We start from the raw sequence: 56851 nt of genomic DNA on the forward strand, positions 1-56851 counted from the left end.
GCGGACCTCGCTCTCGAGCGCGTGCTCGAGGAGGGCCTCAGCCATCCCTACCTGCACCGACTGGACGCGACGCGGGAGCTGCTGGTCCGGCTTCGCGAGATCAACCGGGACCTGGAGTCGCCGGTGCGGTTCTACGGCTTCGACGGCCCGATGGAGATGGCAGCCGCGCCGAGTCCGCGGGAGCATCTGCTGCGGCTGCGGGCCGCACTCGCCGACCTCGGCGCGCACGTCCCCGCCGAGTCCGCCCTCGACGACTTGCTCGGCGACGACGCGCGGTGGACCGAGGAACGCGCGATGTACGAGGCGGACCGGGGCGTGGGGCGCACCGTCGACGCCGAGCGGCTGCGCGTCCTGGCGGACGACCTGTGCGCCCTGCTCGAGGAGCGCGCGCCCGAGCTCGCCGGGCCGGGGGACGCGGGGTGGCGGTTGCGCGCCGACGCGCGCACCGCGGTCGGGCTGCTGCGGTACCACGCGATCATGGCGACCGACACGCCCGATCGCCTCGGGCGCCTCAGCGCGCATCGCGACGCCATGATGGGGCGCAACCTGCTGGCGATCGCGGGCCGGGAGGCGGAGCGGGGCGGCACCGTCGTGCTCGCGCACAACCTGCACCTGCAGCGCGGCGCGAGCGAGATGTGGATGGGCCCGCACCCGGTGCGGTGGTTCAGCGCGGGGGCGCAGGTCGCGGCGCGGCTCGGCGACGGGTACCGGTTCGTGGCCATGGCGATCGGCGCGGCGCCCGCGCACGGTCTGGCGGAGCCGGGACCGGGCACCGTCGAGGGGGAGCTGTTCCGCACCCAGGACGTCCCGGCCCGCCTGTACCGCGGCCCGGAGCTCCGGGAGCGGCTGCGGGGCGCGGTGCGGCGCGCGGACCGCGACACGCGCGGCGCGTACTTCCCGCTCGACCCGGACCGGCCGGCCGAGGCCGACGGTGTCCTCTTCCTGCGGGAGGTTCGGGCATGATGGCCCCATGGTGATCGTGCTGTACGCCCTGGGACTGCTGGCCGTGGCCGCGGTCCTGTACGGCGTCGCTGCGCTCGTGTTCGGGCGCGGCGACGAGACTCCGCCGCTGGAGACCGGCGCCACGCCGACGGTGCTCCCCGCGGACGACGTGGCGGGCGCCGACGTCCGCGCGCTCCGATTCCAACAGGTGGTACGCGGGTACAAGCCCGCCGAGGTGGACTGGGCGCTCGAACGCCTGGCACGCGAGATCGACGTCCTGCGGGCGCGTCTCGCCGCGGAGCAGGGGCCCCCGGCGGCCGTCCCGGAGGGCTCCGAGGGAGGCGATTAGCGGGGCCGTCGCCCGAGTCCGCGCCGATCGCCGCAGCGCACAGGCTAGAATGTGGAGCGGACCCGGTTCGGGCGTGCTCGGGGCGGGTGAAGGATCTGAAGGGAGCAACGGATGGCGGCGATGAAGCCACGTACGGGGGACGGCCCCTTGGAAGCGACCAAGGAGGGGCGCGGGATCGTGATGCGCGTACCCCTGGAGGGTGGTGGACGACTCGTGGTGGAGCTGACGCCGGACGAGGCTGCGGCCCTCGGCGAGGAGCTGCGCGGCGTCACGTCGTGACATCGGTGGAGTTGCTGTTTCTGTAGATCCCGTGCGGTGCGAACCGCGCGGGATCTCCGCTTTTCGGGGGTATTCGGTGGTGCACGTCCCGCCCGGTCTGACCGCGGTCCTGCCGGCTCTCGCCTGTCCGCACTGCGGCGGCGAGCTGGAGGCCGACGGCGGGACCCTGCTGTGCCCGCGCGGGCACGGCTTCGACATCGCTCGCCAGGGCTATGTCTCGCTGCTCGCCGGTGACGCGAGCGGCCTCATCGCGGACGACGCGGCGATGATCGCCGCGCGCGAGCGCTTCTTCGCGACCGGGCACTACGAACAGTTCCACGCCGCGGTCGCGGCGGCCGCCGCCGACGCCCCGCCGGGTCCGGTCCTGGATTGCGGCGCGGGGGAGGGCGCCTATCTGGCGCGGGTGTGCGCCGCCCGCGCCGACACCGGGGCCGGGGGCACCGGCATCGGGCTCGACCTGTCCAAGCCCGCCGCCCGGCGCACGGCGCGACGCGGGACGGGGATCGGCGCGGTGGTCGCCAACGGCTGGGCGCGACTGCCCATCGCCGACGGTGCCGTCGCCGCCGTCCTCTCGGTGTTCGCGCCGCGCAACGCCGCGGAGTTCGCGCGCGTGCTGGCGCCCGGCGGGCGACTCGTCGTGCTCACGCCGGGCCCGAATCATCTCCGGCAGCTGGTCGAGCCGCTCGGGATGATCTCCGTCGAGGAGGGCAAGGTTGCCAGGCTCGACGGTGCGCTGCACGACTTCGAGCTGCTCTCCCGCGAGAAGCACGAGTGGATCATGGAGCTCACGGCCGCCGCCGCGACGGACCTCGTCGCGATGGGGCCCAGCGCGCATCACGGCTCGCCGGAGGATCGCGCCGCGGCGATCGGGCGGCTCACCGCGTCCGGCACCGCAGCGGTGACGGCGTCGGGCACCGTCAGCGTCTACCGCCTGCGGTAGCGGGGCACCGTCGGCCCCGGGGGACCGGGCGCTAGGCGCGGGCCGCGAGCGCGTGCCGGTACACCTCCAGCGTCTGGGCGGCGATGGACTCCCAGCTGAAGTCGGCGACCGCGCGGGCACGGCCCGCGGCGCCGTACGCGGCGGCGCGGGCCGGATCCGCGCAGAGTGCGTTGACCGCGGAGGCGAGGTCCGCCTCGAAGGCGGCGGTGTCGGCCTCGTCGTAGTGCACCAGCGTGCCGGTCTCGCCGTCGACGACCACCTCGGGGATGCCGCCCACGTCCGAGGCGACGACGGCGGTGCCGCACGCCATGGCCTCGAGGTTGACGATGCCCAGCGGCTCGTACACGGATGGGCAGACGAACACCGATGCGGCGCTGAGGATCTCACGCACCTTGGGGGTGGGCAGCATGTCCTGGACCCAGTGCACCCCGTCACGCGACTCGGCGAGCGCGGCCACCGCGTCCGCCGTCTCCGCGGCGATCTCTGGGGTGTCGGGCGCGCCGGCGCAGAGCACCAGCTGGACGTCCGGATCGAACCGGTGGGCGGCCGCGATGAGGTGCTTCACGCCCTTCTGCCGCGTGATCCGGCCGACGAAGGCGACGATCGGCCGGTCCGGATCGATGTGCCGCTCGACGAGCGGCGAGTCCTCGCCGAAGGTCGGCGCCGGGTGCCAGACCTGCGAGTCGATCCCGTTGAGCACCACGTGGACCCGGCCCGGATCCAGATTCGGGTAGGCCTCGAGCACGTCCTTGGCCATGCCCCGGCTGACGGCGATCACCGCGTCGGCGTATTCGACCGCGTTGCGCTCGGACCAGCTGGAGAGGCGGTAGCCGCCGCCGAGCTGCTCGGCCTTCCACGGGCGGTGCGGTTCCAGCGAGTGCGCGGTGAGGATGTGCGGCACGCCGTAGAGCTGCCCGGCCACGTGCCCGGCGAGGCCCGTGTACCAGGTGTGGCTGTGCACGACCTCGGCCCCGGCCGCGAGGTTCGCCATGCGCAGCTGCGTGGAGAACATCTCGAGGGCGGTGTTGGCACCGGCCAGTGCGGGATCGGGGTCGGAGACGGTCACGTCGTCCATATCGGGCCGGGGGGCGCCCATGCAGTGCACGTCCACCTCGCACAGGTCGCGCAGTCGGGCGACGAGCTCCGTCACGTGCACGCCCGCCCCGCCGTAGACCTCCGGTGGGTACTCCCTCGTCATCATCGCTACGCGCATGGCGTCCACGCTAGAGCCTGCGGTGCCGGTCCGTGGGATGTTCCGTGCAGCGCGGATGCTGCGGTTCGTCTGTGGTTGTCCGCCCGTACGTCTGTGCTTTGCAGTGCGTTCGGATGCACTGTCGCAGAACACTGCACGTGCGCCCGGAATGGGGTTAGCGTGGACCCCGTGAGCAACCAGCCTCGTGTCTTGGGAATCGTCCTCGCCGGCGGCGAGGGCAAGCGCCTGTATCCGCTGACCGCGGACCGCGCGAAGCCCGCAGTGCCCTTCGGCGGCTCGTACCGCCTCATCGACTTCGTGCTGTCGAACCTGGTCAACGCCGGGTACCAGCGCCTGTGCGTACTGACCCAGTACAAATCGCACTCGCTCGATCGACACATCAGCCAGACCTGGCGCATGTTCGGCTTCCGCGGTGAATACATCACGCCCGTGCCGGCGCAGCAGCGGGTGGGCAAGCGCTGGTTCACGGGCAGTGCCGACGCCATCTACCAGTCGATGAATCTCATCACCGACGACGATCCGGATTACATCGTGGTCTTCGGCGCCGACCACGTGTACCGGATGGACCCGTCGCAGATGGTGCAGGCGCACATCGAGTCCGGTGCCGGGGTCACGGTGGCCGGCATCCGCGTGCCGCGGGCCGAGGCGAAGGCCTTCGGTTGCATCGAGTCCGATGACGCGGGGCGCATCACCCAGTTCCTCGAGAAGCCCGCGGATCCGCCCGGCACGCCCGACGATCCGGACGTCACCTTCGCGTCGATGGGCAACTACGTCTTCAGCCGGCAGGCGCTCGTCGAGGCGATCATCGCCGATGCCGAGAACCCGGACTCCGACCACGACATGGGTGGCGACATCATTCCTGCGTTCGTGGCCCGGGGCGAGGCGGCGGTCTACGACTTCAGCGACAACAAGGTTCCGGGCGCCACCGAACGCGACGCGGGCTACTGGCGCGACGTCGGCACCATCGATGCGTTCTACGACGCGCACATGGATCTGGTATCGGTGTACCCGATCTTCAACCTCTACAACCGGCAGTGGCCCATCCGCTGTGAGAACGACAACCTGCCCCCGGCCAAGTTCGCCCGCGGCGGACTCGCGCAGGAGTCGATGGTGGGCGCCGGCAGCATCATCTCGGGTGCCACGGTGCGCAACTCCGTCATCGGCGCGAATGTCACCATCGGCGACGGTGCCACCGTCGAGGGCTCGGTGCTCATGCCGGGTGTGCGGATCGAGCCGGGCGCGGTGGTGCGGCGCGCGATCCTCGACAAGAACGTCGTCGTCGGCCGCGGCGAGATCCTGGGCGTGAACCTGGACCGCGAACGCGACCGCTTCAACGTCTCGGCGGGGGGTGTGGTCACCGTCGGCAAGGGCATCCGGATCGGTGGCGCCGGTTAGTTCGCGAGGACGTCGTCACGATGGTGTCGATCAGCCTGGCGGCGGTGCGCGCCGTCCGGGCGTCGATGTCGTAGGCCGGATTGAGTTCGGCCACGTCGGCCACGGCGAGCTTGCCCGATTCCGCGACCCGGCGGACGGCGGCGTGGACCACCGTGAGCGGCACCCCGAGCCCGGCGGGGGCGCTCACCCCGGGGGCCGTGGCCGCGGGCAGGACGTCCAGGTCGATCGTGAGGTACACGAGGTCCGCCCAGTCCAGCACCTCGTCGACGAAGTCGATCGTCCGCTCGTGCGTGCAGTCCTCGTCGAGCAGGTGGGTGACCCCGAGCCGGGTCGCGGTGTCGAACAGCGCGCGGGTGTTTCCGGTCCGGGCGATCCCGGCGACGGCGTACCGCACCTCGGCGCCGCGGGCGCGTTCCTCCAGCAGGATCTGCCGGAACGGGGTTCCCGAGGTGGCGCGGTCCGCCTCGCGGAGGTCGAAATGCGCGTCGAGGTTGACGATCGCCACCTTCCGCCCCGAACGGATCCGGGACGCGGCCAACCCGCAGTAGGTGCCGTAGGCCACCTCGTGCCCGCCCCCGAGCACGACGGGGAGCCGGCCCGCGTCGAGCGCCGTCGTCACCGTCGTCGCCAGGAGGGCCTGGCCCGCCTCCAGCGCGTCACCCCCCACGACGACGGTGCCCGCGTCCTCGATCGACAGCGGCTGCTGCAGCGCGAGCGGTCCCAGCGCCGCCCGCAGCGCGTCGGGGCCGTCGGCGGCCCCGGGGCGCCCGTGGTTGCGGCGCACCCCCGCATCCGAGGCGAATCCGACGACGACGGCGCCCGGCCCGGGTGCATCGGTGAACGGCCGGACCGCGCTGTGCCAGCGCAGGTGTTCGTCGCCGGCCCCGTCGATCCGGCCCGTCCACTCGGGGGCGGGGCGCAGACTCATTGGAGGACTCCCTGCGCGAACACGTCGCTGATGAGGTGGACGCCGGGGCGGTAGGCGAGATGGATGTACGACGGGGCGTCGATGACCGCGATGTCGGCGCGGGCGCCGGGGCGGAGGACGCCGATGTCGTCGCGCTGCAGTGCGGCCGCACCGCCCGCGGTCGCGGCCCAGACCGCCTCGTCGGGCGTCATGTGGAGGTCGCGGACTGCGATCGCGATGCAGAACGGAAGGCTCGTGGTGTAGCTCGTGCCCGGATTGCAGTCCGCGCCGAGGGCCACCGTGACCCCGGCGTCCAGCAGCGCTCGCGCGTCCGGATACGGACTGCGCGTCGAGAAATCGGCACCGGGCAGGAGGGTCGCCACGGTCCGCGAATCGGCCAGTGCGTCCACGTCCGCGGCGCTCACGTGCGTCACGTGGTCCACCGACGCCGCGCCGAGCTCGACCGCGAGAGCGACGCCGGGCCCGCGGCCCAACTGGTTGCCGTGCACCCGGGGGATCAGGCCGTGCGCCACACCCGCCTCGAGCACCGCCCGGGACTGCTCGGCGTCGAAGGCACCGCTCTCGCAGAAGACGTCGATCCAGCGGGCGTGCGGTGCGCATGCCGGGATCATCTCGCGCACCACCATGTCCACGTAATCGGCGGCGCGACCCTCGTATTCGGGTGGCGGGACGTGTGCCGCGAGGAGCGTCACCTCCTCGGTGAACCGGCCCGCGATGCGCACGGCGCGCAACTCGTCGGCGGTGCTCTGACCGTATCCGCCCTTGATCTCGACGGTCGTGGCGCCGCTGCGACGGTATTCGTGCACGAGTCGGGCGACCGTGGCGGAGAGCACCTCGTCGGAGGCGGCGCGGGTGGCGGCGATGGTGGTGCGGATCCCGCCCGCGGCGTAGGGCCTGCCGGCCATCCGCGCGGCGAACTCCTCGGCGCGGTCCCCGTCGAAGACGAGGTGCGAATGGCTTTCGACGAAGCCGGGCAGCACCGTGCGGCCCGCGACCGAGTGGGCCCGGTCCGCCGCGGGTGCCGCCGAGGCGTCGCCGACCCAGGCGACCGTGGGACCGTCGAACACGACGGCGGCGTCGCGTCGCACGCCGAGCGCGCCGGAGCCCTGCTCGGGATCGTTCGTGACCAGGGTCGCGATGTCGGTGACGAGAGTCGTGGTCATCGGGCACCCGCCTGCGGTGCGTCGGCGGTCCCGGGTTGTGCCGGATAGATCATCGCGTCCGGCGCGCACGATGTGCGCTTGGCGAGTGGGTAGTAGATCAGCGAGGTGCCGACGAGGCCCACGATCCAGGAGATGTCCGCACCGCCGAGCAGATTCGTGATCGGGCCGGTGTACATCTTCTGGGCCAGGAACGGGATCTGGATCAGCACGCCCGCCGCGTAGGACACGAGCGCGGCCCAGCGCCAGGCCCCGTAGCGGCCGGAGGCCGAGTACAGCGCGGGGATGTCCACCCGCTCGCGGGAGACCAGGTAGTAGTCGATCAGGTTGATCGCGCTCCACGGCGTGAACACCATCAGCAGGACCAGGACGAAGTTCTTGAAGTTCTCCAGGAAGTCGGCGCTGGCCGCGAGCGCGATGAACACCGAGACGGCGACGAAGCCCACGATGTACAGCGTGCGGGCGAGCGAGGAGATCCGGGACCCGCCACCGAAGGCGGTGACGGTGGTGAGCACCGACATGAACCCGCCGTAGGCGTTGAGCACGTTGACCGTCAGCTTGCCGACCACGATCACGAGGTAGACCACCAGCGCCGCGATCGCGGGCCCGGCCAGGTCGCCGAGGAAGCCGACCTGGTCGCCCAGGAAGGACGTCGACGCGCACGCCGCGACCAGGGCGCCGAAGGTCATCGAGAGCTGCGAGCCGATCACACTGCCGCAGAACGTGGCCCAGAACGTGGCCCGCTCCGAGGTCGACCGGGGGAGGTACCGCGAGTAGTCCGCCACGTACGGTCCGAAGGTGAGCTGCCAGCCCGCACCGAGCGAGACCGCCAGCAGGAACGTGACCGGGTCGAATCCCTTGACGCCGACGACCGTTCCCACGTCGTAGGTGGTGAACAGCCGGACGACGAGGTACGCCAGGCCCACGATCCCGATGATCGTGGCGCACCGTCCCAGGATGTGGATCAAGCGATACCCGACGATCGCGACGATCGCCGTCAGCACTCCGAACACGACGATCCCGATGGCGGGCCGGTCCACTCCGAGGAGCCGGTTGATCGCCTGCCCCGAGAGGACCGTGCCGGTGGCCGCGAACCCCAGGTACATGAGGATCACGAGCACCAGCGGGATCGCCGCACCGCGCACGCCGAACTGCGCGCGGCTGGAGATCATCTGGGGGATACCCATGCGGGGCCCCTGGGCGGCGTGCAGCGCCATGACGGTGCCGCCGAGGATGTTGCCGAGCAGTAGTCCGGCGATGGCCCACAGGGCGTCCGCGCCGAAGACGACGGCCAGCGCACCGTCGACGATCGCGGTGATCTGCAGGTTGGCTCCGAACCACAGCGTGAACTGGCTGCGCGGCGTGCCGTGTCGCTCGGAGTCGGGCACGACATCGATCGTGCGCCGTTCCCGCAGCGGCGCCTTGGCGTTCGTTGCAGACATCGTGGGTTCCCTCCGTCGGTCCGCGGATCAGTTCTCACGCATGGGGATTCGCACGCCGCGCTCGGCGGCCACCGCTGCCGCGTGCTCGTAGCCCGCGTCCACGTGCCGGATCACGCCCATCCCCGGATCGTTGTGCAGCACCCGGTCGATCTTCTGCGCGGCGAGTTCGGTGCCGTCCGCCACGCAGACCTGGCCGGCGTGGATGGAGCGCCCCATGCCGACGCCGCCGCCGTGATGGATCGACACCCAGCTGGCGCCCGAGGCGGTGTTCACCAGGGCGTTGAGCAGGGGCCAGTCGGCGATGGCGTCGGAACCGTCGGCCATGGCCTCCGTCTCGCGGTAGGGGGAGGCGACCGAGCCCGAGTCCAGGTGGTCGCGCCCGATCACGATGGGGGCGGAGATCTCGCCGCTGGCGACCATCTCGTTGAACTTGAGGCCGGCGCGGTGCCGCTCGCCGTATCCGAGCCAGCAGATGCGAGCGGGCAGGCCCTCGAAGGCCACTCGCTCCCCGGCCATTTCGATCCAGCGGCGCAGATGGGCGTTGTCGGGGAAGAGCTCCACGATCGCCCGGTCGGTGGCCTCGATGTCCTTCGGATCACCCGACAGCGCCGCCCATCGGAAGGGGCCCAGCCCCTCCTCGAACAGCGGGCGGATGTACGCGGGCACGAAGCCGGGGAAGTCGAAGGCACGGTCGTAGCCGGCCTTACGCGCCTCGTCGCGGATCGAGTTGCCGTAGTCGAAGACCTCGGCGCCGCGATCCTGGAAGCCGACCATCGCCTCCACCTGGGCGGCCATCGCGTCGCGGGCCTCCTCCGTGAACCGCTGCGGGTCCTTCGTGGCCATCGTCGCCATGTCGGCGAAGTCCATCCCGAAGGGCAGGTAGGCGAGGGGATCGTGCGCGGAGGTCTGGTCGGTGACGATGTCGATCGGGGCGCTCATCTCGAGCAGCTTCGGATACACCTCGGCGGCGTTGCCCACCAGGCCGATCGACAACGGGGTCCGGGCGTCGCGCGCCTGCGTGGCCAACCGCAGCGCGTGGTCGATGTCGTCGGCCTTGGTGTCGAGGTACCGGTGCGCGATCCTCCGGTCGATCCGGGTGACATCGCAGTCGACGCAGATCGCGACACCGTCGTTCATCGTGACGGCGAGCGGCTGCGCGCCGCCCATCCCGCCCATCCCGGCGCACAGCGTGATGGTGCCGGCGAGGGTGCCACCGAATCGCTTGCGGGCCACCGCACCGAAGGTCTCGTACGTGCCCTGCAGGATCCCCTGCGTGCCGATGTAGATCCACGAACCCGCGGTCATCTGGCCGTACATCGTGAGGCCGAGATCCTCGAGCCGGCGGAACTCCTCCCAATTCGCCCAGTCCCCGACGAGGTTCGAGTTCGCGATCAGCACGCGCGGCGCCCACTCGTGCGTGCGGAAGACGCCCACGGGCTTGCCGGACTGCACCAGCATGGTCTCGTCGGACCGGAGGGTCTTGAGGGTTCGCACCATCGCGTCGAACGCCTCCCAACTGCGTGCCGCGCGGCCGGTGCCGCCGTAGACGACGAGCCCGTCGGGATGCTCGGCGACCTCGGGGTCGAGGTTGTTCATGAGCATGCGGAGCACGCCCTCCTGCTGCCAGCCGAGGGTGGTGAGTGCGTTACCGCGCGGCGCGCGGACGGGGCGGGCACCCGGGAGGGAGCGGTCGGTGGTGGTCATCGCGGTTCCTGTTCTCTTCGGCGCCGGAGGGCGGGGCCGGCTCGGATGGTGATCGAGCTCACTGCGTAATTGTATAGTGCTGTCTAGTCAACCCCTTGTCAAGAGGTTGAACACCCTCGCTCCGCTAGACTCGGGGGCAAGCGCCCCACTGTCGCCGGCAGGAGAACAGATGCCCCAGGACCCCCTCAGTGACGCCGAGCTGGCCGGCCGCGTCGCCGCCGCCGGAACCGTCGCCACCCCCGCCTACGAGCGGGTGAAGACGGTCCTGCGCGCGCAGATCGAGTCAGGGGACTGGCCGGAGGGATTCCGGCTCCCGTCCGAGAACCGTCTGGTCGGTGCCCTCGGGCTCGCGCGGATGACCGTCAACCGGGCGCTGCGTGATCTCGCGGCGGAGGGATTGGTGGTCCGGATGGCCGGGGTCGGCACCTTCGTCGCGCCCACCAAGAGCTCGTCGCCGCTGTTCGAGGTGCGCAACATCGCCGATGAGGTGCAGCAACGCGGCCACCGCCACGGCATCCGGGTCGAGTTCGTGCGCGAGGAGCCCGCCGGTGAGCCGCACGGGCTCTGGCTCGGCCCGGCGTTCCACTCGCTGCTCGTGCACTCGGAGGACGACAAGCCGATCCAGGTCGAGGATCGCTACGTCGACCCGGCGCTCGTGCCCGACTACGGGGCGCAGGACTTCACCGCCGAGACGCCGAACAGCTACCTCAGTCGGATCGCGCCGCTGACGCGCGGCGAACACGTCATCGAGGCGGCCCTCGCCACGGAGCGGGAGTGCGAGTTGCTGGGCATCCCCCGCGGTGAACCCTGCCTGGTGATGGTGCGTAAGACCTGGTCGGCCCAGGGGCTGGTCAGTGTCGCGCGGCTCGTGCATCCCGGGTCGCGGAGCCGGCTCGAGGGCACGTTCACGATCTGACGGGGCTCAGGCCGCGAACTGGACCGCGTGATCCGCGCCTTGCGTTCGAGCGCACTCGAAGCCCTAGCGTCGCGGGCATGACATCGAACAAGGCATTGAATTGGCTGGTCACCGGTGCCTCGCAGGGCTTCGGTCGCTGCTTGGTGGAGGACGCGTTGGAGCGTGGTGACCGGGTGGTCGCCGTCGTCCGTGATCCGGCATCCGTGGCCGATCTCGTCGCGACACATCCCGGCCGCATCGACGTGATCGCAGCGGACCTGCGCGTCGAACCGATGGTCGAGCAGCTCGTGGCAACGATTCGGCGGTCGCGAGTGGACGTGCTGGTCAACAACGCTGGTCGCGCCATAAGCGGGTCCGCCGAGGATCTGGACCTGGCGCAGCTGCGCGAACAGCTCGAACTGAACTTCTTCGCGGCGGCCACGCTGACCCGTGCTGCTCTGCCGGGTATGCGGCACCGTCGGACGGGAACGATTGTGCAGATGAGTAGCCAGGGTGGGCGCCTGTCGTTTCCCGGTGTGGGGGCGTACTCGGCGAGCAAGTTCGCGCTCGAGGGGTGGTCCGAGGCGCTTGCGGCCGAGGTGGCGGAGTTCGGAATCCGCGTGCTTCTGGTCGAGCCGTCCAGGTTCAGAACAGGCTTCAATACTGCGCACTCGCTGGCGGTGGCCTCGTCATCGGACGTGTATGCGAAAACCGTCGGCGCCGTCCAGCGCGATCTCACGACGGCGGACGGACTTCAGGAGGGCGATCCGGTACGTGCTGCCCGGATCATCGGTGACGTGGTTCGATCGGAGCAGGTTCCGCTCCGGCTGCCGATCGGCGCAGAAGCGGTGGACCGGCTGGCGCGGGCCTACGCAACCGCGGCCGACGATGTGCGTGAATGGGCCGAGGTGGCCCGCTCCGCAGACTATCCCGCGATAGGAGCGTGACGAGGCGATGGCGACGGACGATGTGATGGCGCGTGTACTGCGCGAGGTCGATGAATACGCGGAGATCGACGGGACGACCTCCGTCGAGGTGATTCACCGGCTGGTCGCCGCGGGCGAGGACCCGCCGGTCAGGTCCATTACGGAGGTGGCGGAGATGCTCGACCTGTCCGCGCATTCGCTCCGCTACTACGAACGAGCCGGACTGATCACTGTCGATCGAGATTCCGCGGGGCATCGGGTCTATGATGCCGAGGCGCAACGCCGGCTGGTGTTCATCACGCGAATGAGACTGTCCGGCATGCCGATGCGCGACCTGCAGCACTACATCGATCTCGTCGAGGTCGGTGACGATTCCGTCCAGGAGCGGCTGGACATGCTCATCGAGCATCGCGACACGATTCGACGCCGTCTGCGCGAGCTAACGCTGTCCCTCGCCGCGACGGAGTACAAGATCGCGGTCTACGGTCGCGGGCAGGGGCTTTGACGGGGCTCAGGCAGGTCATCGGCGCGGGCGAGCGGGCCGCGCTCAGTCCCGCGCGAGGGCGGCGCGCACCTGCTGGGCCACGGTGGTGCGCTCGGCCGACTCGGGGAGGGCGTCGACGGGCCACCAGCGCAGGTCGTTCGACTCCTCGCTGATCGCGAGCGTCGGGGTTCCGGGGCCCACGGCGAAGGCGCGGAACCGCAGGTCCAGGTGGCGGGTCGGCACCCCCAGCGAGCAGCGGATGGGGTGGGTGTGCAGCGTGAGCAGGTCCGCGTCGAGCACGAGATCGGCCAGCCCCGACTCCTCGTGCCCCTCGCGGAGCGCGGCCGCGGGCACCGTCGAATCCGAGTCCTCGCAGTGCCCACCCAGCTGCAGCCACTCGCCGACCCGGGGGTGGTGCGTGAGCACCACGTGCGTGCGGTCCTGATTGAGGATCACGACCGACGCCGTGATGTGGCCCGGCACGTTGGCGCGGGCGCACGCGTTCGGCTGCGCGTCGAGGAAGGCGAGCACGGTGTGGCGCAGGGCGTCGTCGCAGCCGGTGCGGGCGTCGAAACGCGCGAGGAGATCGACGGCGGAGGCGTGCAGGGAGGCGAAAGTCACTGGGTCACCTGACGATCAGCATCTCGCCGGGCGGCAGCGGCGGCCGCGGCACGGACAGCACCGACGGATCGGCCGGGTACCCGACGGCGATCGCGCCGGCGGGCCGGTAGTCCTCGGGCAGGGCGAGCACCTCGCGCACGGTGTCGGCGGCGAAGATCGTCGAACCCACCCAACAACTCGCGATGCCGCGCACGGCGAGGGCGACCAGCAGCGACTGGACCGCGGCGCCCACGGCGACGGTGAACATCGTCTCCTCCGCGGCGGTGCGGCGGGCGTCGGGGTAGGCGTGCGCACCGTCGGGAACCATGAACGGGAGGATGAGTTCCGGGGCGTCGTAGAGCAACTGGCCGCGCCGGACCCGCTTCGCGACGGAGTCGGCCGTGCGGCCGTCGCCCGAGAGGTCCGCCGCCCACTGGTCCTTCATCGCGTCCAGGAGCGCCGTGCGGCGCTGCTCGTCGCGCACCCACACGAACCGCACGGGATGCGTGTGGTGCGGCGCAGGGGCCGTCAGGGCGTCCGCAACGGACTCCCGGATCTCGCCCTCGGGGACGGGCTCGTCGGAGAAGGAGCGCACCGACCGCCGGACCAGGAGCGCCTGCCGCCGAGCGGCTTCCACGCCCGTGTGGAACAGGTCGTCCTCACCGGGGCGGACCAGGCCGCGGGCGGTGGCCAGCGGCGAGCCCTCCGCCGGTGGCCGGACGGCGAAGCCCCGGACCACGGCCACGGGGACGCCGCCGAGCTTGCCCTTCACGAGATCCGCTGCGGCGGCGAGCTCGTCGGCGACGGCGATCTCCGTGACCACCAGGTCGTTGCCGTAGGCGTCCACCGCGCCGGCGTAGCCGTGCAGCACCTCCATGCCCGCCGCGCCGATCGCGGCATCGGTCTGGCCGGTGCGCCACGCGCGGCCCATGGTGTCCGTGACGAGCACGGCGACGTCGACGCCGAGCCGCTCCCGCAGACCGGCCCGGGTGGCCGCGGCGCTGCCGTCCGGGTCCTCGGGGAGCAGGGCGACGGTGTCCGACGCGACATTCGATGCGTCGACCCCGGACGCGGCCTGGACGATCCCCAGCCTGTTCTCGGTGATCCAGGTACGGCCCTTCGTGGCCAGCACGCGCACCGCCTCCTCGGCGATCAGCCTGCGCCGGAACGCGTCCCGCTCGTCCGGGTCCGACGGTGCCGCCAGGACCCGGCCCTCCGCCTTGGAGAAGACCTTCGAGGTGACGACCACGACATCGCCGTCCGCGAGCCATGGCGCGGCGGCGGCGAGCAGCGCCGCGATGTCGTCGCCCTCGGTCACCTCGGGCACGCCGAACACCGGCAGGATCTCCAGCGACGGTGCGCCGTGGTCGCGCTCGGGTCGCGACGGTGCCCCGCGCTCGGCCCCGGGCCGGGCGCTCACAGGCCCACCAGCTCGAGGCCGGCGTCGATCATGGCGGCGGTCGCCTGCGGCGAGCTCATGAGCAGCGGTACCGCGGCGACCGGCAGGCCGGGGATGTCGACGGCCGCGTCGGCCCCGTTGTCGTTCGAGACCAGCCAGCCGTCCAGGATGCCGTTGCCGCTGCGCGCCCCGAAGTGCTCGCCGATGGCCTGCGCGCTGGTCTCGATCCCGAGGACCTCCAGGCAGCGATCGGCCATGCCGCGCAGGGGCGCCCCGCCGATGACGGGGGAGACGCCCACGATCTTCGCCCGCGTGGTGCGCAGCGCGGCGCGGATGCCGCCCACCGACAGGATCGCGCCGATCGAGACGATCGGGTTCGAGGGGGCGAGGAAGACCACGTCGGCGTCCTCGATCGCGGCGATCGCCGCCCGAGATGCCTGCGCCTTCCCGGATCCCGCGCCGTCGGCGCCGCCGACCTGCGCGAAGCCGAAGGTCTCGATGTCCGCGCGGTAGCGCACCCACCACTCCTGGAAGTGGATGGCCTTCTTGGCGCCGTCCGTCGAATCCGGGTCGGTGACGACGACGTGCGTCTCGTGGCGGCCGTCGGTGGCGGGCAGCAGGCGGACTCCCGGCTGCCAGCGGTTGCACAGCGCGGCGGTGACATCCGTGAGCGAGTAACCGGAGCTGAGCATCTGTGTGCGGATCAGGTGCGTCGCCAGGTCGCGATCGCCGAGTCCGAACCAGTCGGGATCGGCGCCGTACTTCGCCAGTTCCTCCTTGGCGTTCCAGGTCTCGCCCCGGTGCCCCCAGCCGCGCTCGGTGTCGATGCCGCCGCCGAGGGTGTACATGCACGTGTCCAGGTCGGGGCAGATCCGCACGCCGTGCATCCACGCGTCGTCGCCCACGTTCACCACGGCCGTCACCGTGTCGCCCCCGTTCCCGGGGGCACCGTCGGTGGGGGATGCGCCGTCCCGCTCGGGAAAGGGGGTGACCCCGAACCGTTCCCGCGCGCCCTCGAGGAATCGCGCTCCGCCGACACCGCCCACGAGCACCGTCACCTTCACCTCACCGAGGGTAGTGGTCGCCGCGCGGACGCGCCGCCGACGGGGTCGCGGGGCCCTCGGGCGCCCGGTGGGCGATGACCTCGGAGGTTGGGGACCGAGGTGTTCCGAGTGGCATGATGGACGGTGCGGGGCGACCTCGGTCGCCGAGCCGGTCAGATCTGCGGAGTGTGACGCGGATTACATCTCAACCACGTGTCGAGGCCCGGGTTCGGGCCATCCAGGTGGTATTAGCTAATTTTCCGGTTCAGCTTGACGTGGCGGCTTTGCACGTGTGTAATCACAACCGTGTCATTCAGCGCGGCGTGATTGCTCGCGGCGGGCACATCGTGAAGAGAACCACCATCGAACACCACGAAAGCAACGAGGGAGGCGGGCCGGTGACGATCGACGCTCATCGTGAACCGTTCGGAAGCTTCTCCGGTGGGTCCAGCCGTGCGCACCTGAGCCTGGTGCCCACGGGTTTCGAGGAGCTCTACGAGGCTGTCGAGGACCAGTGGCAGGACCGCGCACTGTGCTCGCAGACGGATCCTGAGGCGTTCTTCCCCGAGAAGGGCGGCTCCACCCGCGAGGCCAAGCGCATCTGCCTGGGCTGCGAGGTGCGCAACGAGTGCCTCGAGTACGCACTGTCCAAGGACGAGCGCTTCGGCATCTGGGGCGGCCTGTCCGAGCGCGAGCGCCGCAAGCTCAAGCGCGGCATCATCTGACCGTTCGGGTCAGAGCGCGTCGGGGCCGGCGAGCAGCGTCTCCTCGGTCACGCCGAGATACCCGCTGATCTGGTGAACCAGGATCGCGAGGATCTCCTCCAATAGATCGGCCTCCGTTTTGGCTCGCCGTTGTAGTGGGCGGCGGAACACGATCAACCGTGCGCGCGTGCGATTGCCCCGTCGGTCGATGCCGGCGGGGACCATGCGCGCCAGCGGGATCGGCCCGTCGGCCTCCACCTCCTCGGGCCACGACACCGAGTCCGGGTCGTGCGGCAGGATCCCGGGCACGTCGTCCACCGCGATGTCGAGGTCCGTCAACCGCTCGTGCCAGAGCCCGTCGATCTCGGCGAAGGCGTCGAGGACCACCTCGTCGAAGCTCTGCGACCGGCTGCGGTGCGCCGGGAGCCCGCGTGGCACCAGGGGGCCGCGCAGGCCGTGTCCGCGCCGATCCCTCGCGACCCGGCGGCGCAATTGCGCGCCGCTGTCCGACGCCGGTCTCCTCGCTCTCATGATGCTCTCAGTGTAGGCGGAGGTCGCCGATCGAGGCCGTCGCGCACGGTCGTGCGGTGTGTCGGGAGCGCGCCCAACGGGCCACGGGTTAACCTTTCTCCTGTGAACTCCGTCCGTCAGTGCTGCCGCCCCGGCTGCAGGAACCACGCCGTGGCGACGCTGACGTTCGACTATCGCCAGTCGATCGCCGTGCTCGGCCCCCTGGGAACCACCGCCGAACCGCACGCGTGGGACCTCTGCGAGTTCCATGCCGGCCGCACCACCGCGCCCCGCGGCTGGGAGATGCTCCGCAACCTGCCCACCTACAGTGCGGCTTCGGTGGGCAACACCGCCCTGGACGACGACCTGACCGCCCTGGCGGACACCGTGCACGAGCGCGCCGCGCGCGATCGCGTCCGGATCGACCCGGCACCGTCGGACGGCCCGCTCCGGTCCCTCCCGTCCATCGGTGCCATGCGCCCCGTGCACGACGTGCCGCCCGCCCCGTCGGCTCCGCCCGGCAGCGGTGGTCCCAAGCACGCGGCCCCGACCGGCCGCCGCGGCCATCTCCGGGTGCTGCCGGACCCCGTCGACTGAGAGTCGCCCGCGTCGGATGCCGGGCCCGGCCCGATTGCCGATAGGGTGGGGCGTCCGTTACGGGGGCCGCCGGGCTCCCGCACGCCGTTCACAGGAGGTCGTCGAGCGTGGTTCGAACGCTGGAGTCCGTGCAGGCCGTCATCAAGGCGTACGACGTCCGAGGCATCGTCGGAGAGCAGATCGACGAGGCCTTCGTGCGCGACGTGGGCGCGGCCTTCGGCGCGCTGATCCGCGGCGAGGGCGCGACCGCCGCCGTGGTCGGCCACGACATGCGCGACTCCTCGCCCTCGCTGTCGGCCGCGTTCGCGGAGGGCGTCCTCGCCCAGGGCGTCGACGTCACCCTCATCGGCCTCGCCTCCACGGACGAGCTGTACTTCGCCTCCGGCCTGCTCGACCGGCCCGGCGCCATGTTCACCGCCTCTCACAACCCCGCGGCCTACAACGGCATCAAGCTGTGCCGGGCGGGCGCCAAGCCCGTCGGGCAGGAGACCGGGCTGCGCGTGATCACCGAGCAGGTCGCCAACGGCGTCCCGTCGTACGACGGTGCCGCCGGCCGCCTCACGGAGCGCGACGTGCTCGACGAGTACGGCGCGTACCTGCGGGGCCTCGTCGACCTGTCGGGCTCGCGCCCGCTGCGCGTCGCGGTCGACGCCGGCAACGGGATGGGCGGGTTCACCGTGCCGTCCGTGCTGGGCCCCGTCGAGTCGCTCGACGTGCGCGCGCTGTACTTCGAGCTGGACGGCGACTTCCCCAACCACGAGGCGAACCCGCTGGACCCGAAGAACCTCGTCGACCTGCAGCGGTTCGTGCTCGAGCAGGGTGCCGACATCGGCCTCGCGTTCGACGGTGACGCCGATCGCTGCTTCGTCGTCGACGAGAAGGGCGAGCCGGTCTCGCCGTCGGCCGTCACGGCGCTGGTCGCCGAGCGGGAACTGGCCCGGCACCCCGGTTCCACCGTGATCCACAACCTGATCACGTCCAAGGCGGTGCCGGAGATCATCGTCGAGAACGGCGGCACCCCGGTCCGCACCCGCGTGGGCCACTCGTTCATCAAGGCGCAGATGGCCGAGACCGGTGCCGTCTTCGGCGGAGAGCACTCCGCGCACTACTACTTCCGCGACTTCTGGGGCGCCGACTCCGGGATGCTCGCGGCGATGCACGTGCTGGCCGCGCTCGGCGAACAGGACAAGCCGCTCTCGGACCTGATGGGGGTCTACGACCGGTACGCCGCATCGGGCGAGATCAACTCGACGGTGGCTGACCAGGCGGAGCGCACGCGCGCCGTACTCGATGCTTTCGCAGACGAAATCCGGAGCACCGATGAACTGGACGGCGTGACGGTACAGTTGGTTTCGGGCGCCTGGTTCAACCTTCGCGCCTCCAATACGGAGCCGCTGCTCCGGCTGAACGTCGAAGCCGCGACACCGGACGAGGTGCGCGCACTGACCGAGCGGATCCTGGCGATCGTACGTGCCTGATCGCGCTGTCGCGCTGCTGGGACGGGAGGAAGCCGTGACCGAGATCATCGGTGCCGGAAGCGGACCGAACGGGCTCACCGATCTCGATGATCCGGCGGGTCTGATCGCGGCCGACGTGGGCGGACATCTGCGGGCCGCGGCCCTGGCGGGCGCGCAGGCGCGCGCCGTGGCCGCCGCCGTCGACGAGGGTGCCCTCGACCCGCTCGACGGCATCGCCCCGCGCGCGGTCGTCGTGGTGTGCGGGGCAGGTCCGGCCGCCGCCGCGGCCGGGTTCGTCGAGGCGCTGACCGCCGGCCGGTTCGACGTGCCGCTCGTGCGCTCGACCGAACTGCCGCCCTGGGTGGGCGCACTCGACGTGGTCGTGGTCTGCGGGTTCGACGCGGGAGACTTGGTGCTGGCGCGCGCGATCGCCGTGGCCTCGCGGCGCGGCGCGACCGTCGTCGTCGCTGTTCCGCTCGAGGGCCCGGTCGCCGAGGCCGCGGCGGGGCGCACCGTCGACCTCTCGCCCCGCCTGCGCGTGCCGGAGCGCTTCGGCTTCATCGGTGTCGCCGCGGCCCTGCTCGCGGTGCTCGGCCGGATCGCCGGTATCGACCGGTCGGCCGCGCCGGGCGAGGGCTTCCTGTTCGCCCTCGCCGACACGCTCGACGACGAGGCGCTGCGCGGCGCACCCGACCGCGACGTCGAGTCCAACCCCGCGAAGCGACTGGCGGCGCGGATGGCGGGCCGCCGGATCGCGCTGACCGCGGACACGGCCGCGGGGCTCGCGGTGGCCGAACACGCGGCCTCCCAGGCGCTGACCCTGGGCGGTCAGGTGGTCGCCGCGGTCGGCCTCGCCGATGTCGAGCTGGCCGTGCCGGAACTGGCCGCGGCACCGCGGGGCGGCGCGCTGAGCGGGTCGGACGCGCTCTTCCACGACCCGTTCCTGGACGGCCCGGCCGCGCAGACGCCGCTGCGGGTCCTGGTGGTCACCATCGAGGAGCGCGCGCCCATGGTGCAGGCCCGGCTGCGTGCCCTGCCCGACGTGGAGCCGCTGCCCGTGGACGAGGGGGCGCGTCGCGCGCCCGACACGGCGGGCCCGCGCGCCGATGCGCAGGAGCTGCTGGCGCTCGCGGTACGGTTCGATCTCGCGTCGGTCTACCGGCGCCTGACGGGAGAGGCGTGATGGAGCGGATCGAGGGTGTCGTCCGCCCGTACGCATGGGGCTCGCGGACCGTCCTGGCGACCATGCAGGGCAGGTCCGTTCCGTCGAACCATCCCGAGGCGGAGCTGTGGTTCGGGGCGCACCCCGCGGACCCGGCCACGCTGTACGACGGTGCCGGCGACGGGTCCGGCGGCGATCTGCTGTCCGCCATCGGCGCCGACCTGGACGGACAGCTCGGGGCCGCGTGCCGCGCCGAGTTCGGGGACCGGCTGCCCTACCTGGTGAAGGTGCTCGCCGCCGACGAGCCGCTCTCGCTGCAGGCGCACCCGTCACGGGAGCAGGCCGAGGAGGGCTTCGCCCGGGAGAACGCCGCGGGCATCCCGCTGGACGCGCCCGAACGCAACTACCGCGATGCCGCGCACAAGCCCGAGGTCGTCATCGCGCTCAGCCGGTTCGAGGCGCTCGCCGGCTTCCGGGACCCGGCCGTCACCGTCGAACTGCTGCGCGTGCTGGCCGTCCCCGAGCTGGACGGCTACCTGGGCCTACTCGCCGGCCAACCGGACTCGCAGGGCCTGCGCGCCCTGGTGACCACGTGGATCACGCTGCCGCAGCCCGCGCTCGCGGTGCTCGTGCCCGCGGTGCTCGCCGGGTGCGTGCGCTACCTGGAGAGCGGCGCGTCCGCGTTCAAGGGCGAGGCGGAACTCGCATTGACGCTGGGGGAGCGGTACCCCGACGATGCCGGTGTCCTGGCCGCGCTGCTGCTCAACCGGATCGTCCTGGAGCCGGGGCAGGCGCTGTACCTCGCGGCCGGCAACCTGCACGCGTACATCAACGGGGTCGCCGTCGAGGTCATGGCGAACTCGGACAACGTGCTGCGCGGTGGCCTCACGCCCAAGCACGTCGACGTGCCGGAGCTGCTGCGCGTGCTGGACTTCACGCCGCGCGCACCGTCGGACCTGGCGCCCCGCACCTCGACCGTCGGGCCCGAGGTGATCTTCTCCACGCCGGCGCCCGAGTTCCGGGTCTCCCGCGTGCGACTCGACGGGACGGCGCTCAAGCGCGCCGCGTCGGTGGAGCTGGACGCACGCGGCCCGCAGCTGCTCGTGGTCACGTCGGGGACGGTGACGGTGCGCAGTGCGGGCCGGGTGATCGATGTCCCGGCGGGCAGCGGCCTGTGGATGGCCGCGTCCGATCCGGGCGTGGTGGTCAGCGCGCACTCACCGGCGGCGGAGTTCTTCCGGACGCTGGTGGGCGGGCACTGAGCCGACTGATCGCCCCCGATGGGGCGATCGGGGGGGGGCTAGACGCCGCCGAGGTTCTCGTAGAAGGTCTCGGGGATGTCGAAGGTCTGCATGTTGGACACGGCGACGGTCTCCGGCTGGGCCTTGCTGAGCACGGCGAGCGGCTTGCCGTCGCGCGTGAGCAGCACATCGTCTCCACCCTCGACGATGCTGAGGAGCTGAGCGACGGTCTGGTCCGTGGTGTGCGCGAAAGTCTTGGTCATAGGGCCGACGGTAAGCGTTACTCGCCGGTACGCCAACAGGATTCGACTACCGGCGAGTAACACCGGCCGGTAATGTCGACCGGAGCTGCGCACGGACCGGTGTCCGCTTGTGTCCGAAATGCTTCGCGGAGAGCAGCGGTGGTGTTTGATGAGTCGTCACACCGTCCCACAACGACGAACACAGGAGCACCGGATGGCAAACCCACTGTTGCGTACGAAATCGGTGGAGCAGTCCATCGCCGATACCGAGGTCGTCGGCACCCGGCTGAAGAAGCAGCTGACCGCGTGGGACCTGACGATCTTCGGCGTCGCCGTCGTCGTGGGTGCTGGCATCTTCACGATCGGCGCGTCGACCGCCGGTGACTACTCGGGCCCGGCGGTCACGGTGTCGTTCGTCATCGCCGCGATCGCCTGTGGTCTCGCGGCCCTCTGCTACGCGGAGTTCGCGTCGACGGTGCCCGTCGCCGGCTCGGCGTACACCTTCTCGTACGCCACGTTCGGCGAATTCGTCGCCTGGATCATCGGCTGGGACCTGGTGCTGGAGTTCTCCATCGCCGCCGCCGCCGTGGCCAGCGGCTGGTCGAGCTATCTCGGCACCGTCTTCCACACCGGTCCGGCGGTGTTCCACCTCGGTGGCTTCAAGGTCGACTGGGGCGCGATGCTCATCGTCGGAGTGCTGACGGTACTGCTGACCTTCGGTGCCAAGGTCTCCTCGCGGGTCTCCGCAGTGATCACGGCGATCAAGGTCGCGGTCGTGCTGCTCGTGATCGCGGTCGGAGCTTTCTATATCAAGGGTTCCAACTACACCCCGTTCGTGCCCGAATCGGTTCCGGGTAAGAGCGAGGGGGTGAGCTGGACGTCCACGCTGTTCCAGGCGCTCGCAGGCAGCAGCTCGTCCTACGGCTGGTACGGCGTGCTCGCCGGCGCCGGCATCGTCTTCTTCGCGTTCATCGGCTTCGACATCGTCGCCACCTCCGCGGAGGAGACGGTGAATCCGCAGCGCGACGTGCCCCGCGGCATCATGGGCTCGCTCGCGATCGTCACCGTGCTCTACATCGCCGTCACCGTGGTCGTGACCGGCATGGCGAGCTACAAGGACCTCGCGACCAGCGCGGGCGACGGTTCCGGGAAGAACCTGGCGTACGCGTTCAAGCTCAACGGCGTCGACTGGGCCGCCACGATCATCTCCATCGGCGCTCTCGCCGGCCTGACCACCGTGGTCATGGTGTTGCTCATGGGCCAGAACCGCGTGCTCTTCGCGATGGCCCGCGACGGCCTGCTGCCCCGTCAGCTCGCCAAGACCTCCGACCGGGGTGTGCCGGTGCGGATCTCGGTGGGCGTCGGCATCGTGGTCGCGATCTTCGCCGGGCTCATTCCGCTGAGCGAGCTCGCCGAGCTGATCAACATCGGCACGCTGTTCGCCTTCGTCCTGGTGTCGGTGGGCGTGGTGGTCCTGCGCAGGAAGCGCCCGGATCTCAAGCGCGGCTTCCGCGCGCCGTTGGTGCCGCTGGTGCCGATCCTGTCGGTGGTCGCCTGCGGGTGGCTGATGCTCAACCTGTCGCTCGAGACCTGGTTCCGGTTCCTGTGCTGGATGGTGCTCGGCGTGGTCGTCTACTTCCTGTACTCGATGAACCACTCGCTGGTCGGGAAGCGGGCGCGCGGCGAGGTCATCGAGTCGCTCGCCGATTGATCATCTGCTCTGGACCGGGGTCGACGCAGCGCGCGTCGGCCCCGGTTCTGCGTTGGTGGACGTTCGCGTCGGCGCGGATGTTTCCGCGCCACGAGTGCAGGACGCGCGAATGCGTGGGCGCTTCGGTGGGCGCTCTCTCCGATTCTGTCCGGGTCGGACAGGTGCGGCGTACGATTCAGAATCGTGAACACCGACGTGGGGGTAGCACGCTGGCGGGAGCTGATCGAGGCATTCCTCGTACAGCGGGAACGGCTGGTCCGGATCCATCCGGATCTGTACGAGATGTCGCGGCCGAATCCCGGCGCGACGGAGGAGCAGTTGGTCGCCGCGGAGGAGCGGCTGGGGTTCCGGATCCCCGCGCAGTACCGCGAGTTCCTCACCGTCGCGAATGGCTGGCGTGAGTGGAATCAGGACACCGCGCTGCTCCCGTGCGACGAGATCGGTCACGGCACGATCAGTGAGTCGGAAGGGCTCGGGATCAGGCTGGCGGACGGGGACGTCCTCGTCGAGTGGCGCAGCGACGACGACTGGCTGCGGATCGCCGACAGCGACGGAACCTACTGGGAGACGTTCATGCTGCATCGGGACTCCCAGGGGTACCGCGCCGGCCAACTGATGATGACGCCGCATGGCGACCGCTTCCACGACTCCTTCGAGGACTACCTCGTCGACCAGTTGGCGGCGCTGACCGAGTGGCTCGACGGTGAGGAGCTGGGCCCGCACGGGAGGTACTGGGGCAGGGATCTCCGGCTGGACCCGCCGACGATGCAGCAGATCGTCGATCGTCTCGCCGCCCTGCGCGTCGAGTTCGCAGAGCTCAGTGGTGACCCCGTCCCCGATCCACCGAACCCGCCGGCCGCACCGTCGGACATCACCGCGCTGGAAGGGCACCTGGGTCGGCAGCTGCACCCGGAGCACCGCGAGTTCCTGGAGGTCGCCGACGGCTGGCCGGGCAACCCCCACCCTCTGAGCTGCGCGGAGATCATCACCGGTGACGCGTGGGCCGAGGCGCTGGCGGCGCGCGACCGACACAACGACTGGCAGGCCGCGGAGTTCGCGAGATTCGGCGGCTCCACGTGGCAGAAGCCCGGTCCGGCGGCCGAAGCCGCAGCCGGCGTTTCGGTGACGCCCTTCGCGACGCAGGTCATCTCGGTATGGGGGGTCGATACCGAAGACGGCCGTGTACTCGACGTGCTCAGATATGCGGAGGACCTTGCGCGCGGCTACAAGGGATCGTACGGCACCGTGCGCGAGCACCTGCTGTCGCAGATCGACGGACTGTGCCAGCAGATCGAGTCGTGGCGACGGACGTTCTCGTGAGCCGCTCATCGTGAACTCGGCAGGTTTCTGCATCACGAGGCCGTATGTGGCTTCCCGACTCATGAACCCGCCGGTTTCACGATCGCATGACGGGCGGAGGGGTTCATCCTTGCAGGCCGCGATAGCCTGGAGCGCGTGACTTCTACGTTGACCGCCGATACGGCGAACGGAATCGATTTCAAGGTCGCGGACCTCTCGCTCGCCGAGTCCGGCCGCAAGCAGCTGCGCCTGGCGGAGCACGAGATGCCCGGCCTGATGGCGCTGCGCCGCGAATACGCCGATGTCCAGCCGCTCAAGGGCGCGCGGATCTCGGGTTCGCTGCACATGACGGTGCAGACCGCGGTCCTCATCGAGACGCTGGTGGACCTCGGCGCCGAGGTGCGCTGGGCGTCCTGCAACATCTTCTCCACCCAGGACGAGGCGGCCGCGGCCGTCGTCGTGGGGCCGCACGGCACCGTCGAGGCCCCGCAGGGCGTGCCGGTGTTCGCGTGGAAGGGCGAGAGCCTGGAGGAGTACTGGTGGGCCGCCGAGCAGATGCTGACCTGGCCGGGTGAGCCCGCCAACATGATCCTCGACGACGGCGGCGATGCCACCATGCTGGTGCTGCGCGGCGCGCAGTTCGAGGCCGCCGGCGTCGTCCCGCCCACCGACGAGAGCGCCGACAGCGCCGAGTACCAGGTGTTCCTGGCCCTGCTGCGCGCATCGCTCGCGAAGGACGCGACGAAGTGGAGCAAGATCGCCGAGTCGGTCAAGGGCGTCACCGAGGAGACCACCACCGGCGTGCTGCGCCTGTACCAGTTCGCCGCCGCCGGCGAGCTGGCCTTCCCGGCGATCAACGTCAACGACTCGGTCACCAAGAGCAAGTTCGACAACAAGTACGGCACCCGCCACTCGCTGATCGACGGCATCAACCGCGGCACCGACGTGCTGATCGGCGGCAAGAAGGTCCTCATCACGGGCTACGGCGACGTGGGCAAGGGCTGCGCCGAGTCGCTCGCGGGCCAGGGCGCGCGCGTCCAGGTCACGGAGATCGACCCGATCAACGCCCTGCAGGCCCTCATGGACGGCTACGACGTGGTCACCGTCGAGGATGCGATTGGCGACGCCGACATCGTCATCACCTCCACGGGCAACAAGGACATCATCCTGCTCGAGCACATGAAGCAGATGAAGGACCACGCGATCCTCGGCAACATCGGCCACTTCGACAACGAGATCGACATGGCCGGCCTGGAGAAGTCGGGCGCCGTGCGGCTGAACATCAAGCCGCAGGTCGACCAGTGGACCTTCGGCGACACCGGCAAGTCGATCGTCGTGCTCTCCGAGGGCCGCCTGCTGAACCTGGGCAACGCGACGGGCCACCCGTCGTTCGTGATGTCCAACAGTTTCAGCAACCAGGTGATCGCCCAGATCGAGCTGTGGACCAAGCCCGACGAGTACGACAACGAGGTCTACCGCCTGCCGAAGCACCTCGACGAGAAGGTCGCGAAGATCCACGTCGAGGCCCTGGGCGGGCACCTCACCAAGCTCACCAAGGAGCAGGCCGAGTACATCGGCGTCGACGTCGAGGGCCCGTACAAGCCCGAGCACTACCGCTACTGAGCGGCACCGTCGCGCCGGCGACCGGTCGGCACCGTCGGCCCCGCTAACGCACCCGCGACGTACTGACACACACCTTCCACCCTCCGGACTCCTTCCGGAGGGTGGCGGTGTCTGTGACGGTCTGCGCGACGCTCGACGCCGAGCCGATCGGCACCGTCGTCTGCTCGGCGGTCGCGGTGCCGGCGTCGGCGTCGATGCGTACGGCTCCGACGGTCACCTTCCAGCGTCCGCTCGGCCCCAGCGTCGAGTCGATCTCGGCGGCGAAGGTCTGCGCGGTGTACTGCAGCTGCAGCAGCGCGGCGTCGGCGGAACAGCGGGTTGCGATGAGCGCCGCCAGGTCCCGGTTGTTGATCGCCGTCGTCTCGGCGGCGACGACATCACGGATCTGCTGCTCGTCGTCGCTGCCGCGGTGCGCGAGGATGTACCACGTGGCGCCGATGATGATCGCGATGATCAGCGCCGTCGCGCCCACCACGATCGCCACGGACCGGTCGCGCTGCGGCGGTCCCGACGGTGCGGCCGGCCAGGCTGGCGCGGGCGCAGACGGCACGGGCGCCGGGGCCGGCACGGGTGCGGACGGCGCGGTCGGAAGAGGCTGGGGCGGCAGCGGATTCGGCACCGCCCCGGTGACTGCGCGCCCCGTCACGAAGGGCGTGCCGGCCGACGAGACGGGGCCGCCCGGCGCGAACTGCTGCGGCGGCCGCGGCGGCGCGATCCCGAGCCTGCGATAGGTCTCCGCGGGCAGGACGGGATGCAGGAGCTCGCGGGGATCAGTCGGGCGCATCGGCGCGCTCCTCGGAGGCGGCCGGCGCGTGACTGCGGCGTTCCAGGGACTGCAGCAGCGCGGTCAGTGCGTCCAGCTTCTCGTGCACCTCGTCGAGCTCGCGGCGCATGTAGTCACGGCTCGCGGCCTCGCCGACGGCCAGGCGCACCGACGCCAGCTCGCGGGCCAGGAACTCCGTGTCGGCCTTGGTCTGGGCGGCGCGGGCGCGGTCCTCGTCGAGCGAGACGCGGTCGCGGCTCTCCTGCCGGTTCTGCGCGAGCAGGATCAGCGGCGCCGCGTACGCCGCCTGCGTGGAGAACGCCAGGTTGAGCAGGATGAACGGATACGGGTCGAAGCGCAGTGCGATCCAACTGATGTTGATGATCACCCAGACCACGACGATCACCGTCTGGATCGCCAGGTAGCGGCCGGTGCCCAGGAACCGCGCCACGCGCTCGGCGCCCTGGCCGATCATGTCGTCGCCCAGGTTCAGCTGGAAACTGCGGCCCAGCCGCGGCGTATCGAGCCGGGAGCGGTCCTTCATCCGGTGACCTCCACGGTGTTGTCGTCGTCCTCGTCGCGCCAGTCGTCGGGCAGGAGGTGGTCGAGCACGTCGTCGACCGACACGGCGCCCAGCAGGTGATTCTCCGCGTCGATCACCGGCCCGCTGACCAGGTTGTACGCCGCGAAGTACCGGGTCACGGCGCCGAGCGGGTCGTCGGGCCCGAGTCTCGGCAGGTCGGTGTCGACGATGCCGCCCACCAGGTCCGCGGGGGGCTCGCGCAGCAGCTGCTGCAGGTGCACCGCGCCGAGGTAGCGGCCCGTCGGGGTCCCGGTCGGGGGCCGGACCACGAACACCATGCTGGCCAGCGCGGGGGTGATGTCCTGGTTCCGGGCCCGGGCCAGGGCCTCGGCCACGGTGGTCGACGGGGTGACCACGATCGGCTCGGGCGTCATCATGCCGCCCGCGGTGTACGGCGAGAACGTGAGCAGGCGGCGGACCGTCCCCGAGTCCTCCGGGTCCATCACGGCCAACAGCTCCTCGCGCTGGCTGTCGGGGAGCTCGCCGAGGAGGTCGGCGGCATCGTCGGGGTCCATGGCCTCGAGCACGTCGGCGGCCCGCGCCTTGGACAGGTAGGCGATGACCTCGGCTTGGTCGTCGTCGCCGAGCTCCTGCAGCACGTCCGCGAGCCGCTCGTCGTCGAACGCCGCCGCGAGGGTGAGCCGTCGCTGTGGCGGCAACTCGCGCAGGGCCTGCGCGACATCGGTGGCGCGCATGTCCTCGAACACGGTCAGTGCCTCGGCGATGTCGTGATCGGCGCCCGTGAGCGCGGTGGTGGTGAAGCCGGACACGTGGGGGAGGTCCACCACCTGGACGCCGCCGCGCCGACTCCAGCCCGTCGCGCGGATCTTGAGGGCCAGACGGTGCACCACCCAGTCCCGGGTGCGGGTCTGCTCGATCCCCACGTCCACGACGGACGCGTCGGCACCGTCGTACTCCTCGCCGGGCTCCTCGATCCGGACCTTGGTCCCCAGGAGCTGGCCGAGGGCGAGGGCCTCGCCGGGCCGGATGTGCAGGCGGCGCAGGCTGACCGAGCCGGTGTTGAGGGTGATGGCGGCCGGTTCGACGCTGGTCACGCGCAGCATCGGCACGAAGATGCGCCGGCGGTTGGCCAGCTCGACGGCGAGGCCGAGGACCCGTGGCGCCTTGCGATCGGCGCGCAGGCCGATCACCGCATCCCGGACACGGCCGACCGACTCACCGTCCGGGCCCACGACGGGGAGGCCGGACAGTCGAGCGACGAATACTCTGGAGGCAGCCGACATGGTGTTCAGGGTAGTTTCGTTATGTACCGCATGTGAGGGAGGGCGTCGAATGTCGCAACCGTTACCCGGTCCCGGGTCGCAGAATCGCGCCGGAGGGCCCGCCGGGCAGCCGTTCCGGGGGCTGCCGACGCCGCCGAAGGGCTGGCCGATCGGTTCGTTCGGTACCTACGCCGAGGCGCAGCGCGCGGTCGACTATCTCTCCGACCAGGAGTTCCCGGTCCAGAACGTCACGATCGTGGGCGTGGACCTGATGCAGGTCGAGCGGATCACGGGGCGCCTGACCTGGGGGCGTGTGCTCAGCGCGGGCGCCGCGTCCGGCGCGTGGCTCGGCCTGTTCCTCGGCCTGCTGGTCGGGTTGTTCGTGGGCGGCGGCGCGAACGTGCTGCCCACCGTGATCGCGGGCATCGTCGGCGGTGTGGTGTTCGGTCTGATCAGCGCGGCGGTGCCGTACTGGGCCTCGCGCGGCACCCGCGACTTCTCGTCGACGATGCAACTGGTGGCCGGGCGGTACGACGTGCTGTGCGATCCCCAGGTCGCCGAGCAGGCCCGGGACATGCTGGCGCGGTTGAACATTCAGTAGGGTCCGATCGCCGGCGCGAGGAGCCTCGGCAAGTCGGGTGGTGTGTTGTTCCCGATGGTGATGCGCCTGGCGCATACCCTCGTCTGTGCAGGTAGCGAGCCCTTTTTCTGAGTTCGGTTATGCGTTTTCTGCATGGCGCGACAATGGTGCGCACCCAGGAGCCCTCGGCACGGCGGGCAGGCCGTCAGCAGGGGCGCGGTGCGTCGCGGCCCTAGCGCAACCCGGACCGCGGGGTTGCAAACATTTGCAAAACCGCTTTCCTCGTGGCGCAGCTCACAGTGCGGTACGGTGCCCGCATGACGAGAACCTCCAGTACGTCCCGCGGCGTGCAGTGGGGGCAGCGCATCGCGAGGCGGTTCTGCAAATACTTGCTCGCGGCGTCCGCCTCGGTGCGATCATCGAAGGATGATTCCGAAGAAGCAGGTCGCGATGAAGGACGTCGCGCAGCGCCTCGGGATCTCGATCTCGACGGTGTCGCGGGCACTGACCGGCAAGCCGGGCGTCGCGCCGGCGACCAGGCGGCGGATCGTCGACGGGGCGGCGGCGCTCGGCTACGTCGCGGACTCCGGGGCGCGGGTCGTGCGCAACCGTGCCGGCCGGATCTGCGTGGTGGTACCGCGTCTGGACGCCTGGTACTACGCGGCCGTAGCGGACGGCGCGCAGGAGGCGCTGCGCGAGCGCGGCTACACGACCGTGCTCCGCTGTGTGCGTACACACGCCGAACGACTCGACTTCTTCCGGACGGTTCCCGAGGAGGACGTGGACGGCTTGATCGCGGTGAGCTTCCCGATGGATGCACAGATCCTCGATCGTGTGGCGCGGATGTCGGCGCCGGTGGTCGCGGTGTCGTCCCGACCGCCGGGCGTGCCGTCCGCGACGATAGACGATCGACTCGCGGCGACGCGCGCCGTCGGACACCTCGTCCGGATGGGGCATCGACGGATCGGGCTGATCCGCACGAGCGACCCGGAAGGTGTCCTGTGGGACGCGGACGTAGCGCGGGACGAGGGCTACCGGTCCGCCATGGCGGCACAGGGGATCCCGGTGTCGGACGACCTGATGGTCACGGCGCCGTGGGGGATCGAGGGCGGTGCGGAGGCGATGGAGCGGCTGCTCGGCGTGGTGCCGGCTCCGACCGCAGTCTTCTGCTTCTCCGACGAGGTGGCGTTGGGTGCGCTGCGCACGTTGCGGCGGATGGGGATCGCGGTGCCCGAGCAGATGTCCGTGATCGCCGTCGACGATCACCCGATGGCCGGTCTCGCGGACCTGACCACGGTGGCGCAACCCGCGCGACGGCTCGGGATGGAAGCCGCGCGGCTGGTGCTGGCCCGGTTGGACGGCGGCACGGCGGAGGATGTGGTCCTGGACACCCGCCTCGTCGCGCGTCACACGACTGCCGTGCCCCCGTGATCCGGGGTCGTAGCCGACCACGATCGAGGGGACCGCAAGGTCATCGTTCGTCCCACGAAAAGCATTGGTGCGCAGCATGTTCGTTCGTTCGGGTCGTCTCGTGACGCGGCCGCGGGGCGAGCCGAGCGCGATTGGCACGGGAATGCAAGATGTGGTGTTCGTCACCACGGGCGTGTGTTAGTTTTCGCAATGCCGTTCGATCGGGCGGCGCAAGGAGGATGGGCGATGGAGTGGAAACCGGTTCGCCGCAGGGCGCTGGCGGTGGGACTGACGGTGGCCCTCGGGAGTTCACTGTTGGCGGGGTGCGGGTCCAGCGAGTCCGGCGTGGTCATCACCGTCGGTACGGGTGCGGACAGCATCCCGGCCCTGAAGAAGGCGGCCGCGGGCTGCTCGACGAGTGACTACAAGGTCGTCACCGAGACGATGCCCCGATCGGCCGACGACACGCGACTGCAGTGGGCGCGCCGCATCACCGGCAACGACAAGTCGCTGTCGATCCTCGCGCTGGACGTCACGTGGACGGCCGAGTTCGCCGCCGCCGGTTGGCTGGTGGACATGCCGGACGATGTCGTCGAGCGGACCAAGAAGCGCGTGCTGGCGGGCCCGCTCAAGACGGCGACCTATCAGAACAAGGTCTACGGCGTGCCGGCGTGGGCCAACACGCAGCTCCTCTGGTATCGCAAGGATCTGCTCTCCAAGCTCACGGGCAAGCCGATCACGAGCCCGCCCAAGCTCACGTGGCAGCAACTGCTCGACTACGCCGCGCAGTCCGGCAAGGCGGGAGGCCCGACCGGGATCGCCGTCACGGCGGCCCAGTACGAGGGCATGGTGGTGTGGTTCAACTCCCTGCTCGAGAGCGAGGGCGGACGGATCGTCGGCGACGACGGGACGACGCTGGTGCTCGGTGAGCAGCAGAACAAGGACGCCATGATCCGCGCGCTGCAGATCATGAAGGACGTCACCACGGCTCCTGGTCACGCCGCGGGCATCACCAACTTCATGGAGACCGAGGCCCGCCTGTCGATGGAGCGTGGTGAATCGCTGTTCGAGCTGAACTGGCCGTTCGTGCTGCCGTCGATGCAGCAGAACGCCGCCGCGGGATCGGTGCCGTGGTTCGGCAACGAGCTGGCGAAGTTCAAGGGCGTCGACAAGCCCGACGCCGGTCAGCTGCGCCAGATGAATCAGCTCATCCGCCAGAAGTTCGACTTCGCGCCGTATCCCCAGGTCAAGGCCGGTGTTCCGGCGAAGGCCACGCTCGGCGGGGCGAACCTGATGGTCGCGAAGACCGCGCAGCACCCCGATCTGGCCTGGAAGGCCGTCGAGTGCCTCACGAACAACGAGTCCGAGAAGATCTACGGTCTCGACGCGGGCACGCCGCCCACCGTCCCGGCGGTGTACGACGACCCGGAGTTCATCACGGTCTACCCGGCGGCGAAGCTGATCCGGGATCAGATGCAGGAGAACACCGCGGCGGTCCGCCCGCTCACGCCGTCCTACCAGGCGATGTCGACCCTGCTCGCGGCGAAGCTCGCTCCCGTGGGTGGCTGGGACCCGAGGTCGCTCGCCGATGAACTGATCGACGCCGCGCAGAAGGCCGTCGATGGGAAGGGGCTCGTCCCGTGACAACCGCTGAAGTGGGGCGGCACGAGCTGCCGTCCGAGGGCAAGCGATCCCGCAAGCCAGCCCGCTCTGAGGGGAAGCAGAGTGAGCGACGTCTGGGCCTGTACCTGATCGCGCCCGCGGCCGTCTTGATGCTCGCGGTCACGGCGTATCCGATCGTCTACGCCGTCTGGTTGAGCCTGCACAAGGCGTCGCTGAGCGCGCCGGACGATACGCAGTTCGTCGGGTTCAGCAACTACCTCACCGTGCTCAGTGACGGCTACTGGTGGTCGGCGTTCGGAGTGACCGCGTTCATCACCGTGGCGTCGGTGATCATCGAGTTCGTGCTCGGCCTGGCGATCGCGCTGGTCATGCACCGCACCATCGTCGGCCGCGGCGTGGTCCGCACCGTCGTGCTGATCCCGTACGGCATCGTCACCGTCGCCGCGTCGTTCTCCTGGCTCTACGCCTGGACGCCGGGCACGGGCTACCTGGCCAACCTGTTGCCGGACGGCTCCGCGCCGCTCACGCAGCAGGTGCCCTCGTTGATGATCATCGTGCTGGCCGAGGTCTGGAAGACGACGCCGTTCATGGCGCTGCTGCTGCTCTCCGGCCTGGCGCTGGTGCCGGACGATCTGCTCAAGGCGGCGGCGCTCGACGGTGCCGGCGCGTGGACGCGCCTGACGAAGATCATCATCCCGTTGATGAAGCCCGCGATCCTGGTCGCGCTGCTGTTCCGCACGCTCGACGCGTTCCGCATCTTCGACAACATCTTCGTCCTGACGAAGGGCAGCAACGGCACCGCATCGCTGTCGATCCTCGGCTACGACAACCTGTTCAAGGCTTTCAACCTGGGCATCGGCTCGGCGATCTCGGTGCTGATCTTCATCTGCGTCGCGATCATCGCGTTCATCTTCGTCAAGGCGTTCGGAGCCGCGGCTCCCGGTGCCGATGCGGGAAAGCGGTAGGGGGAAACACATGGCACAGCGCACCGCAGGCCGCACGCTCAGTTGGTCCGTGATCAACCTGATCGTGGTCGCCTTCACGATGATCCCACTGCTGTGGATCATCTCGCTCTCGCTCAAGCCGGCATCGTCGGTGGGGGATGGAAAGTTCATCCCGAGGAATCCGACCTTCGAGAACTACGTCTCCGTGTTCAAGAACGCCGGCTTCCTTCGGCCGCTGATCAACTCGATCGGCATCGCCCTGATCAGCACCCTGATCGCGGTACTCATCGGCACGTTCGCCGCGTACGCCGTAGCGCGCCTGGACTTCCCTGGCAAGCAGGTCTTCGTCGCGGCGACCCTGCTGATCGCGATGTTCCCGCAGATCTCGCTCATCACGCCGCTGTTCAACATCGAGCGGGCCACCGGCCTGTTCGATACCTGGCCGGGCCTGATCCTGCCGAACATCACGTTCGCGCTCCCGCTCTGCGTCTACACGCTCCAGGCCTTCTTCCGCGAGATCCCGTGGGAGCTGGAGAAGGCGGCGCAGATGGACGGGGCCACTCCGGCGCAGGCGTTCCGGCGCGTGGTCGCTCCGCTCGCCGCGCCCGGAGTCGTGACCGCAGCGATCCTGGTCTTCATCGCAGCCTGGAACGACCTGCTGTTCGCGGTCTCACTGACCGCGACCGACGCGTCGATCACCGCGCCCGTCGCGATCATCAATTTCACCGGTAGCTCGCAGTTCGAGGAACCCACCGGCACCATCTCGGCCGCGGCCGTGATCATCACCATCCCGATCATCATCTTCGTGCTGTTGTTCCAGCGACGCATCGTGGCCGGCCTGACGTCCGGCGCCGTCAAGGGCTAGCCCGGTAAGCATCCTTAGGAGAGAACCATGGCAGACATCGTCTTCGACCACGTGCGCAAGACCTATCCGGACGGCTCCACCGCCGTCAGCGACATCAACCTCGAGATCGCCGACGGCGAGTTCGTGATCCTCGTCGGCCCGTCGGGCTGCGGCAAGTCCACCACGCTCAACATGATCGCCGGTCTGGAGGACATCTCCGACGGCGAGCTGCGCATCGGCGGTACGCGCGTCAACGAGAAGGCCCCCAAGGATCGCGACATCGCGATGGTCTTCCAGTCCTACGCGCTGTACCCGCACATGTCGGTGCGCGAGAACATCGCCTTCCCGCTGCAGCTGGCGAAGCTGCCCAAGGCGGAGATCAACGCCAAGGTCGAGGACGCTGCGCGCAGCCTGGACCTGATGCAGCACCTCGACCGCAAGCCCAGCCAGCTGTCGGGCGGCCAGCGTCAGCGCGTCGCGATGGGCCGCGCCATCGTGCGCAGCCCGAAGGCCTTCCTCATGGATGAGCCGCTGTCGAACCTGGATGCCAAGCTGCGCGTACAGATGCGCACCGAGGTCTCGCGGCTGCAGAAGCGACTCGGCACGACGATGGTCTACGTCACCCACGACCAGACCGAGGCCATGACCCTCGGCGACCGGGTCGTCGTCCTCAAGAGCGGCGACGTGCAGCAGGTCGGGGCGCCGCAGGAGCTCTACGAGCGGCCGGCGAACCTGTTCGTCGCAGGATTCATCGGCTCGCCCGCGATGAACTTCGTTCCCGGCCGGCTCACGTCGGTGGGCATCAACACCGCCCTGGGTGAGATCCTGCTCCTCGACTCGCCCCGTCTGGCCGAGAAGGCCGCTGCGGCGGGCAACCGGACCGGCGATGTCATCGTGGGCATCCGGCCCGAGCACTTCGAGGACGCGCGGCTGCTCGACCCCAACCAGCGCGTCGGCGGTCTCACCTTCCGGGCCACCGTCGACGTCCTGGAGTCCATGGGATCGGACAAGTACATCCACTTCGGCGTTCCGGCCGAGGCCATCGCCACCGATGCTCTCGCGGACCTCAACGCGTTGGGGGCGGGCACGCCGCTGGCCGGTGCCGACGAGATCGTCGCGCGCCTGTCCGCCGACTCCGCCGCCGCCCGCGGTGCCGAGATCGACCTGTACTACGACCCCTCGAAGATCGCCGTGTTCGACGCATCGACCGGTCTGAACCTGGCGCTGTAGTCCGGTGCGTGTGCTCGCCGTCAGCGACGAGGAGGTTCCGGGCCTGGCCCTGGCGTCGTCGGAGCTCGTTCCGGACCTGATCCTCGGAGCGGGGGATCTGTCCGGCGGATACCTCGAGGCGCTCGTGGACCGCTACGGGGTGCCGTGCGTCTTCGTGCCCGGTAACCACGATCCGGATCACCGCGGCTACCGCCGGACCCGAGGCGGCTACCTGCGGGGCGGTCTGCCGTGCGAGCCGCCGGGGCCGCGCGGGGGCGTGAACGCGGACGGGCGGGTCGTCACGGTCGGCGGGCTGACGGTCGCCGGCCTCGGCGGATCGATCCGCTACCGGGGCGGCGCGAACCAGTGGACGCAGGCCCAGCAGACGCGGCGCGCCTGGCGCGTGCGCGCCGCGGCCCGGTGGCGACGGCGCACCGTCGACGTGCTGCTCACGCACTCGCCCGCGGAAGGGGTGGGCGACGGAAAGGATGCTCCGCATCGCGGCTTCGCCTCCCTCGGGAGGCTGGTGCGGACGCTGCGCCCGCAGGTCTTCGTGCACGGGCACGTGCACCCTTTCGGTCACCCGGGGCAGGAACGTACGATCGACGGCGTTCCGGTGCTCAACACCGTCGGGTACGCGTACTTCGACATCACGCCCGGAAGCACTGGACGGGATCGGGGGATCAGAATCAGAGAGCGGCGACGTGGCGCGTGACACCGGATTCCCCGACGCGGACGCGCGCTCGGACTTCGAGCGGTCCCGGCGCCGGGCCAACATCTCCCGGCTCGCGGCGTGGGTGCGGCGCCGGCCGGGCGATGTCAACGACGTCCTGCCCTACGACGAGGTGGTCTCCGCCCTCGGCCTGGTGAGCGATCGGAAGCTGGGCCTGCAGGTGATCCCGGTGGCGCAGATCGTGGGCAGCGTGGACCGCACCCGTGATTTCGACAGGTACTTCCGGCCGCGCTCGCCGGCACTGCGTGCCCGCTGGCAGCGACTGGCCGCGGCGCAGCGGCGCGGCGAGTCGATGCCCCCGATCGAGGTCAAACAGGTCGGTGACCTGTACTTCGTGGTCGACGGGCACCATCGGGTGTCGATCGCGTTCGCGCGCGGCTTCACCACGATCGACGCGTATGTCACCGAGGTGATCACCCGGGTGGACGCCGAGGGCATCGCCGTGCGTTCGGACCTGCTCCTCAAGGACCATCGCCGGCTCTTCGAGGAGCGTGTTCCGCTGCCGGCCGGCGCGATGGACGAGGTCCGGATGACCAACGCCTGGGACTACTCGCGACTCGCGGAGATGGTGGAGGCCTGGGGATTCCGACTGGTCCAGGAGTTGCGGACCTTCCTCAACCGGGAGGAGGTCGCCCGGCGTTGGTACGACGACGAGTTCGTCCCCGTGGTGCGGATGGCCCGCGAGGCGGGGATCATGGAGTCCTCCACCGACGCCGAGGTCTATTTCTTCGTGGCCGGGGAGAGGTACCGGCTGGTCCGCAGGCACGTGTGGAGCCCGGAGATCATCGACGAGGTGTCCGAGCAGAACAAGCCCTGGCAGCCGGGCAGGTTCTTCTGACCGGCCACCGTTCAGCGCATCCAGACCGTGGTCTCGCCCGGCAGGGTGCTGCCGTCGACCGGCGCCGACGCGAGCAGGACCTCACCGTCGGGCATGTCGACGGGGACCGCCCCGAAGTTGGTGATCGACCGCCAGCCGTTCGGCCGTTCGAAGGCCAGCACGTCGGGCGAGGGGTGCTCGATCCAGGTCAGCGACTCGTCCGTCTGCAGCGTCTCGCGTAGCGCCAGCGCGGCGCGGTAGAACGAGAGCATCGAGCAGGGGGCGGCCTCCTCGGCGGCCGCCGAGTAGTCGCCGAACCAGGTCGGCTGCGGCAGATGCGCGCCGTTCGATCCGAATCCGAACGACGGGCCGTCCTTCGTCCACGGCAGCGGAACGCGGCAGCCGTCGCGGCCGAATTCCGCGCCGCCCGTGCGGAAGTAGGTGGGGTCCTGGCGGGCGTCGCCGGGGATGTCGCCGACCTCGTGGAGGCCGAGTTCCTCGCCCTGATAGAGATAGGTCGAGCCGGGCAGTGCGAGGAGCACCAGCGTGGCGGCGCGGGCCCGGCGGTCGCCGCGCTCGGTGTCCACGTCGTCGGGAGAGCCACCGCTGCGGACCCAGTCCTTGGCGTGCCGCCCGCTGCCCGCGGGCAGGCCGTAGCGGGTGGCGTGCCGCACCACGTCGTGGTTCGAGAGCACCCAGGTCGACGATGAGCCGGACTCGGCGGCGAGTTCCAGACTGTCCTGGATGACGTCCCGGAACTCGGAAGCGTCGAACTCCGCGAGCAGCAGGTCGAAGTTGAACGATTGGCCGAGGCCCTCGGGGCTCGCGTACCGGGCGACGCGGCTGCGGTGCACCCATGCCTCGGCCACCGCGATGCGGGGCGGCGTGTACTCGTCGAAGACCTTGCGCCACGCGCGGTACACGTCGTGGACCTCGTCGCGGTCGGAGAAGGGATGCCCGTGGGCCTCGACGTTCTCGCCCAGACCGACCTCGGAGAAGGGCGCGAAGGGCTCGCGCAGGTCCTTGGTCAGGTAGTGCGCGACATCGATGCGGAAGCCGTCCACGCCGCGGTCGGACCAGAATCGGAGGGTCTTCTCGAAATCGGCGCGGACCTCGGGGTTGTCCCAGTTCAGATCGGGTTGTTCGCGCGCGAAGAAGTGCAGGTACCACTGGCCCGGGGTGCCGTCCGCTTCGACGACGCGTTCCCAGACGCCGCCACCGAAGTGCGACTGCCAGTCGTTCGGCGGCTGGTCCCCGTCGGGGCCCTTGCCCTCGACGAAGTGGTACCGGGCGCGCTCGGGGGAGCCCGGTCCGGCGGCCAGCGCGGCCTGGAACCACTCGTGCTGGTCCGAGGTGTGGTTCGGGACGATGTCGACGATGAGCTTGATGCCCGCGTCGTGCAGTGCCGCGGCCATCGTGTCGAAGTCGTCGAGGGTGCCCAGTCGCGGGTCCACGTCGCGGTAGTCGGCGACGTCGTAACCGCCGTCGGCGAGTTCGGACGGGTAGAACGGGCTCAGCCACACGGCGTCGATGCCCAGCTCGCGAAGGTAGGGGACGCGCGAGGTGATGCCGGGGAGGTCGCCGATGCCGTCGCCGTTCGAGTCGGCGAAGCTGCGCGGATAGACCTGGTACACCACCGCCTGCCGCCACCAGTCCGGCGACTCGAGATCCTTCAGTGTCACGTCGCTCCTCGTCGGTCGTTCGCGAATTCATCGACGCGCGTCGATGCTGTGGTTAGGGTAGTCCACCGGGAGGATCCGTGTCGACAACTTTGCGAGGAGGATCGATCGTGGCGACGATGGCGGACGTGGCGCGGCTCGCGGGCGTGACCCGCAGCACCGTCTCGTACACGATCAGTGGGTCGCGCCCCATCTCGGACGAGACCCGGCGACGAGTCCTCGCCGCGATGGAGGAGCTCGACTACACGCCGAATGTCCTCGCGCAGGGGCTCGCCGGGAGCCGCACCAGCCTGCTGGGCCTGCTGGTGCCGTCGGAGTTCCTGGGGCTGGGCGTCGACGCCGGCGGCTACCTCTCGGCCGCCGCGGACGAGGCCCGGTCGTCCGGTCGACGCCTGCTCCTCCTGCCCGGCCCCGCCGACGACGCCGGGTTCGTGGAGGAGACGGTACGGCAGGGGCTCGTCGACGGGGTGGTGGTCATGGAGGTGTATCGCCGGGACGTTCGAGTCGATCACCTGAGGGGGACCGAGACGCCGTTCGTCCTGCTCGGGCGCACCGACGACACCGCGGGTACGGCGTTCTGCGACGCCGACTTCGACGCCTCCGCCGAGTCGGCGTTCACGCACCTCGCCGAGCTGGGCCACCGCGAGGTCGCACTGGTGGCGCGCGGCGAGGGGGTCAAGCGGATCGAGGAGCCCGGCGTGGTCGCGCGATCGCGCGCCGCGGAGATCGCGGCGGCCGCGCGCCACGGGATGGGGCTGCGCCGGTACCCGATCGCGCAGACCTTCGCCGCCGGCTGGGAGGCGTTCGACGAGATCCGGGCGAGCGCCGCCACCGCCGTGCTCCTGCACAACGAGCCCGCCGGACTGGGGTTCGTGTCCGCGGCGGCCGCCCGGGGCGTGGTGATCCCCCGCGATCTGTCGGTCATCACCGTGCACACCGGCCCCGAGGTCGGCGAGCTCAGCCGCCCGCGGCTGACCAGCGTGGGCCCGGATCACCTGGCGATGGCCCGCCGAGCCGTCCAATTCCTGGTCCGCAGGATCGACGGTGCGCCGCCCGAGTCCCTACAGAGCCTCAGCGAGCCGCGGTTCATCGACCGCGGCAGCACCGCCGGACCCGCGTAGCAGAGGCGATCAGCCTCGTTTCCTTCGGAGGTCGTGTGTACGCCGGAACCTCGCGGGTGGTGTAGTTGACGGATGTCTTCCGTCGTCGACGCCGTCCGTGGACACCTTGCCGAGCACTACGCGGGGCGTGGCTTCGCACCGCCCGCGTCGGCATCGGTGACCTTCCTGGGCCTCGAGCCGATGACGGTGCAGCGCTGGGTGGGCGACAGCGTTGTCGCGTTCGCCAGCGTCGGCTGTTCGCGGCACGCGATCACGGACCCGAACGCGCTGGTCACCGTCGACGACGGGCCGCGCGCGGAGGTCGTCCTGGAACTGCGGCCCGCGACGGACGGACCAGGAGCGGCGCTGGACGGCGTGCACCGCTCGCTCGCGATCCTCGCCGCCACGCCGGCCGTGGAGGGGCTGGTGCTCGCCCCCGACGCGCTCGTCGACCTGAGCGCGCCGCTGTGGGCGGGTGCGCCGTTCACGGCGGTCCTGCTGGGGGAGTCGGTAGTGCCGGACCTGGAGCGCGACGGCGGCGAACCGGTCCGGTTCCTGCGCGCCGACCCGATCACCGCCAACGAGGCGGCATGGGTACGGCTGAAGGGCGCGGCGGCGCTGCGGGAGGCGTGGGCCGAGGCGGGCATCGATCCCGCCGATCCGGGCCGGCCCGCAGCCCGCGAGGTGTAGCTCACGAATGGGGGTTCTCCGCAGGTGGAGGTGTCTGACAACGCCTCTGACGCCGCAGGACTCGACATCCTGAACACGTCCCGAGTCGCAGGTCGCTGTTCTGCACGCCGCCGTGGGGCTACAGCCACTTGATCTTCCGGAACAGGGCGAACAGCCCGACACAGGCGACGGCCATCACGGCGAGGACGATGAAATAGCCGTAGTGCCAGTGCAGTTCGGGCATGTTGTCGAAGTTCATGCCGTAGATGCCGGCGATCATGGTGGGCACCGCGACCAGACCGATGATCGCGGACATCTTGCGCATGTCCTCGTTCTGCTGCATCCCGATCTTGGCGACCGCGGCGTCGATCAGCGAGCTGAGCACGTCGTTGTAGGTCTCCACGTGGTCGGCGACCATCGCCTGGTGGTCGAGCACGTCGGAGAAGTACCGCTGGATCTCACCGGGGATGAGATCGGTGAAGTCGCAGGTCAACCGCCGCAGGGCGTGCGAGAGGGGGTGGATGCCGCGACGCAGTTCGACGATGTCGCGCTTGAGCTGGTAGATCTCGTCGACCTTGGTGCGCGACCGGGCGCGGAAGACCTCCTCCTCGACGTGATCGATGTCGTCCTCGAGCAGGTCGGACACGGCGACGTAGGTGTCGACGACGTGGTCGGCCACGGCGTGCATCACCGCCGACGGCCCCAGCTTGAGCAGGTCGGGATTGCCCTCAAGATTGCGCCGGACCCGGCGCAGGCTGCCGTGGTCGCCGTGCCGGACGGTGATCACGTGGTCCGGTCCGACGAGCACCATGACCTCGCCGGTCTCGACGATGCGCGCCATCGGGTCGGTGCGGTCGTGGCCCACGTAGTTCACCGTCTTGAGGATGAGGAACAGCGTGTCGTCGAACCGGTCCACCTTCGGCCGGTTGTGCGTGACCAGCGTGTCCTCGACGGTCAGCGGGTGCAGCCCGAAGACGCGGGCAACCTCGTCCATCTGGTGCTGATCGGGATCGAGCAGCCCGACCCACACGTAGCCCTCGCCGCGGCGCCGGACCTCCTCGATCGCCTCGACGTACCCGAATCGGCCCGGGAGGCGCTCACCGTCGACGTAGACGCCGCAGTCGACGACGGCGCGCGCCACGGGCACGCGGGGGACGCCGACCTCGGGGACCTCGCGGCGGGTCGCGCCGGGCCGGGGCAGGGACGGCATGGACGGCATGCGGCTGATGGTAGTCGGGTGCGGTCGCGGCCCCCACCGCGCGGGCGGGCCGGTGTCCGGCTCGCGCGGTGGGCGGGTAGAAAGTAGGCGTGAGATCTCGCAAGCTCGGTGCCGCGGTCGTGACCCTCGTCGCGCTCGGCGGCGCGGGCTGTTCGGACGCGGGCGATCTGTCCGATCTCGGGCCGCGGACCGCGCCGGGGACCGTCACCGTCGGGTCGTCCGACGGTGCCGCCCCCCGCATCGAGGCGCTCCTCTACGCGAACGCGCTGCGCGCCGCGGGCACCCCCGTACAGACGAAGCTGGGGCTCGGGCCCGGCGACGCCGCGGTGGCGGCCGTCGAGCGGGGGGAGCTCACCATCGCGCCGGCGCTGACCGGCGAGCTCTGGGAGCGCTACCGCCCGGGCGCCGCGCAGCCGACGAAGGCGAAGGAGTCGGAGGCCGAGAATCCGCGGGAGCAGTGGGATGCGCAGTTCGTGGCCCTGAGCGCGGTGCTGCCCGAGGGGCTGGGGCTGGGCGACCCGACGCTCGCGCTCGACCAGCCCATGCTGTTCGTGTCGAAGGCCGCCCCGGCGGCGTCGCTGCGCGGGTGCGAGGGACTGTCGGGGATCGTCGCGATCCCGTCGGGGGCACCGTCGGACCCGAAGGCGCGCTACGGCTGCCCGACGGGGCCGGTCCTCGTCGTGCCCGACGAGGCCGCCGCCGCGCGCGCCGTGACCGAGGGGCGGGCGTCGATCGCGCAGCTCGGGACGCTCTCGCCGTCGGCCCGGGACCTGACCCAGGTCGCGGATCCCGACGGTGTCGTGCCCTCCCGCGCCGTCGTGCCGCTGGTGCGTCGCGACGGGCTGACGGTGGCCCAGACGAAGCGGCTGTCCGCCGTCGCCGGCGAGCTCACCACCGCCGACCTCGCGCAGATGGTCGCGAAGGTCGAGTCGGGGGAGCGGACCGTCGAGCAGGTGACCGACGACTGGGCGGCGGAGCACCCGCTGCACTGATCTCAGCCGCAGGTGTACTAGCGCCCGACGCCCCATTCCGGCGGCACCTCCCGGCATCCGTAGGCCGCGAACGCGCGGCCCATGAGGACCGCCGATCGGTGCCGCAGCGAACGGCAGTACATGCCCTCCTCGGCGGGGCGGCACCGGTAGTCGCCCGAGGTGACGGCGGTGCCGTAGGGGACCGGCTCGCCGACGCCGTTGTTGAACACGCCCGGGTCGCCGTGCAGGCTCCCGACGGTGACGGCGGTGCCGGTGAAATCCACCCAGCTGCCGATCCATTGGCCGGTCAGGCCGTCCGGCCGCGGCACTCCCCGGTCGATCCCGGGCAGACAGGAAAGGGCGGCGAGGCGGTACTCGCTGATGCCGCAGCCCCCGGCCGATCGGGCCGGCATCGGGACCGGGAGGCGGAAGAGCGTGGATCCGGTTCGGGTCGTCGTGCCGGGGGGTGCGCCAGTCGTTCGCCGTGTGGAACCCGGCGTCATCGACCTGCCTGCCCGCGTCGATCCAGTGAACGACGGCGTCGAGCGTGGCACCGGTGCCCGGGCCGCGGGACGGGCCGGTCGCGGTGACGCGTCCGGATGTCGGCAGCGCGCTCCACGTGGCCGACGGTGCGGTGCTCGACTCCGGACCGGGGGACGCGGTCACCGTCGGCCCCGGTGACGGGACCGGCGTGGAGCACGCGGCCGAGAATGCGACGAGGGCGACCCCGAGCACGAGGTACCGGGGCCGCCCGCGACTGATCATGTATGGCACATGATCAATTTACTGCCATTCAGATGCGCTTGTTGAGCTGCTTGTCGATCATGGCGTTCACGCGCTCGTACGCGGAGCCGCCGAGACGGACCAGGACGTCGATGACCTTGGCGTCCATGCCCACGAGCACGCGACCGCGGTTGCGCTTGACCCCGTTGAGGATGGTGCGCGCGGCATCGGAGGCCTCCGTGCGGGCCAGGTACTTGTCGAAGAGCTCGGCGGTGCCGGCCTGATCCTTGCCCTCGGCGACGGTGGCGTTGCGCGCGATGGCGGTCTTGATGCCGCCCGGATGCACGCAGGACACGCCGACGTTGTGGCCGCTGGAGAGCATCTCGATCCGCAGGGCCTCGGTGAAGCCGCGGACGCCGAACTTCGCGGCGTTGTAGGCGCTCTGACCGCCCACCGCCAGCAGCCCGAACAGCGAGCTGGTGTTGACGATGTGGGCATCGCCCGAGGCGATGAGCGCGGGCAGGAAGGCCTTCGTGCCGTTCACGACGCCCCAGAAGTCGATGTCCATGACGCGGTCGTAGTCCTTGAAGGACGTGGTCTCGATCGGCTCGTGGTGCGCGATGCCGGCGTTGTTGAACAGCAGGTTGACCGTGCCGTAGTGCTCGACGACCTCGTCGGCGTAGGCGAGGATCTGCTCGCGCTCGCCCACGTTCACGACCTTGGTGTGCACCTCGGCGCCCAGCGCGCGGGCCTTCTCCGCGGTCTGCTCGAGGCCGGCGGGGTCGTAGTCGCAGAGCGAGAGCTTCGCGCCCTCCTCGGCCAACTGAAGGGCCAGCTCGCGGCCCATGCCGGAGGCGGCGCCGGTGATGACGGCGACCTTGCCGCGGAAACTCTTCATGGTGTGATCCTCACGCTCTGCAGGCTGAACTGCTCGGATGCGCCGCTGCGCGGCGTACTTACCCGACAGTAGGGATGGGAACCGATGTCTGTCAACGACCTATTGAGTATGATTCAGTAGGTGACCAGAAAGTCCGTCGCCGCAGCGGTGGGGCGCAAGCGCACCCGGCTCAGCCCCCAGGCTCGGCGCCAGCAGTTCATCGACCTGGGCCTACTCAGCCTCAAACATCAGGCGCTCGAGCAGGTGTCCATCGAGGATATCGCGAGCCAGGCCGGAGTCTCGGCCGGCCTCCTGTTCCACTACTTCGACTCGAAGCTCGACTTCCAGGTCGCGCTCGTCGAGGAGCAGGCCCGGATCGTCGGCGAAATCGCCACCCCTGAGCGCGAACCCGAGGATCTCGCCGAGGTGATGCCGATCCTCAACGCCACGCTGGGCACCTATGTGGACCACATCATCGAGAACCGGCAGTCCCTGCTTCCCATGCTGGCGGGCGTGAGCTGGTCGGAGCCGCGGATCCGCACGGCCGTCAAGGCCGTCCGCGAGCAGATCGTCCGGCACTTCGTGGACCAGGCCGGCAACATCGGTCTGCGGGCCTCGCCGCAGTTCGTCCTGGCCGTGCACGGCTGGATCGCCGTGGTCGAGGAGACCCTCGTGCAGTGGCTCGACGAGAACGCCGGGTTCGCCGCGATGACCCGCGACGAGGTGGTCGATCACCTCGTCACGATGTTCGTGGGAATGGCCGGCGCCGTCGGGATCGACCTCATGTCCGCCGGAGCCTGATCACCAGCGCGAGCTGATCGCCATCCGGCGGCGGTCGAGATCGGTCGCGCACCGTCGCCCACCCGAACAGGATCGCGCAGACGAACCCGAGCATCGGCATCCACTCGCCGAAGAAGTCGCCGAGGGCATCCCCCTCGAAGGCGCGCGAGAGCCCGTAGGCGGCGGCCATGGCGGCCACGAACCCGCCGCAGCCCGCGGCGAGGGTCGCGACGAACACCGTCAGGCTCACCACCGTGCGCCGGGCGCGCCACGGAACGGCGGACGGGGCCGCCGGCGCGTTGCCGGCGACCCCGTCGCCCGATCCTGATCCCGTCATCGGGAGGTCATCTCTACAGGACGAAGGCCTCGTCGATGATCTGGGCCTGCTCGACGGCGTGCACCTTCGACGAGCCCGAGCAGGGCGCCGACATGGCGCGCCGCGAGACGCGCTTGATGCCGGCCAGGCGCCCGTCGAGCTCCGGGAGGGCGAGGCCGAAGAACGGCCACGCTCCCTGGTTCGCGGGCTCCTCCTGGACCCACCGGATGTCGGTGGCGTTCGGGTACTTGTCCAGCGTCGCGGGCAGGCGCCGCGAGGGCAGCGGGTACAGCTGCTCCATGCGGATGATCGCGACATCGTCGCGGCCGTCCTTCTTCCGGCGCGCCTCCAGCTCCCAGTAGAGCTTGCCCGAGACCATCAGCAGCTTGGTGACCTTGCTGCGGTCGCCGCCGTCGATCTCGAAGGCCGGGTCGTCGATGACCGAGCGGAACTTGCCCGTGGTGAAGTCCTCGACGGGGCTCACGGCGGCCTTGTTGCGCAGCATCGACTTCGGCGTCGCGACCACCATCGGGCGGCGCACGCCGTCGAGGGCGTGGCGACGCAGGAGGTGGAAGTACGACGCGGGGGTCGACGGCATCGCGACCGTCATCGAGCCCTCGGCGCACAGCTGCAGGAAACGCTCGATCCGGGCCGACGTGTGGTCCGGTCCCTGGCCCTCGTGGCCGTGGGGCAGCAGCAGCGTGACGCCGGAGGTCTGGCCCCACTTGGCCTCACCCGAGCTGATGAACTCGTCGATGATCGACTGCGCGCCGTTGACGAAGTCGCCGAACTGCGCCTCCCAGCACACCAGCGCGGACTCGTCGGCGACGGAGTAGCCGTACTCGAAGCCCAGGCCCGCGTACTCGGTGAGCGCCGAGTCGTAGACCATGAACCGCCCGGGGGACGGCGTACCGTCGGGGCCCAGGTTGTCCAGCGGGGTGTACTCCGCGCCGGTCTGCCGGTCGATGAGCACCGCGTGACGCTGCGTGAACGTGCCGCGGCGGCTGTCCTGGCCGGCCAGGCGGACCGTCCGGCCCTCCTCGAGCAGCGTGCCGAACGCGAGCAGCTCGCCGAAGGCCCAGTCGATGCCGCCCTCGCGGGACATCTCGAAGCGGCGCTTGACCACGGGGGCCACGCGCGGGTGCACGGTGAAGCCCTCGGGGACGTTGGCGTACGCGTCGCCCACCCGCTGGATCTGCTCCAGGGGCACCGCGGTCACCAGCGAGCTCGGCAGCGGCTGATCGGCGATGATCGACGGCGCGGGCTCGGCCTGGAACTTCTCGAGCTCCTTGACCTCGTTGAACACCCGCTCCAGCTGGCCCTGGTAGTCGCGCAGCGCGTCCTCGGCCTCCTTGGTCGAGATGTCGCCACGACCGATGAGGGCCTCGGTGTAGGACTTGCGGACACCGCGCTTGGTGTCGATCACGTCGTACATGCCGGGCTGGGTCATCGAGGGATCGTCGCCCTCGTTGTGGCCGCGGCGGCGGTAGCAGACGAGGTCGATGACGACGTCCTTGTCGAACTTCTCCCGGAAGTCCACCGCCAGCTTCGCGACCCACACGCAGGCCTCGGGATCGTCGCCGTTGACGTGGAAGATCGGCGCGCCGATCATCTTCGCCACGTCCGTGCAGTACTGCGAGCTGCGCGAGTGCTCCGGCGAGGTGGTGAAGCCCACCTGGTTGTTCACGACGATGTGGATGGTGCCGCCGTTGGAGAAGCCGGGCAGGTTCGCCATGTTCAGCGTCTCCGCCACGACGCCCTGGCCGGCGAAGGCCGCGTCGCCGTGCAGCATCAGCGGCATGATCGGATGCTCGCCCTCGGGCGGGTTCGCCATGTCCTGCTTGGCGTGCACGATGCCCTCGAGCACCGGGTCGACCGCCTCGAGGTGCGACGGGTTCGCAACCAGCGAGACCGTGATCTCGTTCTCGCCGAACATCTGGTAGTACTTGCCCTCGGCTCCGAGGTGGTACTTCACGTCGCCCGAGCCGTGCGCCTGCGCCGGGTTCAGGTTGCCCTCGAACTCGGTGAAGATCTTGCTGTAGGGCTTGCCGACGATGTTCGCCAGCACGTTGAGGCGGCCGCGGTGCGGCATGCCGATGACGACCTCGTCGAGCTCGTGCTCGGCGGCCTGGTCCAGCACCGCGTCCATCATCGGGATGACCGATTCGGCGCCCTCGAGCGAGAAGCGCTTCTGTCCGACGTACTTCGTCTGCAGGAAGGTCTCGAAGGCCTCGGCCGCGTTGAGCTTGGACAGGATGTACTTCTGCTCGGCGACGGTGGGCTTGACGTCCTTCGTCTCCACGCGCTCCTGCAGCCACTTCTGCTGCTCGGGCTCGAGGATGTGCGTGTACTCGATGCCCACGTGCCGGCAGTACGCGTCGCGCAGCACCGAGAGCACCTTGCGCAGCTTGAGCCGCTCGGCACCGTGGAAGCCGCCGACGTTGAACGTGCGGTCGAGGTCCCACAGCGTCAGCTCGTAGGTGAGCACGTTCAGGTCGGGGTGCGACTCGAGGCTGTCGTTGTTGTAGCGCAGCGGGTCCACATCGGCCATGAGGTGGCCGCGCGCCCGGTACGCCGCGATGAGCTCGAGGACGCGCGCGTCCTTGTCGATCCCGTGCGGCGGGATGTCCTGCCGCCAGCGGATCGGCTCGTAGGGCACGTGCATCGCGCGGAAGATGTCGTCCCAGAAGGCGTCGCTCAGCGTGAGCTCGTGGACGTACCGCAGGAAGTCGCCGGACTCGGCGCCCTGGATGATGCGGTGGTCGTAGGTCGAGGTCAGCGTGGTGAGCTTGCCGACCGCGAGCTCGGCGATCTTCTCGTCGCTCGCGCCCTGGAACTCGGCCGGGTACTCCATCGCGCCGACGCCGATGATCGCGCCCTGGCCCACCATGAGGCGGGGCACCGAGTGCACGGTGCCGATGCCGCCGGGGTTGGTCAGCGAGATGGTGACGCCCGCGAAGTCCTCGGCGCCGAGCTTGCCCTGGCGGGCACGACGGACGATGTCCTCGTACGCGGCCACGAACTCGCCGAAGTCCATCGCTTCGGCGCCCTTGACGCCCGCGACCACGAGGCTGCGGCTGCCGTTCTTGCCGACCAGGTCGATCGCGATGCCCAGGTTGATGTGGGGCGGCGTGACGGCGTTGGGCTTACCGTCGATCTCGGCGAAGTGCCGGTTCATGTTCGGGAAGGCCTTGACGCCCTGCACCAGGGCGTAGCCCAGGATGTGCGTGAAGCTGATCTTGCCGCCGCGGGTGCGCGCGAGGTGGTTGTTGATCACCACGCGGTTGTCGAACATGACCTTGACCGGCATCGAGCGCACCGACGTTGCCGTCGGCATCTCGCGGCTGGCGTTCATGTTCTTGACCACGGCGTTCGCCGCGCCGCGGAGCACGGTGTGCTCCTCCTCGGCGGGGAACTCGGCGGGCGCGGGGGCCTTGGGCGCCGCGGCGGGCTTGGCGGGGGACGACGGTGCCGGGGTGACCGGGGCGGCGGGCGCCGGGGTCAGCGTCGTGTCGGTCGTCTTCGCCGCCTGCGGCGCGGGGGTGGCGGCCGGCTGTGCTGCGGCGGGGGCTGCGGCCGCACTGGGGGCTGCGGCGTTCGGGGGCGCCGCCTCGTTGCTCGGCGCCGCACCCGGCGTGTAGTTCGAGAGGAATTCGTGCCAGCTCGGGTCGACCGACTTCGGGTCGGCCTTGAACCGCTCGTACATCTCCTCGACCAGCCATTCGTTTTGGCCGAAATCCGATACAGAACTGCTGCTCACGGCAGGTCCTCGCCTCGATTCATCATCGTCGTCTTGGGCGCGCGCCGCACTGGATCACAGACGGCGCAAGTCCGCTCGGTTCAGGGTAGTCCACCACGGAAAATGCGGGACGGTTACCTCGGTTAGAGGCGACCCGCTCAGTCCGTTCCGGGCGCCGGCAACGCGGTGCCGGTCGCCGTCGTCGCCGTCCCCTCGACCACCCGCAGGTGTGGCGTGGGCCACGTCGTGGGGACCGGGCCGAAGGCCTCGCGTGCGTTCTTGATCACGCCCTTGCCGAGCACCCGGTTGCCGCCGGCGCCGACGACGAGGCCGATACCCGCGGGCAGTAGCTTGCCGAGCACGAAGGGCGCCTTCTTCGCCATGAAGCGGCGCGTGAACATCTTCATGAGCTGCTTGTTCAGGTTGCCCAGTCCCGGGATGGCCGGGTTCTTCTTGAGGTTGAGCAGGGTGGCGTTCTTGGCGCCGACGGTGGCGCGGAGTGCGCCGAGCCCGGCGTCGCCGAGCACCGCGGTGAGGACGAGGGCCCTGCGCAGTTCCCGGTCGTCGATGGGGATCCCGTAGACCTCGGCGACCGCGAGCGCGTAGAGCGCGGACGCCTCCATGAACACGACCGTCTCGGCGCCCACCGCACCGAGGGCGGCCACCGTCCCGACACCCGGGACCGCCGCCGTCGCGCCGACGGCCGCGCCGCTGCCCGTCACGGCCAGCATGTACCGCTTCTCGAGCCGCTCGATGACCTGCGCGGGCGACTCGTCGGGGTGGTCGGCCCGGACGCTCGCGACGTACCTCGCGACCGCCGGGCCCTGGAGCCGGGCCGCGCGATCGATGACCGATCCGAGGGGGCCGCCACCGTCGTGCTGGACGGCCGGGAGCGCGGGCTGTTCGGGGGAGAGGGGGGCGGGCTTCTTGTTCGCCATGGTGACCTCCGTGGGGACGCGATCGAGGTGGGGCCTTGCACCCCATCTAACCGAAGACGGCCCCCGAAAAGTTCCCACCGGCGCGACTGCCGGGCCGGTGGGCGGCGTACCGTCGGGCGGCATGCCGACGATCGATGAGCAGCCGTACACCCTGGTCATTCCCACGCGGTGGAAGGACAACGACGTGTACGGGCACGTCAACAACGTCGAGTACTACAGCTTCTTCGACACCGTGATCAACACCTACCTCATCCGCGAGGGCGGCCTCGACATCCACCGGGGAACCGTGATCGGCCTCTGTGTGGAATCTCACTGCCGCTACGACGCCCCGCTCGCCTTCCCCGAGCCCGTGACCGCCGGACTGGCCGTGACCAAGCTGGGGCGCTCCAGCGTGCGGTACGCGGTCACCCTGTTCGACGGTGCCGGCGCCCCGGCCGCGGAGGGCTGGTTCGTGCACGTCTTCGTCGATCGGGAGGACCGGCGCCCGACGGCGATCCCGGACGGGGTGCGCGGCGCGCTCGAGAAACTCGTCGGTCCCTCCGCGTAGCCTGCGAGCCATGACCTTCCGCACGCCGCTTCGGCCCGTCACGCTGGCGGGGCACCTCGTCACGCTCGCGCCGCTCTCGCACGAGCACCACGGCGGCCTGCTGGAGGCGCTCGAGGACGGGCAACTGTGGGACCGGTGGTACACGTCGGTGCCCTCGCCCGCGGGGCTGCGGGCGGAGATTGACCGCCGGCTCGCGCTGCAGGAGCAGGGCGGGATGATCCCCTTCACGGCGATCGACGCGGCGGGTCGGGTGCTCGGCATGACCACCTACTACGACATCGATCCCGCGGTCCCGCGGATGGAGATCGGCTACACGTGGAACCGCGCGTCCGCGCACGGCACCGGCACCAACGCGGAGTCCAAACTCCTCCTGCTCGAGCATGCCTTCGACGAACTGGGCTGCGAGTGCATCGGGCTGCGCACCCAGTGGGTGAACACGCAGTCGCGCGAGGCCATCGCGCGCCTCGGGGCCAAGCAGGACGGGGTGCTGCGCAGCCATCGTCGCTACCGCAACGGCGCGCTCATGGACGCGGTGCTGTTCTCGATCCTCCGCCACGAGTGGCCCGCCGTCCGCTCGCACCTGCGGCACCGCCTGCGCCATCGGCACGAGGCGTACCGCGCGACGCCGGAGTAGGCCGTGCCCCGTCCACTGGCCACCGCGCACGGGCTGTGGCGGCCCGGCCTCGGCCTCGCGCTGTGGTTCACCGACGAGGTCGGCGAGCCCACCGCCGAGCCGGACCGGGCGGCGCTCCCCGCGCCGATCGCCGAGGTCCTCGGCGACCGACGGCCCCGGCGCACCGTCGCGCTGACGGGGCCGAACGGGCGGCTCGTGGTGCCCGCCCTCACCCTCGGGCCCTCCCGTGCCCTGGACCTGCTGGACCGGCTCGACCCGTCCGACGGTGCCGGTGACCTGCGATTCCTCCGCTGGGTCGCGCGGTCGGTCGAACGCTTCGTCGCGGCGGGCGCGGTCGGCCCCGCGCTCCGCGTCGACGACGGCGACTGGGCCGTGCGGTGGGCACCGATCGAGTCGGTGCAGTGGCGCACCTGGGTGCAGACCGCCGCGGCCGCGATGCCGCCGGTGCTGCGCCGCACCGGCGACCTGGCCGCCGTCCTGGACATGGGCGCGGAGCTCACCGACGGCTACGCGCGCCGGCGCCTCGGCGACGGCCCGTGGTCCTGGGTCGCGGCCCCCGCGCTGCGTGCCCTGGTCGACGGTGCGCCCCTCCCGCCCGCCGCCGTCGCCGATGCCGGGGCGGCCGCGGCGTGGACCGAGTGGTCGGGCAGCGTCCGATCCGCGGAGACGCTGCTGGTGCTGCGCCTCGTCGAGCCCGACGGCCGCGCCCCGGGGGAGAACCCGCTCGACCCGCGGGTGACCCCGTCCGACGCGCCGTGGCGGCTCGAGGTCTGTCGCCGTGTCCCGGGCGCCGCCCCGGTCCGGGCGGATCCGGCGCGGATGAGCCCCGTCGACCTGGACGACCTGGCGGGCGAGCTGGCCCGGGCCCTGGCGGTGTATCCGCCGCTCAAGCGGGCCCGGCAGGACGCGACCTCGCTGGACTTCCTGCTCACCACCACCGAGGCCGAATCGTTGTTCCTTCAGGGGGCTCCGGGGTTGACCAAGGCCGGGTACGAGGTGCTGCTGCCGGCGTCGATCGCGACGGTGCGGCCGGCGCTGCGGCTCGTCGGCCGGGAGCAGCCGGGACGCACGGCGCTCACCGTGCAGGCCGGGCTCGCCGAGATCAAGGACTTCGCGTGGCAGCTGGCGGTGGGGGACGTGGTGCTCACCGCGAGCGAACTCGCGGGCCTGGCGAACGCCGCGTCCGGCCTGGTCGAGGTGCGCGGCAAGTGGGTCCGCGCGGACCGTCGCACACTGGCGCAGGCCGCGCGGTTCGTGGCCGAGCAGCGCTCGGCGGCGGAGTCCGGCACGGACCTGCAGGACCTGCTGGGCATGATCGCCGACCCCGCCGCGCTGCCCGCCCCGCTGGCCGCCGTCGACGGGCTCGGCTGGCTGGACTCGGTGTACCGGGGCGGCACCATCGCGCCCGCCGTCGTGGCGGCACCGTCGACGCTCGCGGCGCAGCTGCGGCCCTACCAGCTGCGCGGGCTGGAATGGCTGGTGAGCCTGTGGCGCGCGGGGATCGGCGCCGTCCTCGCCGACGACATGGGCCTGGGCAAGACGATCCAGGTGCTCGCGCTGCTCTGCCACGAGCGGCTCGCTGGGCCCGGCGACACCGAGGGCGCGCCGTCGGTGCGGCCCACGCTGCTGGTGTGCCCGATGTCCGTGGTCGGCAACTGGGTCGCGGAGGCCCAGCGCTTCGCCCCCGGTCTGCGGATCCATGTGCACCACGGCAGCGATCGGCCCACGGGCGAGGAGTTCGGGCGGATCGCGCGGGAGTCCGACGTGGTGCTGACGACCTTCGCGCTCGCCGCCCGCGACCGGGAGTTGCTCGCCGGGCACCACTGGGGGCGCATCGTCGTGGACGAGGCGCAGCACGTCAAGAACGTCAACACCGCCGCCGCGAAGGCGCTCCGGTCGATCCCCGCGGGGCACCGGGTGGCGCTCACCGGCACGCCGGTGGAGAACCGACTGGAGGATCTGCGGGCGGTGATCGACCTGGTCAACCCAGGCCTGCTCGGCTCGGCGCGCACCTTCCGCAACCGGTTCGCGATGCCCATCGAGCGGGAACAGGACAGGGCCGCGGTGCGTCGCCTGAACACCCTGACCTCGCCGTTCATCCTGCGGCGCGAGAAGACCGATCCGACCATCGCACCCGAGCTGCCGGAGAAGGCCGAGTTCACGGTGCGCGCGTCGCTCACGCCGGAACAGGCGGGGCTGTACCAGGCGGTGCTCAACGAGCTGGTGCGGGAGCTCCGCGAGTCGAAGGGCATGGGCAGGCGGGGCCTGGTCCTGGCCTCGCTGACCAGGCTCAAGCAGATCTGCAACCACCCGGCGCACTACCTGGGGGACGGATCGCCGCTGCTGCGCCGCGGGCAGCACCGCTCGGGCAAGCTGGAGCTGCTCGCGGACGTCCTGGAGACCGTCGCGGCCGAGGGGGAGCGCGCCCTCGTCTTCACCCAGTACGCCGAGTTCGCGCGGATGCTGCAGCCCTGGCTCGCGGGCCTGCTCGGCGCGGAGGTCCCGGTGCTCGACGGTGCCGTTGCTCGCCGGGACAGGGATTCCCTGGTGGCCCGGTTCCAGTCCGACGACGGCCCTCCCGCCCTGGTGGCGACAGTGCAGTCGGGCGGAACGGGGCTCAACCTCACGGCCGCGAATCATGTGGTGCACGTGGACCGCTGGTGGAACCCGGCGGTGGAGAACCAGGCCACCGACCGGGCCTTCCGCATCGGGCAGACCCGCGCGGTGCAGGTCCGCAAGTTCGTCTGCGCGGGCACCCTCGAGGAGCGCATCGACGGGGTGATCGCGGCGAAGAAGGAGCTCTCGTCGATGACGGTGCAGACGGGCGAGGCCTGGCTGACGGAGCTGAACAACGACGAGCTGTACGAGTTGATCGCCCTGCGCGACGAGGCGGTGGTGTAGATGGCGCGCACGGCCCGGGACACGGCGCGGCCGATGGGCGGAACGTGGTTCTCGCGGCGGCTGATCCAGCAGCGCGAGGATGTGACGGAGCGGCGGAAGGTCCAGTACGCGCGGCGGCTGTACTCCGAGCACCAGGTGTACGCGATGGCCGTGGTGCCGGGGTCGGTCACCGCGACGGTCCAGGGCAGCCAGCTGGATCCCTTCGCCGTCGCGCTCTCGCGGGTGCCGGGCGACGCGGCGGCGGTGGTGTCGCTGTTGGTCGGGCAGGGCGCGTCCGGCGAGCTGCTCTCGGTCACCCGCGGCGAGCTCGGCCGCGCGCTGGGGGAGCTGGTGCTGCCCGAGTCGGCGTCGGACGTCGTCGTCGAGTGCGCCTGCCCCGACGAATCGGGTGCCTGCGTCCACGCGCTCGCGCTGACCTACGAGTTCTGCGCGGCCGCCGACACCGACCCGTCGCTGGTCCTGGACTTCGCGGGGGTGCCCCTGGCGGGTCTGTTGGCGCGGGTCTCCACCGACTCCGCGCCGGGGCCGGGCGGGGCGGCACCGTCGCCCGACGGTGCCCGGGAACCGTGGGATCCCGAGGCCTGGGACGCGGGCCCGGCTGCCTTCTACGGCGACGGCCTCGACCTCCCGCCCTTGCCCGAGCCCGCGCCGATCGACGCGATGACCCTGCTCGATCCCGCGCTGTTGCGCATGGCGCTGCGCCGTACCGGCACGAAGCCCGCCGACGTGGCCGAGGCCTCCGACGAGCTGGCGGAGCTCTACGATCGCCTCCGTGACCCGCGGTGACCTGCGAAATGTTGGTGATGTTGATACTCTATATACAGAACCCACAAGGAGGCGGCGCATGTCAGTCACTCAGATCGATCTCGACGACGAGGTGCTGGACGGTGTGATGCGCGTCGCCGGCGTGCGGACCAAGAAGGAGGCCGTCAACCTGGCATTACGCGAGTACCTCGCGCAGCACCGAAGGGTCGAGGCGTTCGCGCGGTTACGTGAGCAGGCGAAGGGCTGGGACTACGAGGGCTGGCGCGCTCTCCGTGAGGAAGAGAAGTCGGGCCGCGCGTGATCCGCTACCTCGTCGATTCGTCGGCGCTGTGGCGGATCAATCGTGACGATGCCCTCGCAGAGAAATGGTTTGGAGTGCTGTCTGCGGGCTCGGTGGGGTCATGTGCGCCACAGCGGACCGAGTTCCGTAGATCGGCCCGGAACGCGGCCGAGTACGACCAGATGAATGAGCTGTTCTTCGAGATGTACCCCGACGTGCCCGTGCCCAAGGCGGTCTGGTCCTGGATTGAGTCTGCGCAGCATCGACTCGTCGGGGTAGGAGCGGTGCGGGCGCTGTCGACAGTGGATCTGCTCATCTGCGCGACTGCGGCAGCCCGCGGCTTGGTCATCCTGCATGACGATGCCGACTTCGAGCTCGCGGAGCGGTACCTGCCGGATGTGCGAGCGCGGCGTGTCGTGAGCCCGGCGGGGGAGTGAGCGTCGGGGAGGGGCCGCGTCGGTGGCGGAACATGTCAGTGGAGATCACTACCCTGAGGGTGACGATCCGAGGGGGTGAGAGATGCGGTTCCTGCACACGGCCGACTGGCAGTTGGGGATGACGCGGCACTTCCTCGACGCGGATGCGCAGGCCCGGTTCACCGATGCCCGGCTGGACGCGATCTCCCGGCTCGGCGCCGTCGCCGCGGAGCAGGAGGCCGAGTTCGTCGTCGTCTGCGGTGACGTCTTCGAGGACAACCGCCTGGCGCCCGCGGTCATCGCGCGCAGCCTGGACCGGATCGGTGCCCTCGGCTGCCCCGTCTACCTGCTGCCCGGCAATCACGATCCGCTCGATGCGGCGTCCATCTACACCTCCGAGGTGTTCGCGCGGCACCGTCCGGCCAACGTGATCGTGCTGGACGCGCCGGGGGTGCACGAGGTGCGCCCGGGGGTCGAGCTGCTCGCGGCGCCCTGGTTCTCCAAGCACCCCGCGGGGGATCCGCTCACCGAGGCCGTCGCGCCCGCGCCCGCGCCGGCGGAGGGCGTGATCCGCATCGCCGTCGGCCACGGCGGCACCCTGCCCGTCGGCGCGCAGGACCAGCGCCTCATCGACGTGGCCGCGCTGTCCGCCCGGATCGCCGCGGGCGCCCTGCGCTACGTGGCGCTGGGGGATCGGCACTCGGTCACCGAGGTGGCGCAGGACATCTGGTACTCCGGCGCGCCCGAGGTCACGAACTTCGACCACAAGGAGACGGGGTCCGGCTCGGTCCTCGTCGTCGACGTCCCGGAGACCGGCGCCGCGACGGTGACCCCGGTCCGGGTGGGCACCTGGCGCTTCGCGTCGCGGGAGTTCCCGCTGTCCTCGGAGCGCGATGTCGCCGCCGCGGTCGGCGCCCTCTCGGCGCTGCCGGACAAGGACCGCACCGTGGTCAAGGTCGGGTTCACGGGCACCGTCGGGCTGGCGGCGAAGGCCGAGCTGGACGCGGAGATCGAGGCCCTGAGGGCGCGGTTCGCCGCGGTCGAGTTGTGGGAGCGCAAGACGGATCTCGCAGTGCTGCCGGGGGAGTCCGAGTTGGAGTCCTTGGAGCTCACGGGCCCCGCCGCCGATGCGGCGCAGGAGCTGCTGGGCGTGGCCCGCAGCGGCGGTGAGCGCGCGGCCGATGCCTCGGGCGCGCTCGCCCTGCTCTACCGCCTCACCCGGGCGGAGGTCGGCGCATGAGGCTGCACCGCCTGGCCATCAAGGATTTCCGCGGCGTTGCCGAGCGGGAGATCTCCTTCGCCGATACCGGCGTCACGCTGCTG

Annotated in this window: 56 protein-coding genes and 1 pseudogene (2 of these 57 running past the window's edge); 37 read left to right on the plus strand and 20 right to left on the minus strand. The window is 70.7% G+C overall.

The window, feature by feature from the left end:
- The 4 genes from HF999_RS09350 to HF999_RS09365 all read left to right on the plus strand — a co-directional run.
- Positions 1-963 carry the 3' portion of an erythromycin esterase family protein gene (locus tag HF999_RS09350; protein WP_168545609.1) on the plus strand. The gene continues 216 nt to the left of window position 1, outside the view, so the window shows 963 of its 1179 coding nt (coding positions 217-1179); the start codon falls outside the window, past its left edge; it ends in the stop codon at positions 961-963.
- A 7-nt stretch (positions 964-970) separates the two neighbouring features.
- Positions 971-1291 carry a DivIVA domain-containing protein gene (locus tag HF999_RS09355; RefSeq protein ID WP_168545610.1) on the plus strand — a complete coding sequence of 107 codons (321 nt, stop codon included), beginning with the start codon at positions 971-973 and terminating at the stop codon, positions 1289-1291.
- 111 nt (positions 1292-1402) lie between these two features.
- On the plus strand, positions 1403-1570 hold the full coding sequence (locus tag HF999_RS09360; RefSeq protein ID WP_068532479.1) for a DUF3117 domain-containing protein: 168 nt from the start codon (positions 1403-1405) through the stop codon (positions 1568-1570).
- Between the two features lie 76 nt (positions 1571-1646).
- Positions 1647-2510, plus strand: coding sequence for a putative RNA methyltransferase (locus HF999_RS09365; protein WP_312854078.1), 864 nt, complete (start codon positions 1647-1649; stop codon positions 2508-2510).
- A gap of 31 nt (positions 2511-2541) precedes the next feature.
- On the opposite strand, the gene glgA is transcribed toward HF999_RS09365, so the two are convergent.
- Positions 2542-3723, minus strand: a complete 1182-nt coding sequence (gene glgA / locus HF999_RS09370) for a glycogen synthase (protein WP_168545611.1) — start codon at positions 3721-3723, stop codon at positions 2542-2544.
- A 168-nt stretch (positions 3724-3891) separates the two neighbouring features.
- Here glgA and glgC point away from each other — a divergent pair, with 168 nt between their 5' ends.
- Positions 3892-5118 (plus strand): glucose-1-phosphate adenylyltransferase, encoded by a 1227-nt coding sequence (gene glgC / locus HF999_RS09375; RefSeq protein WP_168545612.1) that lies wholly within the window; start codon positions 3892-3894, stop codon positions 5116-5118.
- On the opposite strand, the gene hutG is transcribed toward glgC, so the two are convergent.
- Genes hutG through hutU form a run of 4 tightly spaced genes read right to left on the minus strand, consistent with a single transcriptional unit; the run spans position 5078 to position 10352 of the window.
- Positions 5078-6046, minus strand: a complete 969-nt coding sequence (gene hutG / locus HF999_RS09380; protein WP_168545613.1) for a formimidoylglutamase — start codon at positions 6044-6046, stop codon at positions 5078-5080. The two genes, glgC and hutG, sit on opposite strands and share 41 nt — an antisense overlap.
- Entirely contained in the window at positions 6043-7209 is a 1167-nt protein-coding gene (hutI, locus tag HF999_RS09385; RefSeq protein WP_168545614.1) for an imidazolonepropionase, read from the minus strand. Before hutI ends, hutG begins: the two co-directional genes overlap by 4 nt.
- Complete coding sequence (locus HF999_RS09390) at positions 7206-8648, minus strand: purine-cytosine permease family protein (protein WP_168545615.1); 1443 nt, start codon at positions 8646-8648, stop codon at positions 7206-7208. Before HF999_RS09390 ends, hutI begins: the two co-directional genes overlap by 4 nt.
- 27 nt (positions 8649-8675) lie before the next feature.
- Positions 8676-10352, minus strand: a complete 1677-nt coding sequence (gene hutU, locus HF999_RS09395) for a urocanate hydratase (RefSeq protein ID WP_168545616.1) — start codon at positions 10350-10352, stop codon at positions 8676-8678.
- A gap of 169 nt (positions 10353-10521) precedes the next feature.
- Between hutU and hutC the strand changes: the two genes are divergently transcribed.
- The 3 genes from hutC (at position 10522) to HF999_RS09410 (ending at position 12678) form a co-directional block, all read left to right on the plus strand.
- A complete protein-coding gene (gene hutC / locus HF999_RS09400) occupies positions 10522-11268 on the plus strand; it encodes a histidine utilization transcriptional repressor HutC (RefSeq protein WP_168545617.1) in 747 nt (248 codons plus the stop codon).
- Between the two features lie 77 nt (positions 11269-11345).
- Positions 11346-12194, plus strand: a complete 849-nt coding sequence (locus HF999_RS09405; protein ID WP_168545618.1) for an SDR family NAD(P)-dependent oxidoreductase — start codon at positions 11346-11348, stop codon at positions 12192-12194.
- 7 nt (positions 12195-12201) lie between these two features.
- Positions 12202-12678, plus strand: coding sequence for a MerR family transcriptional regulator (locus HF999_RS09410; RefSeq protein WP_168545619.1), 477 nt, complete (start codon positions 12202-12204; stop codon positions 12676-12678).
- Between the two features lie 42 nt (positions 12679-12720).
- On the opposite strand, the gene HF999_RS09415 is transcribed toward HF999_RS09410, so the two are convergent.
- The 3 genes from HF999_RS09415 to cofD are packed head-to-tail and all read right to left on the minus strand — an operon-like array spanning position 12721 to position 15720.
- Entirely contained in the window at positions 12721-13278 is a 558-nt protein-coding gene (locus HF999_RS09415) for an NUDIX hydrolase (protein WP_168545620.1), read from the minus strand.
- Positions 13279-13282: 4 nt separating this feature from the next.
- Entirely contained in the window at positions 13283-14677 is a 1395-nt protein-coding gene (locus tag HF999_RS09420; protein WP_168545621.1) for a coenzyme F420-0:L-glutamate ligase, read from the minus strand.
- Positions 14674-15720 (minus strand): 2-phospho-L-lactate transferase, encoded by a 1047-nt coding sequence (cofD, locus tag HF999_RS09425; RefSeq protein ID WP_168545622.1) that lies wholly within the window; start codon positions 15718-15720, stop codon positions 14674-14676. The genes HF999_RS09420 and cofD overlap by 4 nt, the downstream gene beginning before the upstream one ends.
- Before the next feature lie 377 nt (positions 15721-16097).
- Between cofD and HF999_RS09430 the strand changes: the two genes are divergently transcribed.
- Positions 16098-16424 (plus strand): WhiB family transcriptional regulator, encoded by a 327-nt coding sequence (locus HF999_RS09430; protein WP_068575139.1) that lies wholly within the window; start codon positions 16098-16100, stop codon positions 16422-16424.
- Positions 16425-16433: 9 nt separating this feature from the next.
- On the opposite strand, the gene HF999_RS09435 is transcribed toward HF999_RS09430, so the two are convergent.
- Positions 16434-16934 carry a metallopeptidase family protein gene (locus HF999_RS09435; RefSeq protein ID WP_168545623.1) on the minus strand — a complete coding sequence of 167 codons (501 nt, stop codon included), beginning with the start codon at positions 16932-16934 and terminating at the stop codon, positions 16434-16436.
- 102 nt (positions 16935-17036) lie between these two features.
- Between HF999_RS09435 and HF999_RS09440 the strand changes: the two genes are divergently transcribed.
- From HF999_RS09440 to manA, 4 genes are all read left to right on the plus strand, one after another.
- Positions 17037-17510: a DUF3499 domain-containing protein gene (locus tag HF999_RS09440; RefSeq protein ID WP_168545624.1), complete on the plus strand. Its 474-nt coding sequence runs from the start codon at positions 17037-17039 to the stop codon at positions 17508-17510.
- 107 nt (positions 17511-17617) lie between these two features.
- A complete protein-coding gene (locus tag HF999_RS09445) occupies positions 17618-18988 on the plus strand; it encodes a phosphomannomutase/phosphoglucomutase (RefSeq protein WP_168545625.1) in 1371 nt (456 codons plus the stop codon).
- Entirely contained in the window at positions 18981-20150 is a 1170-nt protein-coding gene (locus tag HF999_RS09450; RefSeq protein ID WP_168545626.1) for a TobH protein, read from the plus strand. The genes HF999_RS09445 and HF999_RS09450 overlap by 8 nt, the downstream gene beginning before the upstream one ends.
- Positions 20150-21391 (plus strand): mannose-6-phosphate isomerase, class I, encoded by a 1242-nt coding sequence (gene manA / locus HF999_RS09455; protein WP_168545699.1) that lies wholly within the window; start codon positions 20150-20152, stop codon positions 21389-21391. The genes HF999_RS09450 and manA overlap by 1 nt, the downstream gene beginning before the upstream one ends.
- Before the next feature lie 38 nt (positions 21392-21429).
- Here manA and HF999_RS09460 read toward each other — a convergent pair whose 3' ends face one another.
- A complete protein-coding gene (locus HF999_RS09460) occupies positions 21430-21633 on the minus strand; it encodes a hypothetical protein (RefSeq protein ID WP_168545627.1) in 204 nt (67 codons plus the stop codon).
- 193 nt (positions 21634-21826) lie between these two features.
- On the opposite strand from HF999_RS09460, the gene HF999_RS09465 reads away from it, so the two are divergent.
- The 3 genes from HF999_RS09465 to ahcY all read left to right on the plus strand — a co-directional run bounded on the left by HF999_RS09465 (position 21827) and on the right by ahcY (position 26245).
- Positions 21827-23323 (plus strand): amino acid permease, encoded by a 1497-nt coding sequence (locus HF999_RS09465; RefSeq protein ID WP_168545628.1) that lies wholly within the window; start codon positions 21827-21829, stop codon positions 23321-23323.
- Between the two features lie 183 nt (positions 23324-23506).
- Positions 23507-24643, plus strand: a complete 1137-nt coding sequence (locus tag HF999_RS22185; RefSeq protein ID WP_210733640.1) for an SMI1/KNR4 family protein — start codon at positions 23507-23509, stop codon at positions 24641-24643.
- Positions 24644-24769: 126 nt separating this feature from the next.
- Positions 24770-26245: an adenosylhomocysteinase gene (gene ahcY, locus HF999_RS09475; protein ID WP_168545700.1), complete on the plus strand. Its 1476-nt coding sequence runs from the start codon at positions 24770-24772 to the stop codon at positions 26243-26245.
- Positions 26246-26288: 43 nt separating this feature from the next.
- Here the strand turns inward: ahcY and HF999_RS09480 are convergent, their stop codons facing one another.
- Genes HF999_RS09480 through HF999_RS09490 form a run of 3 tightly spaced genes read right to left on the minus strand, consistent with a single transcriptional unit; the run spans position 26289 to position 28835 of the window.
- On the minus strand, positions 26289-27029 hold the full coding sequence (locus HF999_RS09480) for an Rv0361 family membrane protein (protein ID WP_168545629.1): 741 nt from the start codon (positions 27027-27029) through the stop codon (positions 26289-26291).
- Entirely contained in the window at positions 27016-27552 is a 537-nt protein-coding gene (locus HF999_RS09485) for a DUF1003 domain-containing protein (protein WP_168545630.1), read from the minus strand. The genes HF999_RS09480 and HF999_RS09485 overlap by 14 nt, the downstream gene beginning before the upstream one ends.
- The gene (locus HF999_RS09490) at positions 27549-28835 is read right to left on the minus strand and encodes a magnesium transporter MgtE N-terminal domain-containing protein (RefSeq protein ID WP_168545631.1); all 1287 of its coding nucleotides are present in this window, start codon (positions 28833-28835) and stop codon (positions 27549-27551) included. The genes HF999_RS09485 and HF999_RS09490 overlap by 4 nt, the downstream gene beginning before the upstream one ends.
- Before the next feature lie 49 nt (positions 28836-28884).
- Between HF999_RS09490 and HF999_RS09495 the strand changes: the two genes are divergently transcribed.
- From HF999_RS09495 to HF999_RS09530, 8 genes are all read left to right on the plus strand, one after another.
- Positions 28885-29415 (plus strand): YflT domain-containing protein, encoded by a 531-nt coding sequence (locus HF999_RS09495; protein WP_210733641.1) that lies wholly within the window; start codon positions 28885-28887, stop codon positions 29413-29415.
- A 405-nt stretch (positions 29416-29820) separates the two neighbouring features.
- Positions 29821-30825: a LacI family DNA-binding transcriptional regulator gene (locus HF999_RS09500; RefSeq protein WP_168545632.1), complete on the plus strand. Its 1005-nt coding sequence runs from the start codon at positions 29821-29823 to the stop codon at positions 30823-30825.
- 225 nt (positions 30826-31050) lie between these two features.
- Positions 31051-32448 (plus strand): extracellular solute-binding protein, encoded by a 1398-nt coding sequence (locus HF999_RS09505; protein ID WP_168545633.1) that lies wholly within the window; start codon positions 31051-31053, stop codon positions 32446-32448.
- An 11-nt stretch (positions 32449-32459) separates the two neighbouring features.
- Positions 32460-33392 (plus strand): carbohydrate ABC transporter permease, encoded by a 933-nt coding sequence (locus HF999_RS09510; RefSeq protein WP_312854082.1) that lies wholly within the window; start codon positions 32460-32462, stop codon positions 33390-33392.
- A gap of 79 nt (positions 33393-33471) precedes the next feature.
- Positions 33472-34236 (plus strand): carbohydrate ABC transporter permease, encoded by a 765-nt coding sequence (locus HF999_RS09515; protein ID WP_376766483.1) that lies wholly within the window; start codon positions 33472-33474, stop codon positions 34234-34236.
- A gap of 27 nt (positions 34237-34263) precedes the next feature.
- A complete protein-coding gene (locus tag HF999_RS09520; RefSeq protein WP_168545635.1) occupies positions 34264-35445 on the plus strand; it encodes an ABC transporter ATP-binding protein in 1182 nt (393 codons plus the stop codon).
- A gap of 4 nt (positions 35446-35449) precedes the next feature.
- Positions 35450-36139: a metallophosphoesterase family protein gene (locus tag HF999_RS09525; protein ID WP_168545636.1), complete on the plus strand. Its 690-nt coding sequence runs from the start codon at positions 35450-35452 to the stop codon at positions 36137-36139.
- Positions 36129-36995 carry a ParB N-terminal domain-containing protein gene (locus HF999_RS09530; protein WP_168545637.1) on the plus strand — a complete coding sequence of 289 codons (867 nt, stop codon included), beginning with the start codon at positions 36129-36131 and terminating at the stop codon, positions 36993-36995. The genes HF999_RS09525 and HF999_RS09530 overlap by 11 nt, the downstream gene beginning before the upstream one ends.
- Positions 36996-37006: 11 nt before the next feature.
- On the opposite strand, the gene HF999_RS09535 is transcribed toward HF999_RS09530, so the two are convergent.
- Positions 37007-38656 carry a glycoside hydrolase family 13 protein gene (locus tag HF999_RS09535; RefSeq protein ID WP_312854079.1) on the minus strand — a complete coding sequence of 550 codons (1650 nt, stop codon included), beginning with the start codon at positions 38654-38656 and terminating at the stop codon, positions 37007-37009.
- Positions 38657-38772: 116 nt separating this feature from the next.
- On the opposite strand from HF999_RS09535, the gene HF999_RS09540 reads away from it, so the two are divergent.
- Together HF999_RS09540 and HF999_RS09545 are read left to right on the plus strand one after the other, a co-directional pair.
- Positions 38773-39774 (plus strand): LacI family DNA-binding transcriptional regulator, encoded by a 1002-nt coding sequence (locus HF999_RS09540; RefSeq protein ID WP_246207549.1) that lies wholly within the window; start codon positions 38773-38775, stop codon positions 39772-39774.
- A gap of 72 nt (positions 39775-39846) precedes the next feature.
- A complete protein-coding gene (locus HF999_RS09545) occupies positions 39847-40443 on the plus strand; it encodes a suppressor of fused domain protein (protein WP_168545639.1) in 597 nt (198 codons plus the stop codon).
- Between the two features lie 118 nt (positions 40444-40561).
- On the opposite strand, the gene corA is transcribed toward HF999_RS09545, so the two are convergent.
- On the minus strand, positions 40562-41650 hold the full coding sequence (gene corA / locus HF999_RS09550) for a magnesium/cobalt transporter CorA (RefSeq protein WP_376766484.1): 1089 nt from the start codon (positions 41648-41650) through the stop codon (positions 40562-40564).
- An 80-nt stretch (positions 41651-41730) separates the two neighbouring features.
- Here corA and HF999_RS09555 point away from each other — a divergent pair, with 80 nt between their 5' ends.
- Positions 41731-42633 carry a glycine betaine ABC transporter substrate-binding protein gene (locus HF999_RS09555; protein ID WP_168545641.1) on the plus strand — a complete coding sequence of 301 codons (903 nt, stop codon included), beginning with the start codon at positions 41731-41733 and terminating at the stop codon, positions 42631-42633.
- 17 nt (positions 42634-42650) lie between these two features.
- Here HF999_RS09555 and HF999_RS09560 read toward each other — a convergent pair whose 3' ends face one another.
- Positions 42651-43025 (minus strand): hypothetical protein, encoded by a 375-nt coding sequence (locus HF999_RS09560; RefSeq protein WP_168545642.1) that lies wholly within the window; start codon positions 43023-43025, stop codon positions 42651-42653.
- A gap of 134 nt (positions 43026-43159) precedes the next feature.
- Here HF999_RS09560 and HF999_RS09565 point away from each other — a divergent pair, with 134 nt between their 5' ends.
- Entirely contained in the window at positions 43160-43390 is a 231-nt protein-coding gene (locus HF999_RS09565) for a hypothetical protein (protein ID WP_168545643.1), read from the plus strand.
- 15 nt (positions 43391-43405) lie between these two features.
- On the opposite strand, the gene HF999_RS09570 is transcribed toward HF999_RS09565, so the two are convergent.
- Positions 43406-44233 (minus strand): SDR family NAD(P)-dependent oxidoreductase, encoded by an 828-nt coding sequence (locus tag HF999_RS09570; RefSeq protein WP_168545644.1) that lies wholly within the window; start codon positions 44231-44233, stop codon positions 43406-43408.
- Between the two features lie 120 nt (positions 44234-44353).
- Here HF999_RS09570 and HF999_RS09575 point away from each other — a divergent pair, with 120 nt between their 5' ends.
- The gene (locus tag HF999_RS09575; protein WP_168545645.1) at positions 44354-45013 is read left to right on the plus strand and encodes a TetR/AcrR family transcriptional regulator; all 660 of its coding nucleotides are present in this window, start codon (positions 44354-44356) and stop codon (positions 45011-45013) included.
- Here the strand turns inward: HF999_RS09575 and HF999_RS09580 are convergent.
- The 3 genes from HF999_RS09580 to HF999_RS09590 all read right to left on the minus strand — a co-directional run bounded on the left by HF999_RS09580 (position 44994) and on the right by HF999_RS09590 (position 49985).
- Positions 44994-45329, minus strand: a complete 336-nt coding sequence (locus HF999_RS09580) for a hypothetical protein (protein WP_168545646.1) — start codon at positions 45327-45329, stop codon at positions 44994-44996. The two genes, HF999_RS09575 and HF999_RS09580, sit on opposite strands and share 20 nt — an antisense overlap.
- Positions 45330-45342: 13 nt before the next feature.
- The gene (locus HF999_RS09585; RefSeq protein ID WP_168545647.1) at positions 45343-49068 is read right to left on the minus strand and encodes a multifunctional oxoglutarate decarboxylase/oxoglutarate dehydrogenase thiamine pyrophosphate-binding subunit/dihydrolipoyllysine-residue succinyltransferase subunit; all 3726 of its coding nucleotides are present in this window, start codon (positions 49066-49068) and stop codon (positions 45343-45345) included.
- 137 nt (positions 49069-49205) lie between these two features.
- Positions 49206-49985 carry a hypothetical protein gene (locus HF999_RS09590; RefSeq protein WP_168545648.1) on the minus strand — a complete coding sequence of 260 codons (780 nt, stop codon included), beginning with the start codon at positions 49983-49985 and terminating at the stop codon, positions 49206-49208.
- 121 nt (positions 49986-50106) lie between these two features.
- On the opposite strand from HF999_RS09590, the gene HF999_RS09595 reads away from it, so the two are divergent.
- The 8 genes and pseudogenes from HF999_RS09595 to HF999_RS09630 all read left to right on the plus strand — a co-directional run.
- Complete coding sequence (locus HF999_RS09595; RefSeq protein ID WP_168545649.1) at positions 50107-50532, plus strand: acyl-CoA thioesterase; 426 nt, start codon at positions 50107-50109, stop codon at positions 50530-50532.
- A 10-nt stretch (positions 50533-50542) separates the two neighbouring features.
- On the plus strand, positions 50543-51166 hold the full coding sequence (locus tag HF999_RS09600; protein WP_168545650.1) for a GNAT family N-acetyltransferase: 624 nt from the start codon (positions 50543-50545) through the stop codon (positions 51164-51166).
- A gap of 3 nt (positions 51167-51169) precedes the next feature.
- The gene (locus HF999_RS09605; protein WP_168545651.1) at positions 51170-54067 is read left to right on the plus strand and encodes a DEAD/DEAH box helicase; all 2898 of its coding nucleotides are present in this window, start codon (positions 51170-51172) and stop codon (positions 54065-54067) included.
- Positions 54068-54853, plus strand: a complete 786-nt coding sequence (locus HF999_RS09610) for a hypothetical protein (RefSeq protein ID WP_168545652.1) — start codon at positions 54068-54070, stop codon at positions 54851-54853.
- A 58-nt stretch (positions 54854-54911) separates the two neighbouring features.
- Positions 54912-55064: pseudogene (locus tag HF999_RS09615) on the plus strand (type II toxin-antitoxin system VapB family antitoxin); the annotation flags it as partial.
- Between the two features lie 65 nt (positions 55065-55129).
- Positions 55130-55549 carry a PIN domain-containing protein gene (locus HF999_RS09620; protein WP_168545654.1) on the plus strand — a complete coding sequence of 140 codons (420 nt, stop codon included), beginning with the start codon at positions 55130-55132 and terminating at the stop codon, positions 55547-55549.
- An 82-nt stretch (positions 55550-55631) separates the two neighbouring features.
- Entirely contained in the window at positions 55632-56768 is a 1137-nt protein-coding gene (locus tag HF999_RS09625; RefSeq protein WP_168545655.1) for a metallophosphoesterase family protein, read from the plus strand.
- Positions 56765-56851, plus strand: partial view of an AAA family ATPase gene (locus HF999_RS09630; RefSeq protein ID WP_168545656.1) — the start only. It continues 2559 nt past the right edge of the window; only the first 87 of its 2646 coding nucleotides appear in the window; its start codon is at positions 56765-56767; its stop codon lies off the right edge, out of view. Before HF999_RS09625 ends, HF999_RS09630 begins: the two co-directional genes overlap by 4 nt.

This window comes from Tsukamurella spumae (assembly GCF_012396015.1).
In the GTDB taxonomy this organism is placed as follows: Bacteria; Actinomycetota; Actinomycetes; order Mycobacteriales; family Mycobacteriaceae; genus Tsukamurella; species Tsukamurella spumae.

Coding starts and splice junctions, on each gene's coding strand:
- HF999_RS09355 (WP_168545610.1), top strand. CDS start 971: ATGGTGATCGTGCTGTACGCCCTGGGACTGCTGGCCGTGGCCGCGGTC.
- HF999_RS09360 (WP_068532479.1), top strand. CDS start 1,403: ATGGCGGCGATGAAGCCACGTACGGGGGACGGCCCCTTGGAAGCGACC.
- glgA (WP_168545611.1), bottom strand. CDS start 3,723: ATGCGCGTAGCGATGATGACGAGGGAGTACCCACCGGAGGTCTACGGC.
- hutG (WP_168545613.1), bottom strand. CDS start 6,046: ATGAGTCTGCGCCCCGCCCCCGAGTGGACGGGCCGGATCGACGGGGCC.
- hutI (WP_168545614.1), bottom strand. CDS start 7,209: ATGACCACGACTCTCGTCACCGACATCGCGACCCTGGTCACGAACGAT.
- HF999_RS09390 (WP_168545615.1), bottom strand. CDS start 8,648: ATGTCTGCAACGAACGCCAAGGCGCCGCTGCGGGAACGGCGCACGATC.
- hutU (WP_168545616.1), bottom strand. CDS start 10,352: ATGACCACCACCGACCGCTCCCTCCCGGGTGCCCGCCCCGTCCGCGCG.
- hutC (WP_168545617.1), top strand. CDS start 10,522: ATGCCCCAGGACCCCCTCAGTGACGCCGAGCTGGCCGGCCGCGTCGCC.
- HF999_RS09405 (WP_168545618.1), top strand. CDS start 11,346: ATGACATCGAACAAGGCATTGAATTGGCTGGTCACCGGTGCCTCGCAG.
- HF999_RS09410 (WP_168545619.1), top strand. CDS start 12,202: ATGGCGACGGACGATGTGATGGCGCGTGTACTGCGCGAGGTCGATGAA.
- HF999_RS09435 (WP_168545623.1), bottom strand. CDS start 16,934: ATGAGAGCGAGGAGACCGGCGTCGGACAGCGGCGCGCAATTGCGCCGC.
- manA (WP_168545699.1), top strand. CDS start 20,150: ATGGAGCGGATCGAGGGTGTCGTCCGCCCGTACGCATGGGGCTCGCGG.
- HF999_RS09460 (WP_168545627.1), bottom strand. CDS start 21,633: ATGACCAAGACTTTCGCGCACACCACGGACCAGACCGTCGCTCAGCTC.
- HF999_RS09465 (WP_168545628.1), top strand. CDS start 21,827: ATGGCAAACCCACTGTTGCGTACGAAATCGGTGGAGCAGTCCATCGCC.
- HF999_RS09480 (WP_168545629.1), bottom strand. CDS start 27,029: ATGCGCCCGACTGATCCCCGCGAGCTCCTGCATCCCGTCCTGCCCGCG.
- HF999_RS09485 (WP_168545630.1), bottom strand. CDS start 27,552: ATGAAGGACCGCTCCCGGCTCGATACGCCGCGGCTGGGCCGCAGTTTC.
- HF999_RS09490 (WP_168545631.1), bottom strand. CDS start 28,835: ATGTCGGCTGCCTCCAGAGTATTCGTCGCTCGACTGTCCGGCCTCCCC.
- HF999_RS09495 (WP_210733641.1), top strand. CDS start 28,885: ATGTCGCAACCGTTACCCGGTCCCGGGTCGCAGAATCGCGCCGGAGGG.
- HF999_RS09500 (WP_168545632.1), top strand. CDS start 29,821: ATGATTCCGAAGAAGCAGGTCGCGATGAAGGACGTCGCGCAGCGCCTC.
- HF999_RS09505 (WP_168545633.1), top strand. CDS start 31,051: ATGGAGTGGAAACCGGTTCGCCGCAGGGCGCTGGCGGTGGGACTGACG.
- HF999_RS09515 (WP_376766483.1), top strand. CDS start 33,472: ATGATCCCACTGCTGTGGATCATCTCGCTCTCGCTCAAGCCGGCATCG.
- HF999_RS09520 (WP_168545635.1), top strand. CDS start 34,264: ATGGCAGACATCGTCTTCGACCACGTGCGCAAGACCTATCCGGACGGC.
- HF999_RS09540 (WP_246207549.1), top strand. CDS start 38,773: ATGGCGGACGTGGCGCGGCTCGCGGGCGTGACCCGCAGCACCGTCTCG.
- HF999_RS09545 (WP_168545639.1), top strand. CDS start 39,847: ATGTCTTCCGTCGTCGACGCCGTCCGTGGACACCTTGCCGAGCACTAC.
- HF999_RS09560 (WP_168545642.1), bottom strand. CDS start 43,025: ATGCCGGCCCGATCGGCCGGGGGCTGCGGCATCAGCGAGTACCGCCTC.
- HF999_RS09570 (WP_168545644.1), bottom strand. CDS start 44,233: ATGAAGAGTTTCCGCGGCAAGGTCGCCGTCATCACCGGCGCCGCCTCC.
- HF999_RS09580 (WP_168545646.1), bottom strand. CDS start 45,329: ATGACGGGATCAGGATCGGGCGACGGGGTCGCCGGCAACGCGCCGGCG.
- HF999_RS09590 (WP_168545648.1), bottom strand. CDS start 49,985: ATGGCGAACAAGAAGCCCGCCCCCCTCTCCCCCGAACAGCCCGCGCTC.
- HF999_RS09595 (WP_168545649.1), top strand. CDS start 50,107: ATGCCGACGATCGATGAGCAGCCGTACACCCTGGTCATTCCCACGCGG.
- HF999_RS09600 (WP_168545650.1), top strand. CDS start 50,543: ATGACCTTCCGCACGCCGCTTCGGCCCGTCACGCTGGCGGGGCACCTC.
- HF999_RS09610 (WP_168545652.1), top strand. CDS start 54,068: ATGGCGCGCACGGCCCGGGACACGGCGCGGCCGATGGGCGGAACGTGG.
- HF999_RS09625 (WP_168545655.1), top strand. CDS start 55,632: ATGCGGTTCCTGCACACGGCCGACTGGCAGTTGGGGATGACGCGGCAC.